The organism is Phyllobacterium sp. 0TCS1.6A (genome assembly GCF_026420825.1).
Taxonomy (GTDB): domain Bacteria; phylum Pseudomonadota; class Alphaproteobacteria; order Rhizobiales; family Rhizobiaceae; genus Phyllobacterium.
Window position 1 is genome coordinate 1 of record NZ_JAPMAB010000006.1, and the last position, 56664, is coordinate 56664.

Annotated in this window: 52 protein-coding genes, 4 tRNA genes and 1 pseudogene (1 of these 57 only partly in view); 35 read left to right on the forward strand and 22 right to left on the reverse strand. The window is 61.9% G+C overall.

The window, feature by feature from the left end:
* Positions 1 to 106: 106 nt before the first annotated feature.
* From OSJ75_RS13715 to OSJ75_RS13725, 3 genes are all read right to left on the reverse strand, one after another.
* Positions 107 to 691, reverse strand: a complete 585-nt coding sequence (locus OSJ75_RS13715) for a carboxymuconolactone decarboxylase family protein (protein ID WP_267228472.1) — start codon at positions 689 to 691, stop codon at positions 107 to 109.
* A gap of 105 nt (positions 692 to 796) precedes the next feature.
* Entirely contained in the window at positions 797 to 1285 is a 489-nt protein-coding gene (locus tag OSJ75_RS13720) for a DUF1772 domain-containing protein (RefSeq protein WP_250017977.1), read from the reverse strand.
* 3 nt (positions 1286 to 1288) lie between these two features.
* Positions 1289 to 2125, reverse strand: coding sequence for an NAD(P)H-binding protein (locus OSJ75_RS13725; RefSeq protein ID WP_267228473.1), 837 nt, complete (start codon positions 2123 to 2125; stop codon positions 1289 to 1291).
* Between the two features lie 90 nt (positions 2126 to 2215).
* On the opposite strand from OSJ75_RS13725, the gene OSJ75_RS13730 reads away from it, so the two are divergent.
* The 6 genes from OSJ75_RS13730 to OSJ75_RS13755 all read left to right on the forward strand — a co-directional run bounded on the left by OSJ75_RS13730 (position 2216) and on the right by OSJ75_RS13755 (position 6386).
* Complete coding sequence (locus OSJ75_RS13730) at positions 2216 to 2860, forward strand: TetR/AcrR family transcriptional regulator (protein ID WP_267228474.1); 645 nt, start codon at positions 2216 to 2218, stop codon at positions 2858 to 2860.
* Between the two features lie 53 nt (positions 2861 to 2913).
* Positions 2914 to 4416, forward strand: a complete 1503-nt coding sequence (gene gatB, locus OSJ75_RS13735) for an Asp-tRNA(Asn)/Glu-tRNA(Gln) amidotransferase subunit GatB (protein ID WP_267228475.1) — start codon at positions 2914 to 2916, stop codon at positions 4414 to 4416.
* A complete protein-coding gene (locus OSJ75_RS13740) occupies positions 4417 to 4926 on the forward strand; it encodes a GNAT family N-acetyltransferase (protein WP_267228476.1) in 510 nt (169 codons plus the stop codon).
* Positions 4923 to 5402, forward strand: coding sequence for a GNAT family N-acetyltransferase (locus OSJ75_RS13745; RefSeq protein WP_267228477.1), 480 nt, complete (start codon positions 4923 to 4925; stop codon positions 5400 to 5402). The genes OSJ75_RS13740 and OSJ75_RS13745 overlap by 4 nt, the downstream gene beginning before the upstream one ends.
* Before the next feature lie 70 nt (positions 5403 to 5472).
* Positions 5473 to 5871, forward strand: coding sequence for an NADH:ubiquinone oxidoreductase subunit NDUFA12 (locus tag OSJ75_RS13750; protein ID WP_267228478.1), 399 nt, complete (start codon positions 5473 to 5475; stop codon positions 5869 to 5871).
* 80 nt (positions 5872 to 5951) lie between these two features.
* A complete protein-coding gene (locus OSJ75_RS13755) occupies positions 5952 to 6386 on the forward strand; it encodes a DUF2155 domain-containing protein (protein WP_371929622.1) in 435 nt (144 codons plus the stop codon).
* A gap of 109 nt (positions 6387 to 6495) precedes the next feature.
* Here the strand turns inward: OSJ75_RS13755 and OSJ75_RS13760 are convergent, their stop codons facing one another.
* From OSJ75_RS13760 to OSJ75_RS13795, 8 genes are all read right to left on the reverse strand, one after another.
* Positions 6496 to 6912: a VOC family protein gene (locus OSJ75_RS13760; protein WP_250017957.1), complete on the reverse strand. Its 417-nt coding sequence runs from the start codon at positions 6910 to 6912 to the stop codon at positions 6496 to 6498.
* 88 nt (positions 6913 to 7000) lie between these two features.
* Positions 7001 to 7615 carry a leucyl/phenylalanyl-tRNA--protein transferase gene (aat, locus tag OSJ75_RS13765; RefSeq protein ID WP_371929621.1) on the reverse strand — a complete coding sequence of 205 codons (615 nt, stop codon included), beginning with the start codon at positions 7613 to 7615 and terminating at the stop codon, positions 7001 to 7003.
* Between the two features lie 2 nt (positions 7616 to 7617).
* On the reverse strand, positions 7618 to 8979 hold the full coding sequence (gene accC / locus OSJ75_RS13770; RefSeq protein ID WP_267228479.1) for an acetyl-CoA carboxylase biotin carboxylase subunit: 1362 nt from the start codon (positions 8977 to 8979) through the stop codon (positions 7618 to 7620).
* Between the two features lie 16 nt (positions 8980 to 8995).
* Positions 8996 to 9466, reverse strand: coding sequence for an acetyl-CoA carboxylase biotin carboxyl carrier protein (accB, locus tag OSJ75_RS13775; RefSeq protein ID WP_250017952.1), 471 nt, complete (start codon positions 9464 to 9466; stop codon positions 8996 to 8998).
* A gap of 35 nt (positions 9467 to 9501) precedes the next feature.
* Positions 9502 to 9945, reverse strand: a complete 444-nt coding sequence (gene aroQ / locus OSJ75_RS13780) for a type II 3-dehydroquinate dehydratase (RefSeq protein WP_267228608.1) — start codon at positions 9943 to 9945, stop codon at positions 9502 to 9504.
* A 108-nt stretch (positions 9946 to 10053) separates the two neighbouring features.
* A complete protein-coding gene (locus OSJ75_RS13785) occupies positions 10054 to 10854 on the reverse strand; it encodes a DsbA family protein (RefSeq protein WP_267228480.1) in 801 nt (266 codons plus the stop codon).
* A 40-nt stretch (positions 10855 to 10894) separates the two neighbouring features.
* Positions 10895 to 12295: a M48 family metalloprotease gene (locus OSJ75_RS13790; protein ID WP_416362565.1), complete on the reverse strand. Its 1401-nt coding sequence runs from the start codon at positions 12293 to 12295 to the stop codon at positions 10895 to 10897.
* A gap of 170 nt (positions 12296 to 12465) precedes the next feature.
* Positions 12466 to 15447, reverse strand: coding sequence for a ribonuclease E/G (locus OSJ75_RS13795; RefSeq protein ID WP_267228481.1), 2982 nt, complete (start codon positions 15445 to 15447; stop codon positions 12466 to 12468).
* 686 nt (positions 15448 to 16133) lie between these two features.
* Here OSJ75_RS13795 and OSJ75_RS13800 point away from each other — a divergent pair.
* From OSJ75_RS13800 to prfB, 3 genes are all read left to right on the forward strand, one after another.
* Positions 16134 to 17363 carry an N-acetylmuramoyl-L-alanine amidase gene (locus tag OSJ75_RS13800; RefSeq protein ID WP_267228482.1) on the forward strand — a complete coding sequence of 410 codons (1230 nt, stop codon included), beginning with the start codon at positions 16134 to 16136 and terminating at the stop codon, positions 17361 to 17363.
* Positions 17364 to 17644: 281 nt separating this feature from the next.
* Positions 17645 to 20104, forward strand: a complete 2460-nt coding sequence (locus tag OSJ75_RS13805) for a penicillin-binding protein 1A (protein ID WP_250017943.1) — start codon at positions 17645 to 17647, stop codon at positions 20102 to 20104.
* A 114-nt stretch (positions 20105 to 20218) separates the two neighbouring features.
* Positions 20219 to 21347 (forward strand): peptide chain release factor 2 gene (gene prfB / locus OSJ75_RS13810; RefSeq protein ID WP_250017941.1). Its coding sequence is split into 2 segments (ribosomal slippage): positions 20219 to 20287 and positions 20289 to 21347, totalling 1128 coding nucleotides; the frame shifts between segments, so codons are not numbered across the junction.
* Positions 21348 to 21353: 6 nt separating this feature from the next.
* On the opposite strand, the gene OSJ75_RS13815 is transcribed toward prfB, so the two are convergent.
* Both OSJ75_RS13815 and OSJ75_RS13820 read right to left on the reverse strand, forming a co-directional pair.
* A complete protein-coding gene (locus tag OSJ75_RS13815) occupies positions 21354 to 22607 on the reverse strand; it encodes a M23 family metallopeptidase (protein ID WP_267228483.1) in 1254 nt (417 codons plus the stop codon).
* Between the two features lie 92 nt (positions 22608 to 22699).
* Entirely contained in the window at positions 22700 to 23173 is a 474-nt protein-coding gene (locus tag OSJ75_RS13820) for a peroxiredoxin (RefSeq protein ID WP_267228484.1), read from the reverse strand.
* A gap of 108 nt (positions 23174 to 23281) precedes the next feature.
* Between OSJ75_RS13820 and OSJ75_RS13825 the strand changes: the two genes are divergently transcribed.
* Positions 23282 to 26689: a DUF3971 domain-containing protein gene (locus OSJ75_RS13825; RefSeq protein ID WP_267228485.1), complete on the forward strand. Its 3408-nt coding sequence runs from the start codon at positions 23282 to 23284 to the stop codon at positions 26687 to 26689.
* 33 nt (positions 26690 to 26722) lie between these two features.
* Here the strand turns inward: OSJ75_RS13825 and tyrS are convergent, their stop codons facing one another.
* Complete coding sequence (tyrS, locus tag OSJ75_RS13830; RefSeq protein ID WP_267228486.1) at positions 26723 to 27976, reverse strand: tyrosine--tRNA ligase; 1254 nt, start codon at positions 27974 to 27976, stop codon at positions 26723 to 26725.
* 117 nt (positions 27977 to 28093) lie between these two features.
* On the opposite strand from tyrS, the gene OSJ75_RS13835 reads away from it, so the two are divergent.
* The gene (locus OSJ75_RS13835) at positions 28094 to 29188 is read left to right on the forward strand and encodes an anhydro-N-acetylmuramic acid kinase (RefSeq protein WP_416362566.1); all 1095 of its coding nucleotides are present in this window, start codon (positions 28094 to 28096) and stop codon (positions 29186 to 29188) included.
* Positions 29189 to 29313: 125 nt separating this feature from the next.
* On the opposite strand, the gene OSJ75_RS13840 is transcribed toward OSJ75_RS13835, so the two are convergent.
* Positions 29314 to 29988: an alpha/beta hydrolase gene (locus OSJ75_RS13840; RefSeq protein ID WP_250017915.1), complete on the reverse strand. Its 675-nt coding sequence runs from the start codon at positions 29986 to 29988 to the stop codon at positions 29314 to 29316.
* A gap of 196 nt (positions 29989 to 30184) precedes the next feature.
* Between OSJ75_RS13840 and OSJ75_RS13845 the strand changes: the two genes are divergently transcribed.
* The 8 genes from OSJ75_RS13845 (at position 30185) to OSJ75_RS13880 (ending at position 38265) form a co-directional block, all read left to right on the forward strand.
* Positions 30185 to 31360, forward strand: coding sequence for a cysteine desulfurase family protein (locus tag OSJ75_RS13845; protein WP_267228488.1), 1176 nt, complete (start codon positions 30185 to 30187; stop codon positions 31358 to 31360).
* A 166-nt stretch (positions 31361 to 31526) separates the two neighbouring features.
* Positions 31527 to 33056, forward strand: a complete 1530-nt coding sequence (gene sufB / locus OSJ75_RS13850) for a Fe-S cluster assembly protein SufB (RefSeq protein ID WP_250017911.1) — start codon at positions 31527 to 31529, stop codon at positions 33054 to 33056.
* A gap of 157 nt (positions 33057 to 33213) precedes the next feature.
* Positions 33214 to 33969, forward strand: coding sequence for a Fe-S cluster assembly ATPase SufC (gene sufC, locus OSJ75_RS13855; RefSeq protein ID WP_250017908.1), 756 nt, complete (start codon positions 33214 to 33216; stop codon positions 33967 to 33969).
* A gap of 10 nt (positions 33970 to 33979) precedes the next feature.
* Positions 33980 to 35251, forward strand: a complete 1272-nt coding sequence (sufD, locus tag OSJ75_RS13860) for a Fe-S cluster assembly protein SufD (RefSeq protein ID WP_267228489.1) — start codon at positions 33980 to 33982, stop codon at positions 35249 to 35251.
* A gap of 37 nt (positions 35252 to 35288) precedes the next feature.
* Positions 35289 to 36530 carry a cysteine desulfurase gene (locus tag OSJ75_RS13865; protein WP_250017903.1) on the forward strand — a complete coding sequence of 414 codons (1242 nt, stop codon included), beginning with the start codon at positions 35289 to 35291 and terminating at the stop codon, positions 36528 to 36530.
* 5 nt (positions 36531 to 36535) lie between these two features.
* Positions 36536 to 36988: an SUF system Fe-S cluster assembly protein gene (locus OSJ75_RS13870; RefSeq protein ID WP_323748432.1), complete on the forward strand. Its 453-nt coding sequence runs from the start codon at positions 36536 to 36538 to the stop codon at positions 36986 to 36988.
* A gap of 384 nt (positions 36989 to 37372) precedes the next feature.
* Positions 37373 to 37567, forward strand: a complete 195-nt coding sequence (locus tag OSJ75_RS13875) for a hypothetical protein (RefSeq protein WP_250017901.1) — start codon at positions 37373 to 37375, stop codon at positions 37565 to 37567.
* 437 nt (positions 37568 to 38004) lie between these two features.
* Positions 38005 to 38265 carry a hypothetical protein gene (locus tag OSJ75_RS13880; protein ID WP_250017899.1) on the forward strand — a complete coding sequence of 87 codons (261 nt, stop codon included), beginning with the start codon at positions 38005 to 38007 and terminating at the stop codon, positions 38263 to 38265.
* A 38-nt stretch (positions 38266 to 38303) separates the two neighbouring features.
* On the opposite strand, the gene OSJ75_RS13885 is transcribed toward OSJ75_RS13880, so the two are convergent.
* Positions 38304 to 39026, reverse strand: coding sequence for a hypothetical protein (locus OSJ75_RS13885; RefSeq protein WP_267228490.1), 723 nt, complete (start codon positions 39024 to 39026; stop codon positions 38304 to 38306).
* A gap of 118 nt (positions 39027 to 39144) precedes the next feature.
* Between OSJ75_RS13885 and sufA the strand changes: the two genes are divergently transcribed.
* Positions 39145 to 39519: a Fe-S cluster assembly scaffold SufA gene (gene sufA / locus OSJ75_RS13890; protein ID WP_250017895.1), complete on the forward strand. Its 375-nt coding sequence runs from the start codon at positions 39145 to 39147 to the stop codon at positions 39517 to 39519.
* A 13-nt stretch (positions 39520 to 39532) separates the two neighbouring features.
* Entirely contained in the window at positions 39533 to 39850 is a 318-nt protein-coding gene (locus tag OSJ75_RS13895) for a TfoX/Sxy family protein (RefSeq protein WP_267228491.1), read from the forward strand.
* Here the strand turns inward: OSJ75_RS13895 and OSJ75_RS13900 are convergent.
* The 3 genes and pseudogenes from OSJ75_RS13900 to OSJ75_RS13910 form a co-directional block, all read right to left on the reverse strand.
* The gene (locus tag OSJ75_RS13900) at positions 39820 to 40248 is read right to left on the reverse strand and encodes an NUDIX domain-containing protein (protein WP_267228492.1); all 429 of its coding nucleotides are present in this window, start codon (positions 40246 to 40248) and stop codon (positions 39820 to 39822) included. The genes OSJ75_RS13895 and OSJ75_RS13900 overlap by 31 nt on opposite strands.
* A gap of 330 nt (positions 40249 to 40578) precedes the next feature.
* Positions 40579 to 41761 (reverse strand): annotated as a pseudogene (locus OSJ75_RS13905) (DEAD/DEAH box helicase); the annotation flags it as partial.
* Between the two features lie 186 nt (positions 41762 to 41947).
* A complete protein-coding gene (locus OSJ75_RS13910) occupies positions 41948 to 42721 on the reverse strand; it encodes an NAD kinase (protein WP_250017876.1) in 774 nt (257 codons plus the stop codon).
* Positions 42722 to 42931: 210 nt separating this feature from the next.
* On the opposite strand from OSJ75_RS13910, the gene OSJ75_RS13915 reads away from it, so the two are divergent.
* Positions 42932 to 43387, forward strand: coding sequence for a DUF5680 domain-containing protein (locus OSJ75_RS13915; RefSeq protein WP_267228493.1), 456 nt, complete (start codon positions 42932 to 42934; stop codon positions 43385 to 43387).
* Positions 43388 to 44537: 1150 nt separating this feature from the next.
* Here OSJ75_RS13915 and OSJ75_RS13920 read toward each other — a convergent pair.
* Complete coding sequence (locus OSJ75_RS13920; protein ID WP_267228494.1) at positions 44538 to 45542, reverse strand: zinc-dependent alcohol dehydrogenase family protein; 1005 nt, start codon at positions 45540 to 45542, stop codon at positions 44538 to 44540.
* A gap of 99 nt (positions 45543 to 45641) precedes the next feature.
* Between OSJ75_RS13920 and OSJ75_RS13925 the strand changes: the two genes are divergently transcribed.
* The gene (locus tag OSJ75_RS13925; protein ID WP_267228495.1) at positions 45642 to 46541 is read left to right on the forward strand and encodes a LysR family transcriptional regulator; all 900 of its coding nucleotides are present in this window, start codon (positions 45642 to 45644) and stop codon (positions 46539 to 46541) included.
* A 51-nt stretch (positions 46542 to 46592) separates the two neighbouring features.
* Here the strand turns inward: OSJ75_RS13925 and OSJ75_RS13930 are convergent.
* Positions 46593 to 46668 (reverse strand) — tRNA-Thr (locus OSJ75_RS13930).
* Between the two features lie 408 nt (positions 46669 to 47076).
* Between OSJ75_RS13930 and OSJ75_RS13935 the strand changes: the two genes are divergently transcribed.
* Positions 47077 to 48729, forward strand: a complete 1653-nt coding sequence (locus OSJ75_RS13935) for an FAD-binding dehydrogenase (protein ID WP_267228496.1) — start codon at positions 47077 to 47079, stop codon at positions 48727 to 48729.
* Between the two features lie 10 nt (positions 48730 to 48739).
* Here OSJ75_RS13935 and rlmB read toward each other — a convergent pair whose 3' ends face one another.
* Positions 48740 to 49639, reverse strand: a complete 900-nt coding sequence (gene rlmB, locus OSJ75_RS13940) for a 23S rRNA (guanosine(2251)-2'-O)-methyltransferase RlmB (protein WP_267228497.1) — start codon at positions 49637 to 49639, stop codon at positions 48740 to 48742.
* A 235-nt stretch (positions 49640 to 49874) separates the two neighbouring features.
* On the opposite strand from rlmB, the gene OSJ75_RS13945 reads away from it, so the two are divergent.
* The 11 genes from OSJ75_RS13945 to rpoB form a co-directional block, all read left to right on the forward strand.
* Positions 49875 to 49959 (forward strand) — tRNA-Tyr (locus tag OSJ75_RS13945).
* 25 nt (positions 49960 to 49984) lie between these two features.
* Positions 49985 to 50058, forward strand: a tRNA-Gly gene (locus tag OSJ75_RS13950).
* A 232-nt stretch (positions 50059 to 50290) separates the two neighbouring features.
* Complete coding sequence (gene tuf / locus OSJ75_RS13955; RefSeq protein ID WP_252597184.1) at positions 50291 to 51466, forward strand: elongation factor Tu; 1176 nt, start codon at positions 50291 to 50293, stop codon at positions 51464 to 51466.
* A 185-nt stretch (positions 51467 to 51651) separates the two neighbouring features.
* Positions 51652 to 51727: transfer RNA gene (locus OSJ75_RS13960), tRNA-Trp, on the forward strand.
* Between the two features lie 219 nt (positions 51728 to 51946).
* Complete coding sequence (gene secE / locus OSJ75_RS13965) at positions 51947 to 52147, forward strand: preprotein translocase subunit SecE (protein WP_250020275.1); 201 nt, start codon at positions 51947 to 51949, stop codon at positions 52145 to 52147.
* Positions 52148 to 52185: 38 nt separating this feature from the next.
* Positions 52186 to 52716, forward strand: a complete 531-nt coding sequence (gene nusG / locus OSJ75_RS13970) for a transcription termination/antitermination protein NusG (protein ID WP_250020276.1) — start codon at positions 52186 to 52188, stop codon at positions 52714 to 52716.
* Positions 52717 to 52855: 139 nt separating this feature from the next.
* Entirely contained in the window at positions 52856 to 53284 is a 429-nt protein-coding gene (gene rplK / locus OSJ75_RS13975) for a 50S ribosomal protein L11 (protein WP_250020277.1), read from the forward strand.
* A 4-nt stretch (positions 53285 to 53288) separates the two neighbouring features.
* Positions 53289 to 53987 carry a 50S ribosomal protein L1 gene (rplA, locus tag OSJ75_RS13980; protein ID WP_250020278.1) on the forward strand — a complete coding sequence of 233 codons (699 nt, stop codon included), beginning with the start codon at positions 53289 to 53291 and terminating at the stop codon, positions 53985 to 53987.
* 345 nt (positions 53988 to 54332) lie between these two features.
* Positions 54333 to 54851 carry a 50S ribosomal protein L10 gene (gene rplJ / locus OSJ75_RS13985; RefSeq protein ID WP_250020279.1) on the forward strand — a complete coding sequence of 173 codons (519 nt, stop codon included), beginning with the start codon at positions 54333 to 54335 and terminating at the stop codon, positions 54849 to 54851.
* A 47-nt stretch (positions 54852 to 54898) separates the two neighbouring features.
* Positions 54899 to 55279, forward strand: coding sequence for a 50S ribosomal protein L7/L12 (gene rplL / locus OSJ75_RS13990; protein WP_250020280.1), 381 nt, complete (start codon positions 54899 to 54901; stop codon positions 55277 to 55279).
* Positions 55280 to 55511: 232 nt separating this feature from the next.
* Positions 55512 to 56664: the beginning of a DNA-directed RNA polymerase subunit beta gene (gene rpoB, locus OSJ75_RS13995; RefSeq protein ID WP_250020281.1), read on the forward strand. It continues 2990 nt past the right edge of the window; only the first 1153 of its 4143 coding nucleotides appear in the window; the start codon lies at positions 55512 to 55514; its stop codon lies beyond the right edge, outside the window.

Consider the following 56664-nt stretch of genomic DNA (forward strand, 5'->3'; position numbering starts at 1 on the left):
TTTGATTGCAGAAAAGCAGGGAGCCCAGGTTGGAAACCTCGCAGAATTATCCCCCTGCCAAACACCCAATTCCCTCACCATGAGAGGCTTAGCGTCGGTCGCGTGCTCAGATCGGCTTGCCGACGGTCATCGCCGTCCTGAATTCTTCGTCACTGTCGAGGAAGGCATCTTCCGGCACGGCGCCCACGGCGTCGAAAAAGCGGCTGACGAAGCTGCGGAACGAGGCGCAGAGGGCAATGTCGCAGATCTGCGTGTCGGAAAAACCCGCATCGCGCAACCGGCCTATGTCGTCGATGGTGATTCTCGACGCGTCGCGCGTGATCTTTTCCGCATAGTCGAGCATTGCCACGTCCCGCTCCGACAGGCCCGCATTGCGGTGATCGCGCTGCACGGCGAGGACGGCTGCCCTCGAACCGAGTTCATCGATAAGCTGCCTGCCATAGACATGCGAACAATAGGTGGAGGGAATGTCCCGGGCGGCGATGAAGGTGATGATGCGCCAGTCGCGCTGGCTGAGCGAAAAATTCCCCCGCGCCTGCATGACGAAATCCATATAGGCGGGGAGGAGATCGGGCCGCGCGGTGAAGCAGCGGATGGCTTCCATGACCATGCCCGATTGGACGCGCTGGGCCGAATAGATCTCGGCCACTCTTCCTTTCGCCTCGTCCTCGGCGATCGTTTGCAGAAACATCGTCATTTCCTCCCACCGCGTGCATTCTAGCAGAGAATCGCCCGATCGGTATCTAGCCGAATGTTGTAGAGGCGGTTGCAGCCGGGCTGAACGGCGAGCTCGCACTCATGCGGCAAGCCGCGAGAAGGCGAGGGCGAACGCGGCGAGCGCCACCATGTTGGCGAGGGTCCGGACATGGTTCCAGGGCAGCCATTGCGCCAGATAGCGGCTCCACATCGCCGCGCCCTCGCTGCTGGCGGGAGCGACGGCGGCAAGCGCGTCATTGAGCGGCACGTTGAAGATGATCGTCACCGCGATCGTGCCGATGAGATAGGCGAGGCTGCCGAGGATCATCCAGGCCGAGCCGGGCATGTCCCAGCGCAGGAAGCCGGCAATGCCGAGGACGAGGCAGACGATTGCCGTGCCGAAGAACGCCAGGCCGAAAGTGGCGTTCAGGATGGTCACATTGATGGAATTCATCGCCGCGATGCCCTGTTCGGGCGGCAGGCGCGAAAATGCCGTCATGATGAAGCTGGAAAAGGCGAAGAACAGCCCGGCCATGATCCCGCTGCCGAGGATCGCCACAAGATTGAGCACCGCAAGCAAGCCATTCATCGCTCAGCCCCCCCAGACGCCCTGCGCCGCACCGTCGCGGGCAAATTGCACGAAATCACGCGGCTCGCGGCCGAGCGCCCGTTGCACGCCATCGCCGAGATATTCGTTGCGCCCGTCGAGCACGACCGTGAACAGCTCGTTGATCAGCTGCACCAGGTCCTCCGGCGTCTGCTCGTGCCGCAAGCCCGCCATGAAATCCTGCGGCGTAATCGTATGATAATCAATGCTGCGGCCGGTGGCGCTGGCGATTTCCGCCGTCGCCTCGCCAAAGGTCAGCAGGCGCGGCCCCGTCACCTCGTATATCTGCCCGATATGTTGCGGATCGGTCAGCGCCGCCGTCACGACATCGGCAATGTCGTCCGCATCGATGAACGGCTCGCGCACCGCCCCTGCCGGCAAGGCCAGGGCGCCGGACAGGATGGGGCCCGCCATCAGGCTTTCGCTGAAATTCTGCATGAACCAGCTCGCGCGGACGATGGTCCAATCCGCCCCGGAAGCCTGCAGGATTGCTTCGGCGTGTTGCGCCTCCGGTTCGCCGCGCCCGGAAAGCAGGACCAGCCGCTTGACGCCCATCTCCAGCGCGAGCCTCGTCAGGCGCTGGATGGCCGCGCCCGAACCCGGCACCGCCAGGTCGGGATAATAGGTGATATAGGCGGCAGAGACGCCATCGAGCGCGGATTGCCAGCCCGCAGGATTGTTCCAGTCGAATGCCGGCGCCGCATTGCGCGAGCCGATCCTCACCGGAATGCCAAGCGCCGCCAGCCGGCTCGCGACGCGCTTGCCGGTCTTTCCCGTGCCGCCGATCACCAGCACCGGCTTGCCCAAATCTCTATCTGTCATGACGTCCTCCAAAATGTGAGTGTTTATCATATTTACAAATGTGATAAATCCTCATATTATGGGTGTCAAGTGAAAATGTGAGGAATACTCATGAACGAGCATGCCAATCCCGAAGCCGCCGTCCGGCGCGAACCCACGCAGCAGCGCAGCCGCGACAGGGTGGAGAGGATTCTTCTCTGCGCGACGCGGCTGATAGAGCAGGGCGGCAGCGACGCCATGCGCATGAGCGACGTCGCCGGGCAGGCGGGCATTTCGATCGGCTCGCTCTATCAATATTTCCCCGACAAGGCCGCGATCATCCGCACGCTCGCCGAGCGCTACAATCAGGCCGGGCAGGCCTGTATTGCCGAGGCCCTGCAGGGCGCGGATGACGAGCCGGCGCTGCTGCGCGCCTTTGGCGAACTGATCGACACCTATTACGCCATGTTCCTGGCCGAGCCGGTCATGCGCGATATCTGGTCCGGCACCCAGGCGGACAAGGCCCTGCGCAATATCGACATCGCCGACAGCCGCGTCACCGGCGGCTTGTTGGCCGATGCGCGCGCGCGCGTTTCGCCGGGCGCGGACAGGCAGGCGCTCGAACAGTCGAGCTTCCTGCTGATGCAGCTTGGCGAGGCGACGATGCGGCTGGCGATATCGGTGGAGCGCGAGGAAGGCGACCGGCTGGTCGGCTGTTTCAAGCATATGGCGCTGCGAGAGCTGGCATCGGCGGCTCGGAAGGGCTTGCCTGACTGAGCGGTTTGCTCTAGCCAGTAGTCAGAAAATCCAGCCCAGGAATGACAGGCAGCATGACTCTCGTTGATATCCGTACACCCGAACCCAAACGCTTCATTTCCGGTGCGACCGGCGATTGGGAAGTTGTAATCGGCATGGAAGTACACGCGCAGGTAACGTCGAACTCCAAACTGTTCTCAGGAGCATCGACGACATTCGGCGCCGGACCCAACGAGAATGTGTCGCTGGTGGATGCGGCCATGCCCGGCATGCTGCCGGTCATCAATGAATGGTGCGTGCGCCAGGCCATCCGGACCGGGCTCGGCCTGAAGGCGCAGATCAACCTGAAATCGGTGTTCGACCGCAAGAACTATTTCTACCCGGATCTGCCGCAGGGCTACCAGATATCGCAGTTCAAGCAGCCGATCGTCGGCGAGGGCACGATGATCATATCCGTCGGGCCGGACAAGCAGGGCCAGTTCGAGGATATCGAGATCGGCATCGAGCGGCTGCATCTGGAACAGGATGCCGGCAAGTCGCTGCACGACCAGAACCCGACCATGTCCTATGTCGATCTCAATCGTTCCGGCGTCGCGCTGATGGAGATCGTGTCCAAGCCGGACATGCGCTCCTCGGACGAGGCGAAGGCCTATTTGACCAAGCTGCGCACCATCGTGCGCTATCTCGGCACCTGCGACGGCAATATGGACGAAGGCTCGATGCGCGCCGACGTCAACGTCTCGGTGCGCAAGCCGGGCGGCGCGTTCGGCACGCGATGCGAGATCAAGAATGTGAATTCCATCCGCTTCGTCGGCCAGGCCATCGAATATGAGGCCCGCCGCCAGATCGGCATCCTCGAAGATGGCGGCGAGATCGACCAGGAGACGCGGCTTTTCGATCCCGTCAAGGGCGAGACGCGCTCCATGCGCTCCAAGGAAGAGGCGCATGATTATCGCTATTTCCCCGATCCCGACCTGCTGCCGCTGGAATTCACGCAGGAATATGTCGACGAGATCCGGTCCGACCTGCCGGAATTGCCCGACGACAAGCGCGCGCGGCTGGTGTCCGATCTCGGTCTCTCGGTCTATGACGCTTCCATTCTCGTCACCGAAAAGGCGATCGCCGATTATTACGAGGCGGTGGCCAGGGGACGCGACGGCAAGGCATCGGCGAACTGGGTGATCAACGACCTGCTCGGCGCCCTCAACAAGGCCGGCAAGGGCATCGACGAGTCGCCGGTTTCGCCCGACCAGCTCGGCGCCATCATCGACCTGATCAAGGAAGGCACGATTTCCGGCAAGATCGCCAAGGACCTTTTCGAGATCGTCTGGAATGAAGGCGGCGACCCGCGCCAGGTGGTCGAGAGCCGCGGCATGAAACAGGTCACCGATACCGGCGCCATCGAAAAGGCTGTCGACGACGTCATCGCCGCCAATCCGGACAAGGTGGAGCAGGCGAGGGCAAAGCCGACCATGGCGGGCTGGTTCGTCGGCCAGGTGATGAAGGCGACCGGCGGCAAGGCCAATCCGCAGGCGGTGAGCGACCTCGTCAAGGCGAAGCTGGGGATCACGGAATAGATGTGGATCCGCAGCGTCACCAGGGAAGACCTGCAGGCGGTCCATGAATTGCTGGTGGCGACGTGGCACGCCACCTATGACGAAGTCTACGGCGCGCAGAAGGTCGATGGGATCACCGGCCGCTGGCACTCCGTCGAGGCGCTGAAGCGCAATCTCGCCAAGCCCTATTCCGAATTCGTCGTCGCCGATGATGGCGCGGATATTCTCGGCGTGGCCTATGCCAGCCAGAAGGATCACAAGCTGTCGCTCCTGCACCAGCTCTACGTGCATCCCGAGCATCAGGGCAAGGGCGTCGGTTCGCTGTTGCTGGCGGAAATGGAAAGCGCCTTTCCCGGCGTCTATACGCTTCAGCTCGAAGTCATCGAAGCCAACGAGAAGGCCTGCCGCTTCTACGAAAGCCGCGGCTTTGCGAGGACCGGCGCGGTCATCGAGAACTGGGGCGAGCCGGATTCGCAAATATCGGTGCTGGTGCTTGAAAAGCCGCTCATCGGCTATGAACTCGCGCCATGAGCAGCGATGATTTCCACATCCGCGAGGCGCGGCCCGAGGATCTGGCGGCGCTGATCGGCCTGTTTGCCGCCGATGCGCTCGGCGGCCATGGCGACACGCTGGACGAGGCCGCGCGCCCGCATTACGAGCGCGCATTCGCCGCGATAATGGCGAGCCCGGGCGATCTGCTGCTGGTGGTCGAACATGCGGGCGAGGTGGTTGCCACGGCACAGCTGACATTCATCCATTCGCTGCCCGGCAGGGGGGCGCTCAAGATGGCGATCGAGGCGGTGCAGACCCGCGCCGACATGCGCAGCAAGGGTATCGGCGCGCGCCTGGTCAATCATTGCCTGGCGCTCGGCCGCGAGCGCGGCGCGGTGCATGCACAACTTACGTCCAACGCGAAACGGGTCGATGCTCACAAGTTCTACGAGCGGCTCGGCTTCGAGAAATCCCATGCCGGTTTCAAGATGAAGCTGGCGCCAGCGTCAACTTGACCCTTGCCATAGTGCGGCGATGCGGCCATAAACCGGACAACGACATGATTTCGTTGCAAGCAGGATTGCCATGAAAACCTTCTTTACTCAGTTTTTCACCTGGTGGAATGGGCAGACGCTCGGCACCCGCTTCTTTACCTGGCGCAAGGGCACCAAGGTCGGCGAAGACCAGTTCGGCAATGTCTATTTCGAAGGAACCTTCGATTCCGAAGGGCGCAAGCGCCGCTGGGTCATCTATAATGGCTATGCGGAAGCATCGGCCATCCCCGCCGGCTGGCATGGCTGGATGCACCATCGCGTCGACACGCCGCCCTCTGCCGAGGATTACAAGCAGATGGAATGGGAAAAGCGCCACCAGCCGAATCTGACCGGCACGCCCGCCGCCTATCGCCCCAAGGGCTCGATAGCGCGCGGCGACAACCGACCGGCCGTCACGGGCGACTACGATGCCTGGACGCCGGGTTCCTGATCGGTTCTTCTTCTGCCATAATTGAACCCTATCGACAGGCAGGCCGCGATTCCACGCACGCTCGAGAAACCGGAAGCGAAATGAAACGTCCGAATATGTGTTCACTGCGAAGCAGCCTCGTCGCACTCCTCGCCGCTGGTATGGTCGCAACGCATGCGGGCGCCGGACTGGCCGCCGACGAGAAGATCAAGAACCCGATCGCGGTATTCTCCGGGCTGGACAAGATCACCGGCCGCATCACGACTTTCGACGTCTATATCGATGAAACGGTGCAATTCGGCGCGCTGCAACTGACGCCGCGCGTATGCTACACGCGCCCGGACACGGAAGCGCCGAAGACCGACACCTTCGTCGAGGTCGACGAGATCACGCTCGACCGCAAGATACGCAAGATATTCTCCGGCTGGATGTTCGCCGACAGCCCCGGGCTGAATGCGGTCGAACATCCGGTCTATGATGTCTGGCTCAAGACCTGCAAGCAGAAGTCGGACGTTCCCGCGCCTGACAATAGCTGACCGGGGCGGGCACGAATGCCCGCACCTGACGACAGATGCCCGGCGGGCACGAATGCCCGCGCCTGACATTAGAGGGAGGCGGGCACGAATGCCCGCGGCGCTCATCGGCTCAGGCTTGCGGCCTTGAGCAATTGATCAGCCAGGGCGTGCCATATCGGTCGGTGAACATCGCAAAGCGCAATGCCCAGGCCGTCTCGCCCAGCTCCATCATGATGCTTTCGGCACCATCGGACAATTCCGCATAGATGCGCTCCGCTTCCGCCGGCGTGTCGACATTCAGCGCCACGGTCATGCCCTGCGCCTTCTGGAAGTAGGGTGCGGGCGCATCGGACGCCATGATGACGTTGCCGCCGACCGTGATCTGCGAATGCATGACGTGCTTGGCCGTTTCCGGCGTGATCTGGTACATGTCGGGCATTTCGTCATAGCGCATGATGTGATCGATCTTGCCGCCGAGTACCTTGACGTAGAAATTGATCGCTTCTTCGCATTGTCCGGAAAAGTTCAGGTATGGATTGATTTGCATCGATGTTCTCCTTTGCATCTTCCCTAGGACGAAACAGCGAGCATAATGCCGACAGGGCGGTGAGAAAAATTATTCCATAGGGCCCCGGCTAGAAATTGGCCGGCTGGGCGAGGGCGGTCTCCAGCATCTTCTGGTATTGACGGCGCGGCACCTCGACGGCGCCGAACCTTTCGAGATGGTCGGTGGTGAACTGCGTATCGAGCAGGGTGAAGTCCTTTTCGATCAGCCTGCCGACGAGATGGACGAGGCAGACCTTGGAGGCATCGCGCTCGCGCGAGAACATGCTCTCGCCGAAGAAGGCCGAGCCGAGGGCGATGCCATAGAGCCCGCCCACCAGCCTGCCGTCGCGCCATGCTTCCACGGTGTGGCAATAGCCGAGTTCGAACAATTGGCCATAGGCCTCGCGGATGGGCTGGTTGATCCAGGTGCGGGCGCGGTCGCCATTGCCGCTGGCGCAGCCGTCGATGACGCCCTGGAAATCCGTATCGTAGCGGATATCGAACAGGCCGCGCCTGACGGTCTTGCGCAGGCTGTGCGAGACATGAAAGGCCTCAAGCGGGATGATGCCGCGCTTTTCGGGCCGGACCCAGAATATTTCCGGGTTGTCGGCCTCCTCGGCCATGGGAAAGACCCCGGTTGCATAGGCGCGCAGCAGCAGCGCGGGGTCGATATGGATATTGCCGTCCGGGTCGCTACCCGTCATGCCTATTCTTCTGCGTTGTCGGGCGCGTCGCCGGCCAGGTATTTTTCGAGCCAGTGAATGTCGTAATCCCCGTTGGCGATGTCCGGATTGTTGATCAGGTCCTGGAACAACGGCAAGGTGGTCTTGATCCCGTCAACCACGAACTCGTCCAGCGCGCGGCGCAGGCGCATCATGCACTCGACGCGGTTGCGACCGTGGACGATCAGCTTGCCGATGAGGCTGTCGTAGTAGGGCGGGATCTTGTAGCCGCTATAGACGCCGCTATCGACACGAATGCCGAGGCCGCCGGGCGTATGATAATGGGTGATGAGACCCGGCGAAGGCGTGAAATTGCGCGGGTCTTCCGCATTGATGCGGCATTCGATGGCATGGCCGGAGAAACGGATATCCTCCTGCCGCACCGAGAGCCCGCCGCCGGAAGCGACGCGGATCTGCTCATGCACCAGATCGATGCCGGTGATGGCCTCCGTCACCGGATGCTCCACCTGCAGGCGCGTATTCATCTCGATGAAGTAGAATTCGCCATTCTCGTAGAGGAATTCGATCGTTCCGGCGCCGCGATAGCCCATGTCGGCCATCGCATTGGCGCAGATCATGCCGATCCGCTCGCGGGCATCGGAATTGAGCGCCGGGGAATTGGCTTCCTCCCAGACCTTCTGGTGGCGGCGCTGCAGCGAGCAGTCGCGCTCGCCGAGATGGACCGCATTGCCGAAACCGTCGCCCATGATCTGGACCTCGATGTGCCGCGGCTTCTGCAGGTATTTCTCGATATAGACGGCGTCGTCGCCAAAGGCCGCGCCGGCTTCCGTGCGCGCCGTGGAGAGCGCGACCGACAGTTCTTCCTCGTTCATCGCCACCTTCATGCCGCGGCCGCCGCCGCCGGCCGAGGCCTTGATGATGACCGGATAGCCGATCTCGGCGCAGATGCGGGCGGCTTCCTTGTCGTCCGTCACGCCGCCATCGGAGCCGGGTACGACCGGGATGCCGAGCCGTTTCGCGGTGCGCTTCGCCTCGATCTTGTCGCCCATCACCCTGATATGGGCAGCGGTGGGGCCGATGAAGGTGATGTTGTGTGCTTCCAGAATCTCCGCGAACTTGGCGTTTTCCGACAGGAAGCCATAGCCCGGATGAATGGCGTCGGCGCCCGTTATCTCGCATGCGGCGACGATCTGGTGAATGTTCAGGTAGCTCTCCCGCGAGGGAGGCGGCCCGATGCAGACACTCTCGTCCGCGAGGCGCACATGCATTGCATCGGCATCGGCCGTGGAATGGACGGCGACGGTCTGGATGCCGAGCTCCTTGCAGGCGCGCAGCACGCGCAATGCAATTTCGCCGCGATTGGCTATGAGAATCTTCTGAAACATCACGTTCTCGATCTGCCTATTCGATCACCACCAGGGACTCGCCATATTCCACGGGCTGGCCGTCGGTGACGAGAATGGAAGTAACCGTGCCGGCGCGCGGCGAAGGTATCTGGTTCATGGTCTTCATCGCTTCGACGATGAGAAGCGTCTGGCCTTCCTTGACCTGGGTGCCGACCTCGATGAAGGCACGGGCGCCGGGAGCCGGGGCGAGATAGACGGTGCCCACCATGGGCGAGGGCACGGCATTCTTCGATATGTCCACCGCGGGCGCTGCCGGGGCGGCCGGCGCGGCGGCTGCGGCGGGAGCGGGCGCCTGTGCCTGCGCATAATATGGCTGGCTGGCGGCAGCCTGGACGGTGACTTGCCGAGATACGCGAATGCGAAGGTCGCCCTGTTCGATCTCGATGTCGGTAAGATCCGTATCGTTCAGGATTTCCGCGAGGTCGCGGATCATGACCTTGTCGATCCCGTTGGTTTTGGTTGCCATGCTTTTTCAAGCCCCTTGTTACTTTGGCAGCGGCGTCATTGCGCCTGTGCCGACTTTACCAGTGCGCGCAAGCCCATCGCGTAGCCTTCGATACCGAAGCCACATATCACCCCTTTGGCCAAAGAGGAAACATAGGAATGGTGCCGGAATGGCTCGCGCGCGTGAATGTTGGAGATGTGAACCTCGACGACGGTGACCGCAGCGGCCCGCAAGGCGTCGTGAAGCGCGATCGATGTATGGGTATAGGCGGCCGGGTTGATCAGGACGAGCGCCTTGCGCCCGCCGGCTTCCTGCACCCATTCCACGAGGTCGCCCTCGTGATTGGACTGGCGAAACTCGATATCCACGCCCAGCACCTCCGCCTCGGCACGGCAGAGCGCCTCGATGTCTTCCAGCGTATCGCCGCCATAGATACCGGGCTCACGCTTGCCGAGCATGTTGAGGTTGGGTCCATTGAGGATAAAGACGAGCTGTTTCATGATGTCCTGTAGGAATGCTGGTCCCATATAGACGCCTTATCGGCAAGCGAAAAGCCTGCAAATATGGCATATCGCTTGTCCACAACGCGTTTTGGCACGTAGCAACAATTATTTGTTGCGAATATGGCTGATTTTCTCCGCCAGGACGTCCGCGCCCATGGCTCCCGGAACCACCTCGCTGCCGATGATGTAGGAGGGCGTGCCGGTGATGTTGAGGCTGCTGGCCAGCTCGAAATTGGTGCGGAAGGCGCCGGCGATTTCCGGCTTCTGCATGATCTCGCGCAATTGCTTTTCGTCGGCGCCGAGCTTCACCGCAACGGCCATCGCCGTCTCCTCGGTGGCGCGGCCCTCGCTGCCAAGCAGGGCGCGGTGGAATTCGAGGTATTTGTCGGGCATTGCCGTCTTGAACGCCTTGGCGACGAGGTGCGCCCGGGTCGAATCCGGACCGAGGATCGGGAATTCCTTCATGACGAAGCGCAGCTTCGGATCGCTCTTCAGCAGGGCGTCCATGTCGGGCAGGGCGCGCTTGCAATAGCCGCAATTGTAATCGAAGAACTCGACGATGGTAACGTCGCCCTGCGGATTGCCGAAGACGGCATCCATCGGCGACTGGAATATCTGGTCCTTGTTCTTGTCGATGATTTCGGTCGAAGCGGCGAGCTGCGCGGCTTCCTGCTTCTCGGTCAGCGCCGTCTGCACCTCGATCATCACTTCCGGATTGTTGATGAGGTAGTTGCGGACGATGCCTTCGATCTCGCTCTTGTCGATGGCCGGCGCCGCCGCCTGCGCCTGTGCGGCCGCCTGTACCGGCGCTGACACCGCTGTCGTGCGGCCGGCCTGGTAACCGGCTCCGAGAGCGGCGATGCCGATAATGCCGGCCGCGGCTCCGATCAGGGCGGTCTTGCTCATGGAACTTTCCTTTTTCGCTCAGGAACGAGTGAGACTCGTTTCATTTCCGCTTGGTATTGATGATGTCTTGCGCCTGTATCCACTCGGGCGAGCCCTTTGGCAAGCCACGTTGCGCGCGCGTGGCGAAGATTTGTGCCTCCTGGATCTTGCCCGAATAATATTTCTCCTCGGCGCTTGCCAGATCCGAATGCGCCATCTCGCCGAGCTGGCCATAGGCCTGCGCCAGATAGCCGTAGCCCGTCGAATATTCACGCTCGCGCGCGATGCTCGCCTTGAGTTCGGCAATGGCGGTCTTGAGGTTGTCCTTCGAACCCGTCAGCATCAGCGTACGGCCGTAATTCATGCGGATGAGGGCGGATTTGCGCGGATCGAGGCTGCCGGCCTTCTGGAATGCCTTCGCCGCATCCGCAACCTTGTTCATCTTCATCAGGATTTCGCCGCGGATCTCGTAGAAATACGGGTTCTTTGGGTCTTCCTTGATCAAGGCGCCGATCTTGGCGAGCGCCGATTGCGACGAGCCGTTGAGATAGGTGGCGATGGCGTCGCCATAGCGTGCGCCGATGTTGCGCGGGTCCTTGCGGAACGACTGGATGACGCTCGCGCCGCCGCCCGTATAGGCGGCGATCTTGCCGCGCATGAGATCGTGCCGCCGCTGCAGGGCCGGGCTGTCGGTCTTGTCGAAATAGGGGCTGGCGCGGGCCAGGTTCTCGAGGTTCGCGATACGCTCGCGCGGCATCGGATGGCTTATCCGGTAGGGGTCGACCCGCGTCCCGGTCAGCGCCAGCGCGTTGGAGAAGCGCTCGAACGTCGTCAGCATGCCCTTCGCCGACTGGCCCGTGCTGGCAAGATAGGTGATCGCCGAGCGATCCGCCGCCATTTCCTCGGTGCGCTGATAGTTCAGCAGATTGCGCATCGCAGCTTCCGGGCCGCCGACGGCGAGGCCGGAACCAGCCTGCGCCAGGCCTCCCTGCTTGCTCGCCGCGCCGGCAACGACCGCACCGATGCCGAGGAGACCGGCGACGATCGCCATCGTCCGCGCCGCCGCCAATTGTTCGCGCAGCTTGAATTGATGGCCGCCGGCAAGGTGCCCGGTCTCATGGGCAAGCACGCCGATGATCTCGTTGGGCGTCTCGGCCTGCAGCAGGGCGCCGGTATTGATGAAGATGCGCCGGCCGTCGACGAAGGCATTGAAGCTGTTGCTGTTGACGAGGACGACCTTGATCGCCCGCCGGCTCAATCCCGCCGCCTTGATGACCGGCGCCGCATAGTCGCTGACGAGCGCCTCGATTTCCGCATCGCGCACGATGGGCACGCTGCGCGACTGCGCCATGGCGGTGTTGACCGGCAGCAGGCCAACGGAAGCGGCGGCCAGTGTGACGATTGCGGCGCGTGCAAACGCTGCCAGGGATCGCGACGTTGCGGCTTTCAGAGGAGTGACCATCGCCTATACCTAACCAAATCGAACCACGAATGAAAGGGAGCAGCAATGACACTCCCTAATTCGTGAAAATCGTATGAATCGGGCAAATTCGCGTTAGGATTCCGGGCGTCCGATAAAGAAAAAACCGGCATCGCTGCCGGTTTCTTCAGGAATCAGCGGTCTGGAAGCTCTCAGAAGAAGCCCTTCTTCTGCCACCAGCCGCGCTTCGGCGCCGGTGCGCCCTCGGCGGCCTTGCTCGTCGATGTCACGACAGGCTTTGCCGGCTCGGCCGGTTCCGCCGGTGTCTCAACTGTCGGAGTCTCGGCTTCCGGCGTTTCTGGCGCCGGGGCGGCGGTTTCCGTCACCTCGGCGGGAGCGCTGGTCGCTTTGGCTTCGCTCGCCTCAGCGGCTGCCTTTTTGGTCGATTTGCGCGGAGCACGCTTTGGCTTCGCCGGTGCTTCCTCCGCCGCGGGAGCTACGCTCTCCTCGGTCACGCTGTCCGCAACCACGGCATCGGCAGCGACGGTATCGGCGGGTTCTGCCGCAGCCTTTGCCCGCGACTTGCGCTTGGCCGGCGCCTTGCGCGCCTTAGGTGCCTCGACCTCAGCTTCGGCCTCGACCAGAGGCGCAGCTGCCTGCGGCCCGGCCTCCTGCGGCCCGGCCTCCTGTGTCTCGGCTTCCTGCGGCGCGACAGGTGCCTCGGCGATCACATCGGTGACGCCGGCCTGTTTCGCCTTGGCGAAATCGGGCAGGGGAATGGTCACGAAGACCGGTTCCGCATCGGGCACTGCCTTTGCCGCGCTCTCGTCGTCGAAGCGCTTGTTCTTGCGGCCGCCGCGCCGACCACGCCGGCGCTTCTTGCGATATTCTTCCTCGCGGGCCGCTGCCGCAGCGGCGTCCTCGCCCGGAGCCTCGCCTTCGCCCTCGGCAATGTCTTCACGCACGGCAGGCTGGCGCTGTTCGGCACCGGCATTCTCCTGCCGGTCGCGGCCGCCGCGCCGCCGCCGCTTGCGCTTGCGCTTGCGGTTGTCGTCGCCATCGATGGTCTTCGGCGCTTCCGCCGAAACGTCGTCGGCCTCGTCGTCGATCTCTTCGACGATCGGATCATTATCGTCGTAATCATCGGAAATGCCGACGGGGAGCGTATCCTGCAGCGGCACGATGGGACCAAGCGCCACCGATCCCTTGTCGATGGCGAAATGCTGTGCGCCGACGCTGTCATCGGCCTCGATGCTGATCGTCAGGCCGAAGCGGGCCTCCAGATCGGCGAGGTTCTGGCGCTTGTGGTTCAGGACGTAAAGCGCCGTCGGCACGGTCGTGCGCACGATGATGTTGTTCTGCGAATGGCGCAGCAGATATTCCTCGATCGACCGCATCACATGCAGCGCGATGGACGAGGCGGAACGGACATGGCCGGTGCCGCCGCAGACGGAGCAGACCTGCGTCGTGCTTTCGAGCACGCTGGCCCGGATGCGCTGGCGCGACATTTCCAGCAGGCCGAAATGCGAGATGCGGCCGACCTGGATGCGGGCGCGATCGTCCTTCAGGCATTCCTTCATCCGCTTCTCGACGGCACGGTTGTTCCTGTTCTCCTCCATGTCGATGAAGTCGATGACGATCAGCCCGGCGAGATCGCGCAGGCGCAGCTGGCGGGCGATTTCCTCCGCCGCTTCGAGATTGGTCTGCAGCGCCGTGTCCTCGATCGAATGTTCGCGGGTCGAGCGGCCGGAATTGACGTCGATGGCAACCAGCGCTTCGGTCTGGTTGATGATGATGTAGCCGCCGGACTTGAGCGTCACCTGCGGTTGCAGCATGCGGTCGAGCTGCGCCTCGATGCCGTTGCGGGCGAAGATCGGCGTCATGTCGCGATAGGGCTGCACCACCTTCGCATGGCTCGGCATGAGCATGCGCATGAAATCCTTGGCCTCGCGATATCCGTTCTCGCCGGCAACCTGGATCTCGGTGATATCCTTGTTGTAGAGGTCGCGGATGGAGCGCTTGATGAGGCTGCCTTCCTCGTAGACGAGGGTCGGCGCGGTCGATGAGAGCGTCAGATTGCGGACGTTCTCCCAAAGGCGCATCAGATATTCATAGTCGCGCTTGACCTCCGGCTTGGTCCGGTTGGCGCCGGCGGTACGCAGGATCACCCCCATGCCTTTCGGCACTTCGAGATCCTTGACGATGTCCTTCAGCCGCTTGCGGTCCTGGACATTGGTGATCTTGCGGGAAATGCCGCCGCCGCGCGCCGTATTGGGCATGAGCACCGAATACCGTCCGGCAAGCGAAAGATAGGTGGTGAGAGCCGCGCCCTTGTTGCCGCGCTCTTCCTTGACCACCTGTACCAGCAATATCTGCCGGCGCTTGATCACGTCCTGGATATTGTAGTGGCGGCGCTGGAAACGCTGATGCGTCGGAACTTCCTCCATCGCATCTTCCGCCCCGACCGATTCGACCTCGTCGAGTTCGTCCTGCGCGTCGTCGTCCTTGTCGTTGGAACGGCTCTTTCTTGCGCGGGAAGGCTTGCGGGCAGGGGCCTTGGCGTCGTCCTCGTCCGTCTCGTCGTCCTGGTCGAGCGAGACTGCCTCGGAAACCACATCGGCATCGATGGCCGCCGCCATGGACTGGCTGCCGCCATTGTCGTCGCCGGACGGATTGTCGTTGTCAGTGTTTTCGCTGCCAATATTTTCGCCGGCAGCATCGGCGCCGGTCGCGGCTTCCTCGCCTTCGACATTGGCTGCGCCTTCCTCGTCGGAGGCTTCGAGCTTCGTCGATTCGTCGCCCTGGCGCGATCCACGCCGTCCGCGGCGCCGGTTGCGCTTGTCGCGGTCGCCGCTGCGCTCGCGCGTTCTCGGCTCGCCGTCCTCGTGGTCCTCTTCCTGGCTGGCCGCTGCGGCTTCCGCCTCGATCAGCGCCTGCCGGTCAGCAACCGGGATCTGGTAGTAATCGGGGTGAATTTCGCTGAACGCCAGAAAGCCATGGCGATTGCCGCCATATTCTACGAAGGCCGCCTGGAGCGACGGCTCGACGCGCGTGACCCGCGCCAGGTAGATATTGCCTTTGATTTGTTTCTTGTGTTCAGATTCGAAATCAAACTCTTCAATTCGATTGCCGCGAACCACGACAACCCGTGTTTCCTCCTGGTGGGAGGCGTCGATTAGCATTTTGTCCGACATTATGATTCTTCTCCCCGGCTGAAATGCGCTCCATGCGGAACAGCCAGGGACCCCGCTGGGGGCCTGGCGCCGCATCTTCACATTTGCCGGATACATTAAAGTTCGCAGAAACAGACAGATACGGCGTCGCGCGAAGCTGCCTTTGGGCAGCCGCGGCTTGCAGGCCGGTAAAAATCCTATCTGTTAAAAACATTCCTGTTCCTGACGAAACGACCTCATCAATGGCACGCTTTCCAGCTGTGCCGACACTGTTAACACCCCAGAGGGGCTGGCTTGATGCGCCTTGTCTGCGCCATCCGCCGTTCGCAAAAAGCGCTATCGACAATCCCTGTCCACCAGCGCCAAATTCTTTTCGGTTACACCGTCGAGGCTGTTCGCCATCGCCGCTCCCATTCGGGCCTTATAGTCGCTCGGTCCTTAGCCGTGACATCAAAGCGCCCGATTCCAAGGGGCAGAGGGTAATCCAACTCTGCTTTTAGGAGGTGTGTCGCCTTCTGACAAGACCTTCTTGATATTCACGTCGATCCTTGGGCCATATGGGTGTTGCGCAAGACAATGTTAACTATGCTTCCTTACCTATTGGTAGTGGATGGCGGATCGTCTTTGCCGTGCAAGCGCGCCGATGATCTGGTACACAGGGATACGCTGAGGGGAAACTGGTCCGCTAGGGCCGCACCGGCAAAGTGATGGACGCAATCTACCGCATTATCTTCGCTCTCTGTCTGGGCATCGTCGCTTCCGTGCATACCGCCACGCCGGCGCTTGCCGAAAAGGGCCTTGCCGCGCTGACCTACCAGGCGGCCGGCGACGAGCTGCGCACGCGCGTCGTCATCAATTTCGACCGGGAGCCGGATGTCTCGACGATGCTGCTGCAGAATCCGCACCGGCTGGTGGTGGACATGCAGAAGGCCGTTTTCGCCTTCTCCAGGGAATCGGTCGAGCCGCGCGGCCTCATCACCGACCTGCGCTATGGCCTGATCGACGAGACGCGGGCCCGGCTCATCTTCAGCATGAAGGGCCCGTTCGCGGTCGAGCGGCTGGAGGTGGTGAAGAACGAAACCAGCCCCGGCTACCGGATGGTTGCCGATATCGTCGCATCGTCCGACCGGAAATTCGCCGAGGACCTCAAGAACCAGAACGCCACGACCGCCTCGACCGAAGCGACGCCGAAGGGCGATCGTGTCGCCGCGCCTGCGCCCAAGGATGTCAGCGCGGCGCCGAAACCGTTCACCATCGTCGTCGATCCGGGACATGGCGGCATCGATAGCGGGGCGGAAAGCCCGAGCGGCGTGCGCGAGAAGGATGTGACGCTGCTCTTCGCCCAGCAATTGCAGGCCGAGCTTGCCAGGATTCCGGGCGCCCGGGTCGAGATGACCCGCAGCGATGACAGTTTCCTGCGGCTGAGCGAGCGCGTGCGCATCGCCCGGCAATATGAGGCCGACCTGTTCATCTCGCTCCATGCCGATACGATCCGCCGCGGCGATATCCGGGGCGCCACCGTCTATACGGTGTCCGACCGGGCGTCCGATGCGGAATCGCGCGCCAAGGCGGATCGCGAGAACCGCGCCGATGCCGTCGCCGGAATCAGCTTCGATACGGAAGCGCCGGAGATTGCCGATATCCTCATGGATCTCACGCGGCGCGAGACGCACACTTTTTCGCTCAGCTTCGCCAAGTCGGTGGTCGATTCGCTGAAGAAGGATGTCAACATGATCAACAACCCGCATCGCTTCGCGGGTTTCCAGGTGCTGAGGGCGCCCGACGTTCCCTCGGTCCTCGTCGAGATCGGCTATCTGTCGAATGCCGAGGACGAGAAGCTGATGACCGATCCGAACTGGCGTGGCCACGTGGCGACGCGCCTTGCTGCCGCCGTGCAGGACTATATCGGGCTGAAGACCGCGCGCCGCTCCAATTGAGCCCGGAGACGCGCCAGGGAATGAGTAACGAAACGATCTTGGCATGTTGCGTTGCCCAAAGCCCACAATGGATGGTTAAAATTGTGTGTGACGGAGGGTTGTCCTTGCCTTTGTCACATTTGTCGCTCAATTGCGTCAGCGATAAAGACTCTACGGCTTTAGGCGCAGATAAAGAGAAGTACTTGCAGGAGTTTAATTGATCCTGCGACGCAATCTGCATAGTTTGTCGAAGCATGCTGCGATAGTATGATGCCAATTGTTGGAATGGATTCCGGATACACATGATACGCTTGATCGGTTATTTTTTCGGGATCGGCACGGTTATGGCGCTTCTGGCGGCTGCTGGCGTTGCGCTCTATGTCGTCAATATTTCCAAGGACTTGCCGGATTACGAAGTCCTGTCGAAATATGAGCCTCCGGTGATGACGCGCGTACACTCCGCCGATGGCCAGCTGATGTCGGAGTTCGCCCGCGAACGCCGGCTCTATCTGCCGATCCAGGCGGTTCCGGACCGGGTCAAGGCAGCCTTCATCTCGGCGGAAGACAAGAATTTCTACCAGCATCCGGGCGTGGATATCAGCGGTCTGGCGCGTGCCGTGGTGACCAATCTGCAGAACTGGGGTTCGCGCCGGCCGGTGGGCGCATCGACCATCACGCAGCAGGTGGCCAAGAACTTCCTCCTGACCAACGACCAGACCATCGGCCGCAAGGTCAAGGAAGCCATCCTGTCATTCCGGATCGAGCAGGCCTATTCCAAGGACCGCATCCTCGAACTCTATCTCAACGAAATCTTCTTCGGCCTGAATTCCTACGGTATCGCCGGCGCCGCGCTGACCTATTACAACAAGTCGGTCAATGAATTGACCATCGCGCAGGCCGCCTATCTCGCCGCGCTGCCCAAGGGCCCGTCCAACTATCATCCGTTCCGCCAGGCCGATCGTGCCGTCGAGCGCCGCAACTGGGTGATCGACCGCATGGCCGAGAATGGCTATGTGACGGCGGAGGAGGCGACGGAGGCAAAGGCCGAGCCGCTCGGCGTAACCCCGCGCCACACGGGCAATTATCTGTTCGCATCCGAATATTTCACCGAGGAAGTGCGCCGCCAGCTGATCCAGCGCTATGGCGAGAACGCGCTCTACGAGGGTGGTCTCTCGGTGCGCACGACGCTCGATCCGAAATTGCAGGTTCAGGCCCGCGCCGCCCTGCAGCACGGCCTGTTCAAATATGACGAGGCGCGCGGCTATCGCGGCGCCTACAAGACGATCTCGACCGCGGGCGACTGGGGCGTGCCGCTTTCGGAAATCAAGGCGTTCTCGGATGTTCCGGACTGGGAGCTTGCCGTCATCCTCGAAGTTTCGCCGCAGCAGGCCGTTATCGGGCTGCAGCCGGACAGGGATGCCTCGGGCAAGATCGTATCGGAGCGCAAGCAGGGCACGATCAGCGCCGAGGATATCAAATGGGCTTTCCGCGTCATCACCGATGACAAGCGGGTCAATGCCAAATCGCTCGAATCGGTCTTCAATGTCGGCGATGTCGTCTTCGTCCAGAAGAAGGAAGGATCGGAGACGCAGTTCGACCTGCACCAGATCCCCAAGATCGAGGGCGGCGCCGTGGCGATGGACCCGCATACGGGGCGCGTGCTCGCCATGGTGGGCGGCTTCTCCTTTGCCGAATCGGAGTTCAACCGCGCCACGCAGGCCATGCGTCAGCCCGGTTCTTCGTTCAAGCCTTTCGTCTATTCGGCGGCGCTCGACAATGGCTATACGCCGGCCTCGGTCGTGCTCGACGGTCCGATCTCGGTCGACCAGGGCGGCAGTCTCGGCGTCTGGGCGCCGAAGAATTACGGCGGCAAGTTCGCCGGCCCCTCGACGCTGCGCTACGGCATCGAGCAATCGCGCAACCTGATGACCGTCCGCCTGGCGCAGGACATGGGCATGAAACTCGTCGCCGAATATGCCGAACGCTTCGGCATCTACGACAAGATGCTGCCGGTGCTCGCCATGTCGCTCGGCTCGGGCGAAACCACGGTCCTGCGCATGGTGACCGGCTATTCGATCATCGCCAATGGCGGCCGCAAGATCACGCCTTCGATGATCGACCGTATCCAGGATCGCTATGGGCGTACGATCTTCAAGCATGACGAGCGCAAATGCGCCGCCTGCTCGGCCGATTCCTGGACGGGACAGGACGAGCCGGAACTGGTCGACGAGCGCGATCAGGTGCTTGATCCGATGACGGCCTACCAGATCACCTCGATGATGGAGGGCGTCGTCGAGCGCGGCACGGCGACCATCCTGAAGAGCCTCGACCGTCCGATCGCCGGCAAGACCGGCACCACCAATGAAGAGAAGGACGCCTGGTTCATCGGCTTCACGCCCGATCTCGTTTTCGGCGTCTATCTCGGCTATGACACGCCCATTCCCATGGGCAAGGGCTTTACCGGCAGCGGGCTTGCCGCGCCGGTATTCAAGAGCTTCATGGAAGCCGCGCTGAAGGATCAGCGTTCGGTCGATTTCCGCGTTCCGGAAGGCATGACGATCATTCCGATCAACCGCAAGACCGGAATGCGCGCCGCCGAGGGCCAGCCCAACGTCATCATGGAAGCATTCAAGCCCGGCACCGGTCCGGCCGACAGCTATTCGGTCATCGGCATGGACAGCTTCTCGGAAGGCGCGCCGGTCGAGGTGCAATCGCCGAATGTGAACAGGGCCATCCAGGGCGGCGGCGGCGGTCTTTTCTGATCGCTCCGCCGGTTTGCGGATCAGGCAAAATCCCGGGACCTGCGCACTTTACATCCGCCGGACCAGACAATATGGTCCCGCGAAATTTGAATATCTTCAGGAATGGATACCCGAATGCGAGCCGAAATCGAGACGCTGGTCGACGAGATCAAGCAGGCCATAAGCCTGCTGAGGAGGCATCTTTGACTGGGATACGTCAATCAAGCGCCTCGGCTATCTGAACCAGCTCGCAGAAGATCCCGCACTCTGGAACGATGCCCAGGAAGCCCAGAAGCTGATGCGCGAGCGCCAGCAGCTGGAAGACAGCATCAATTCCATCCGGCAGCTGACGCAATCGCTGGAGGACAATGTCGAACTCATCGCCATGGGCGAGGAGGAGAACGACAAATCCATCATCGCCGAGGCGGAAGCCGCGATCCGCGAGATCAAGAACGATGTCGACCGGCGCCAGATCGATACGCTGCTATCCGGCGAAGCCGATGCCAACGACACCTATCTCGAAATCCATTCGGGCGCCGGCGGTACGGAAAGCCAGGATTGGGCCAACATGCTGCTGCGCATGTATACACGCTGGGCCGAACGCAAGGGCATGAAGGTCGAGCTTCTCGAAATCCATGACGGCGAAGAAGCGGGCATCAAGTCGGCGACGATCCTGGTGAAGGGCCACAACGCCTATGGCCTGCTGAAGACCGAATCCGGCGTCCACCGCCTGGTGCGGATTTCGCCCTATGATTCCAATGCGCGCCGGCATACCTCGTTTTCGAGCGTCTGGGTCTATCCGGTGGTCGACGACAATATCGACATCGAGGTCAGCGAATCCGATGTGCGCATCGATACCTATCGCGCATCGGGTGCAGGCGGGCAGCACGTCAACACCACCGACTCGGCCGTCCGCATCACCCATATCGCCACCGGCATCGTCGTGCAGTGCCAGGCGGAACGTTCGCAGCACAAGAACCGCGCCACCGCATGGTCGATGCTGCGCGCGCGCCTGTACGAGGCGGAGCTGGAGAAGCGCGAGCAGGCCGCCGACGCGGTTTCGGCATCGAAGACCGACATCGGCTGGGGCCACCAGATCAGGTCCTATGTCCTGCAGCCCTACCAGCTGGTCAAGGATCTGCGCACCGGCGTCGAGAGCACCAGCCCGCAGGACGTGCTGGACGGCGACGTCGACATGTTCATGGAAGCAGCGCTGGCGCACCGCATCCACGGCGCCGACGTGCAGGTCGAGGATATCGCCTGACGGCAGTCAGAGTTCGGCGACGAGGGTCCGGCCCGCTCTCAGATAGGGCGCGGGATTGACCGGACTGCCATGTTTGCGCACCTCGTAATGCAGGTGCGGCCCCGTCGAGCGCCCGGTGCTGCCGACCTTGCCGATGATGTCGCCGGGCGCCACCTCCGTACCGGGTTCGACGAGGATGGCGCTGAGATGGCCGTAGCGGGTCGCGAGGCCATTGCCATGGTCGATTTCCACCATATTGCCATAGCCGCCGCTATATTCGGCCGCTATCACGCGTCCCTTCGCGGCGGCGCGCACCTTGCTGCCGGTCCGCGCGGCAAAGTCCATGCCGGAATGAAAGGCGTAGATGCCAAGCAGGGGATCGCGCCGCTTGCCGAAACTGCTTGAAACATAGCTTTCCGCGACGGGATCGGCCAATGGCAGGCCTTGCAACAGCGACTGCGCCGCATTGAGCTGGGCGGTGGCCTGTTCCAGTTCGGCAAGCCGCGCATCGGCATCGGAGATCGGGCTGGCCGGAAGGAACGGCCCGCCAAGGCCGGACGCAGCGGGCAAGGCGGCAATGCCGGAGGAGGCGAGGGCCTGCTTGATGCGATCCATGCGCCGATAGGCCTTGGTCGACAGCGCGAGGATATGCCGGTTCTGCGTCGTCTCGGCAGCATGCAGCGAATCTTCGACGGCATCCAGCAATTCGGCCTTGTTGGTGCTGCCGCGGCCAATGCGCGGCGATCTCGATGGTTGGCGCGGCCCGGTCGGCCCGGTGATGATCGGGTCGATGCCGTAGAAGCCTTCATCGTCCGAATTGACGAGGCTGTCGGTTGCCGGGACGAGCGGGCGCGCCCCGCCGTTCTCCAGCGTGCTTTCTCCTATCGTCTCAAGTACGGGCGCGAGCCGCTTGCTGCGGTTTGCCAGGGTCTTCTGGCGTTCCAGCAGCTCGGCCATCTTCGCCTCGATCTGCTTCTGCTCCTGCTTTTGGCGGCTGGTCGCCTGGTCCAGCTGGGTGCGCAGGGAAGCGATGCGTTGCTCATAGGCCTGGCGCAGCCGCGCCTGGCTGGCGACGCTGCCATGGATGAGGTCGTCGCGGAACATGAGATAGGCGGTGGCGCTGAAATAGCTGAGGGCAAGCGTCGCAAGCACGCCGCCCATGGCCAGCGCAGCCCATGGCCGTATGGTGAAATGGCGCACGCTCTCTCCGCGGGCGATGATGATCGTATGCGGTTGATCATTACGGCCGAACAGGGTGTTTTTGCTGGGCTTTCTGGTCACGGCGTGCTCACCGGCTCGTGGGATTCGACTATCGTCCATTAGACTTTATTAGGGTTAATAAAGTCTGATCCACGCGCCGGTGATCGCCGCCGTCAGGCGGCAAGGCCGCGGGTCGCCTCCAATACTTCCGCGGCATGGTTCGGGACCTTCACCTTCTGCCAGACGCGGGCGATCCTGCCGTCCGGCCCGATCAGGAACGTGGTGCGTTCGACGCCCATATATTTGCGGCCATACATGCTCTTCTCCACCCACAGCCCATAGGCACCGATCACCGCCTTGTCCTCGTCCGCCACGAGGTCGATGGTCAGTTCATGCTTGGTCTTGAACTTGTCGTGCTTCTTCACCGGGTCCGGCGACATGCCGATCACCCGCGCGCCGAGCTTCTCGAATTGCGGCTTCAGCTGCGAGAATTCGATCGCCTCCTGGGTGCAGCCGCTCGTATCGTCCTTCGGATAGAAATAGAGGATGACAGGGTGTCCGCGCAGGTCCGAAAGGGTAAGTGTCTCGCCGCCGTCCCTCGGAAGGGTGAAATTCGGTGCCTCGCTGCCAACGTCCGGAATCGTCATAGGAATGCCTTTCTTTCATTATTGTATCCGCGCCACACATACGCAACTATAGAGAGGCACGGGAATCGTCTACGGTTTCCCAATTGATTCCTCAATTGGCTCGGGAATTTGACAAAGAAACCGGAAAAGATCCGCTTCACAAAGCGCGATTTCACTGAACTCCACCATTATCCGTCTGCCACCGAGCAAGCCGGGACTCCCGTCGATACTCCCAGGCACCGTCCGCGTCTGCGGCGGCTCACCGGCGCATGCCTGTCTTCGGCACTGCTCATCCTTCTCCTGTGCGGCGCGGCCTTTGTCTTTCTCAGCGTCGGTATCGGCGGAAAGATGCTGACGCAGCGGGCGGAAGATGCCCTCAAATCCGTCGCCGGTGCGGATGCGAACGCCACTATCCAGTCCGCCCAGATATCGCTCGACCAGCGCCATCATATCGCGCTCGAGGCGAGGGGCGTGAATATCGACGATGCGAAGCGCGGCCTCAAGGTGCAGGACGTCCGGGCCGTGCGCATCGGTCTTGCGACGCTGCCGCTGCTGCGCGGCGACGTGCGGGTCGAACGGCTGGAGATCGAGGGCGCGACGATTGCCGTCTCATCGCAGGGCCCGTTCGATTTCATGACGCTCGTGCCCGTCGACGATCGCGGGCTGGTCGATCTCGACGGTTCGTCGCGGGCGATCTTCGACAGTCTTGCCAGCGCCGTTTCCCTGCTCGACCAGCGCGAAACAAGCGACATCTCGATCAGCGACACCGCCTTCAATTTCACGGTCAACGGCGCCCCGGAGACGCTGAAGATCGTCAGGCTCGACCTGCAGGAGACCGGCGGGCCGGTCTCGATCAAGGGCAGCGTCGAATGGAAGGGCCGGCAGATCGAGCTGGCGGCCAGCGTCAGGCGCGCGACCGCCGGCGGAACCATCGAGGCGTTCTCGGTTTTCATCGGCAAGATCCCGCTGAAGGGCGAGGTCGGCACGGCTCCGGTCGCCGATCGCGACGGCTTCAAGCCCGACGCATCCTATCTGGCATTCGACAATACGGCGGACCTGCAACTGGACGGCATGGCGGCCACCGGCAGCGAACCGCAGCGCATATGGGGTTCGGTCGCGCTGGCCGAAGGGCCGATCGCGCTCGGCAATGTCGATGACATCAGGGTCGGCACCAATGTGATCTTCGAGCACGTGAACGGGTCCAACCGGATCGCCATCAAGCCCTCCCGGCTGCATTTCGGCGCCTTTGACGGCGTCGTCGAGGGCAGCCTCGTTCCTGAAGCGCAAGGTGCGCCCGGCTATCGTTTCGAGCTTGCCACCAGGCGCGCCACCTCCGCCCCGGCTGATTCGCCGGAGCCGCCCTTGCCCTTCGATGCCGAGGTTTCCGGCCGCTACGATGTCGGCACGAAGACGCTGGACGTCGCCAATATCGCGGTGCGGCCGGACGACAAGAGCGCGCTGCTCGGCCGGGCCGGCGCCGTTTTCGGGGATGGTTCGCCCGAGCTATCGCTTTCGCTGCAGATACCGGAAATGCCGGTGGCGCAGGTCAAGCAGCTCTGGCCCGTCTGGGTGGCGACCGGCGCGCGCCGATGGGTCATCGACCGCATGTTCGAGGGCCGCGCCCGCCAGAGCCGCATCGAGGTGCTGTTTGCCGCCGGCCATTTCGATGGCCCGGGCCGGCCGCCGCCCTTGACCGCCGATGAAGTCCAGGTGGATTTCACAGTGGAGAATTCGCGTTTCCACACGGTCGGCGACCTGCCGCCGATCAGCGAGGCCAACGGCACGATCAGCGTCCGGGGCGCCCACACCACGATCAAGCTGCAGAAGGGCGTCGCGATCACCCCCGGCAAGCGCCGGGCGCGCGTCGTCGGCGGCACGCTGGTCATTCCCTGGGGCCCGCAGCGGCCGGTGCTGTCGGAGCTCGACCTCGATCTCGAAGGCGATGCGTCGGCGGTGGCCGAAATCATCGGCTACAAGCCGATCAACGGGCTGAAGAGCCTGCCTTTCGGCGCGGCGGACATCAAGGGCAATGTGAAGACCAATGTCCTCGTGACCTTTCCCGTTTCGCGCAATGCGCCGGACGGCAGCGTCAAATGGTCGGCGGAGATGGAGCTTTCCAATGTTTCCATCGCCAGGAAGATCGACGGCCAGCTCATCACGGATGCCGATGGCTCCGTCTCCGTTACGCAATCCGCGGCGAAGGTCGAGGCGGATGCGAAGCTGAACGGTATTCCGGCCAGCGTCAGCCTCCTGGAGCCGCTTGGCGACAATGACGGCAAGCGCGAGCAGAAAGTGACGCTCAAGCTCGACGACAAGACGCGCAACGAACTGTTTCCGGCGCTCGATCCGCTGCTTTCCGGCCCGATTTCCGTCGATATCGAGCGCAATGGCGATGGCGGCCGCGTCGCCACGGCCGATCTGACCAAGGCGGAAATCAAGATCGCCCAGATCGGCTGGACCAAGGGCGCCGGCGTGAAGGCACTGGCCAAGTTCTCGCTGGTGCAGAACGACGACAATGTCCGGATCGACAATCTCGACATCAACGGCGAGACGTTCCGCCTGCAGGGCGATATCAAGGTCGTCGACGGCGAGATGAGCTCGGCCGATTTCAACACCGTCCGTCTCAATCGCGGCGACAAGATCGCGGTCAAGGTGGCGCGCACGCCATATGGCTACCGGGTGGATGTGAAGGGCGATTCGTTCGACGCCCGCCCGCTGCTCAACCAGATCACCGATGCGAGGCGGCGCGGCGAGGGCGATGGCGGCAAGCAGCGCATCCTGGTCAATGCCGATATCGGCAGCGTGACCGGCTTCTATTCGGAGGATTTCAGCAACGTCTCGCTATCCTATGAGGGCGTCGGCTCGAATGTTTCCGGCCTCGCCTTCAACGCCACCAGCAAATCCGGCAACAAGATCGCCGCGGTCGACAGTTCCGAAAGCGGCGCGCGGTCGATCAGCCTGCAATCGAAGGATGCCGGCGCGGTGCTGCGCTTCTTCGGCTATTATGACAAGATGCAGGGTGGCAACATCAGCGTCGCGCTCGATTCCAAGGGCGATGGGCCGCTGCGCGGCCAGATCGACGCCCGCAACTTCACCCTCGTCAACGAGCCGCGCCTGGCCAAGCTCGTTTCGTCGTCGCCGAACGGCACCAGCCTGAACGATGCGGTGAAGCGCAATATCGACGTGTCGACCGTCACGTTCGAGCGCGGCTTCTCGCAGATCGAAAAAGGCAGCAATTACATCAACCTCGCCAATGGCGTCATTCGCGGCTCCACGATCGGAACGACGTTCCAGGGCGTGCTCAGCGATCCGAACGGCAACATGTCGCTGACCGGCACCTTCATGCCCGCCTACGGGCTGAACCGCCTGTTCGGCGACCTGCCCGTATTGGGGCTGTTCCTCGGCAATGGCCGCGACCGCGGCCTGATCGGCATCACCTACAAGCTGGTCGGGCCGATCAAGCAGCCGCAGATCATCGTCAACCCGATCTCCGCCATCGCCCCAGGCATCTTCCGCTCGATATTCGAGTTCCAGTAGGGGCTGGCACGACGGCCTCCCCACCGGTCCGCATCAGACCGGACGGAGCAATATGTGCCGCTTCTTGCCGAGCGAAAGCTTGATGACCCCGTCCTGCGTGACTTCAGCCGTGCCGATCCGCGCCTTCTCGTCGGAGATCGCCGCATCGTTGATGCGCACGGCACCGCCCTGGACGTGCCGCCGGGCCTCGCCATTCGAACCGGCAAGGCCGGCCCGGACCATGAGCGCCAGGATGCCGACGCCCTCGCCAAGTTCGGCAGAGGCTATTTCCACGGTCGGAAGCGTGGTCGCCAGCGCGCCTTCCTCGAAAGTCTTGCGCGCCGTCTCCGCGGCCTCTGTCGCCGCGTCGCGGCCATGCAGCAGCGCCGTCACTTCGGTGGCGAGCACCTTCTTCGCATCGTTGATTTCGGCTCCGCCCAGCCCTGCGAGGCGTGCAATCTCGTCCAGCGGCAATGTCGTGTACAGTTTCAGGAAGCGCTCGACATCGGCGTCTTCCGTATTGCGCCAGTACTGCCAGAAATCATAGGGGCTGAGCAGGTCGGCATTGAGCCAGACCGCGCCATTCATGGACTTGCCCATTTTCGCGCCCGAGGATGTCGTGAGGAGCGGCGAGGTGAGGGCGTAGAGCTGCGGCGTGCCGAGGCGGTGCCCGAGGTCGATACCGTTGACGATATTGCCCCACTGGTCGGATCCGCCCATCTGCAGGCGCAGCCCGTAGCGCTTGCTCAGCTCGACGAAATCATAGGCCTGCAGGATCATGTAGTTGAATTCGAGGAAGGAGAGCGACTGCTCCCGATCGAGCCTCTGCTTGACGGAGTCGAAGGAAAGCATGCGGTTGACGGAGAAATGCTGGCCGACGTCGCGCAGGAATTCCAGGTAGTTGAGCGGCATCAGCCACTCGGCATTGTTGACCATCAGCGCATCCTTCGGCCCGTCGCCGAAGGTGAGGTATTTGGCGAATACCTGCTTGATGCCGTCGATATTGCTCTGGATGGTCTCGGGCGTCATCAGCTTGCGCGCCTCGTCCTTGAAGGACGGATCGCCCACCATGCCCGTGCCGCCGCCCATCAGCGCGACCGGCCTGTGGCCGGTCTGCTGCATCCAGTAGAGCATCATGATCTGGATGAGACCACCGGCATGCAGGCTCGATGCCGTCGGGTCAAAGCCGATATAGCCCGACACCGTCTCCCTGGCGAAGAGCGCATCCAGACCCGTATCGTCGGAGGTCTGATGGATGAAGCCGCGCGTCGAAAGCGTGTGCAGGAATTCGGATTTGAAGGCAGACATTAAGATTTTCCTGATTTTATCGATGGTCCGAAACAGACGGAGCCGTTTAACATCATTCTCCGTTGAATCACAAGAAAGGGCAGCGTTTTGGCAGCGATACGGCGGGCGATCGGCCTCATGAGCGGCACATCGATGGACGGGATCGACATTGCGCTGGTCGAAACCGACGGCGAAGCCCATGTGCAGGCGGGCCCGAGCGGCTTCTTTGCCTATGACGAGGCGTTCCGCAAGAGGATCGAAGCCGGTCTCGCCGAGGCGGCGCAGATCACCGCCCGCGACGAGCGGCCGGGTTCGCTCGCCGCGCTGGAGACCGACCTGACGCGGCGCCATGGCGAGGCGCTGGCGGAGTTCATCTCCGCTAACGGCATTTCGAGAGAAGCCATTGATGTCATTGGGTTTCATGGCCAGACCATGCTGCACCGCCCGGCACAGGCGCTGACGGTGCAGATCGGCGATGGGGCGCTGCTGCGCCAGCTGGCCGGCATTCCGGTGGTCTATGACATGCGGGCCAACGACATGGCCCATGGCGGCCAGGGCGCGCCGCTGGTGCCGGCCTATCACCAGGCGCTTGCCGCACGGGTACCGGCAGAGCTTTCCAGGGGGCAGCCCGTTGTTTTCGTCAATATTGGCGGCATTTCCAATATTACCATCGTCGCGCCGTCAGCTGCGCCGATCGCCTTCGATACCGGGCCGGGCAATGGCCTCATCGACCAGTGGGTCGCCGCCAGGGCCGGCATGGCCTATGATGCGGGCGGCACGATTGCCGGCAGCGGCCATGTGGTGGCGTCCATCGTCGCGCATTATCTTGCCAAGCCGTTTTTCGAGCTGAAACCGCCGAAATCGCTGGATCGCGCCGATTTCACCCTCGACGACCTCGGCGAGGTGCCGCTTGCCGACGGCGCGCGGACGCTGGCGCGCATCACCGCCGATGCGATTCTCAAGGGCGCGAGCCACGCGCCGGAACAGCCCTCGCTGTGGATCATCTGCGGCGGCGGGCGGAAGAATGCCGTCATCATGGCCGATCTGACCGCCAGCGCCGGCGCCATGGGGATGCAGGTCGCCGCCGCCGAGGAACTCGGCTTCAACGGCGATTCGATGGAAGCCGAGGCCTGGGCCTATCTGGCGGTGCGCTCGCTGGCGGGCCTGCCATTGACCTGGCCAAGCACCACCGGCTGCTCCGCCCCGGTCTCGGGCGGCGTGCTCATCCGCTGAGCGCGGCTATCGGGCGGGCACGATTGCGGGGCCAGCCCCTTGATCGAGGGGAGCCACGCCAAAAAAATGCCACCCCCGGAGGAGTGGCACCGAGTTCCGCATAATGGAACCGTGTTCCGGAGAGTCTAGCGGAGCCGTTTCGGCTTTGCCTCGACGAGTTCGCCATTCAGGCGGCGGTCGAGATAATCCGCGCATTCGGCGACGGCTTCATCCACCATGCCGGTGAAGAAGTGATTGGCGCCGACCATCGTCTTCTGCGTGATCGTGATGCCCTTCTGCGTCTTCAGCTTGTCCACCAGCCCCTGCACGTCCTTGGGCGGCGCGACCTTGTCCTGGTCGCCATGCAGAATGAGGCCGGAGGACGGGCAGGGCGCGAGGAACGAGAAATCATAGGTGTTGGGCTGCGGCGCAACGGAGATGAAGCCCTCGATCTCCGGACGGCGCATCAAGAGCTGCATGCCGATCCAGGCGCCGAACGAATAGCCGGCCACCCAGCAGGTCTTCGAATCCGGATGCAGGGACTGCACCCAGTCCAGCGCGCCCGCAGCGTCGGAAAGTTCGCCCGAACCATGGTCGAATTCGCCCTGGCTGCGTCCGATGCCGCGGAAGTTGAATCGCAGCGTGGTAAAGCCGCGCTGCTGGAACATGTAGAACAGGTCGTAGACGATCTTGTTGTTCATCGTCCCGCCGAACTGTGGATGAGGGTGCAGGATGATTGCTATGGGAGCATTTTTCTCCATCGAGGGCTGATATCGACCCTCGAGACGGCCAGCTGGTCCATTGAAAATTACTTCAGGCATGTATACTCCAGTCATCACCACCGAGCGCATCGACGCCAGTCGGGGTTGACGGCGGTCGGTTGCACTCATAAAACCAGTTTAGAACCGTTCAAAACTGGTGGAAACCATATCGAATTGGCTTAATAGGCTGGTCTGAAGCTCAATTTCAAGGAAATTGCGCTTCAAGACCCCACAGAGTGCAAGAGAGCAGAATCGCATGGGCCTCAACCGCGCCTATCTCGACTACAATGCCAGCGCACCGCTGCTTCCGGCGGCGCGGCAGGCTGTGATCGACGCGTTGCAGCAGGTCGGCAATCCATCCTCGGTTCATCAGGAAGGCCGCGCCGCCAAGGCTATTCTCGAAGCGGCCCGGCGCGACGTCGCCGCGCTGGTCAATGCGAAAGCCGATCATGTGGTCTTTACATCGGGTGCGACCGAAGCTGCTTCAACCCTGCTGACGCCGCATTTCACCATGGGCAGGGCGCCCTTGCGCCTTTCAAGGCTCTATGTCTCGGCCAGCGAGCATCCCTGCATTCTTGCCGGCGGCCAGTTTCCGGCCGACCAGATCGAAACCGTCCCGGTCGATCGGGATGGCATCGTCGATATCGAGCGATTGCGCGCGCTGCTCGGCGCCCATGACCGCAGTGCGGGCCTGCCGCTGGTGGCGGTGCAGGCGGCGAACAACGAAACCGGCGTGGTGCAGCCCGTCGGCCGCATCGGCGCCGTCGTCAAGGAGTTCGGCGGCCTGTTCATCGTCGATGCCGTGCAGGCAGCGGGGCGGATTCCTCTGGATATCTCAGACGGTTACGGCGATTACCTGATTCTTTCCTCGCACAAGATCGGCGGTCCCAAGGGCGTCGGCGCCATCATTGCCGGTTCCGATCTGGTCATGCCCGACGCGCTCGTTCGCGGCGGAGGCCAGGAGAAGGGCCATCGCGCCGGTACCGAGGCCCTGCCGTTGATCGCAGGTTTTGGCGCGGCGGCGCGCAGCGCGCGCGACCTGCTCGCTTCCGGCGGCTGGCCTGCCGACAGGCACCGCAATCTGGAACTGGCGATCCGCGAAATTGCGCCCGATGCGATTGTCTTTGGCGCGGCAGCGGAAAGACTGCCGAACACGACGATGTTCGGCTTGCGCGATTTGAAGGCGGAAACCGTTCAAATCGCTTTCGATCTGGCCGGAATTGCGCTATCGGCTGGCTCGGCCTGTTCTTCGGGCAAGGTCGGCCCCAGCCATGTACTGGCCGCCATGGGTTTCGGCAAGGGCACGGGCGGGCTGCGGGTATCGACCGCGCCCGACACGCCGGAAGCGGAGATGAAACTGTTTCTCGACGCGCTGGCGCAGATCGTCTCGCGCCGCGATCGCTCGGCCGCGGCAGCCGCAAGTGCCGCATGAATTCGGGGCGATCGGCCGATTGGCTGTCGCCTTTGTAAAAAATCCGGTGCAACCGGTGTTAAAATGTGCAGTTGCACACTACATTATGGGCAAATATTCAAGACGACATACTGCCTTGACGTTTGCAACTGCGGGACCTTGAACCCCGCGAGGATGGAGAACGCCAATGCCTGCAGTGCAGGAAACCATTGACCGGGTCCGTACGCTTGACGTGGACCAATACAAGTATGGCTTTGAGACCCTTATCGAGATGGATAAGGCGCCGAAGGGCCTCAATGAAGATATCATCCGCTTCATCTCGGCCAAGAAGAACGAGCCGGAATGGATGCTGGAATGGCGGCTGAAGGCCTATGAGCGCTGGCTGACCATGGAAGAGCCCACCTGGGCGCGCGTCGATTATCCGAAGATCGACTTCCAGGACATGGTGTATTTCGCCGGGCCGAAGAACCAGACGGGACCCTCGTCGCTTGCCGATGTCGATCCGGAGCTGCTGCGCACCTATGAAAAGCTCGGCATTCCGCTCAAGGAGCAGGAGATTCTGGCCGGCGTGCGCAAGGCCGGCGAGCCGAGCCCGTCCGATGGCGACGAGGAAGCCAGCGACAATGTCTACAAGTCCGGACGCGTCGCCGTGGATGCCGTGTTCGACAGCGTGTCCGTCGTCACCACCTTCAAGGCGGAGCTGGCGAAGGCCGGCGTCATATTCTGCTCGATATCCGAGGCGATCCGCGAATATCCCGAGCTCGTGCAGAAATACCTGGCATCGGTCGTTCCGGTGTCGGACAATTTCTACGCGACGCTGAATTCGGCGGTATTCACCGATGGTTCCTTCGTCTACGTGCCGAAGGGCGTGCGTTGCCCGATGGAGCTTTCCACCTATTTCCGCATCAATGAGCGTGACACCGGCCAGTTCGAGCGCACGCTGATCATTGCCGAGGAGGGCGCCTACGTGTCCTATCTCGAAGGCTGCACGGCGCCGCAACGCGACGAGAACCAGCTGCATGCGGCGGTGGTCGAGCTGATCGCGCTCGACGATGCGGAGATCAAGTATTCGACCGTGCAGAACTGGTTCCCCGGCGATGCCGAGGGCAAGGGCGGCATCTACAATTTCGTCACCAAGCGCGGCGACTGCCGGGGCAAGAACTCGAAGATCTCGTGGACGCAGGTGGAAACCGGCTCGGCGATCACCTGGAAATATCCGTCGGTGATCCTGCGCGGCGACAATTCCCGCGGCGAGTTCTACTCGATTGCCGTTTCCAACGGCCATCAGCAGATCGACAGCGGCACCAAGATGCTGCATCTGGGCAAGAACACCTCCAGCCGCATCATCTCCAAGGGTATTTCGGCCGGCAAGTCGAACAATACCTATCGCGGCCAGGTTTCGGCGCACCGCAAGGCGGAGAATGCGCGCAACTTCACCCAGTGCGATTCGCTGCTGATCGGCAATGATTGCGGCGCGCATACGGTGCCTTACATCGAGGCGAAGAACGCCACCGCCCAGTTCGAACATGAGGCGACGACGTCGAAAATCTCCGAGGATGCGCTGTTCTACGTGATGCAGCGCGGCATTCCCGAGGAAGAGGCCATTGCGCTGATCGTCAATGGTTTCGTCAAGGAAGTCATCCAGGAACTGCCGATGGAGTTCGCCGTCGAGGCGCAGAAGCTCATCGGCATCAGCCTGGAAGGAAGCGTCGGATAGCGGCCGGCCACGGGCGGCGTGGGCTCATCCCCTTTCGCCGCTTCCTGTCCGCCGCGCCGGGCAGATCATCATTTCCGATCGCCAAGCCTGCGATCGACGCGACTTAAACATTATGCGGATCGCTGCGGTCGATCCCGGGACGTCAAAGGGTAAGAACATGCTGGAAATCAGAAACCTTCACGCGAAGATCGCGGATACGGACACGGAGATCATCCGCGGCCTCAATCTCACCGTCAATGCCGGCGAAGTCGCCGCCATCATGGGGCCGAACGGTTCCGGCAAGTCGACCCTTTCCTATATTCTCGCCGGCCGCGAGGACTACGAGGTCACCGAAGGCGACATTCTCTACAATGGCGAATCCATCCTCGAGCTCGATCCTGCCGAGCGCGCCGCCAAGGGCATCTTTCTCGCCTTCCAGTATCCGATGGAAATTCCCGGCGTCGCCACGATGGAATTCCTGAAGGTGGCGCTGAATTCGCAGCGCAAGGCCCGCGGCGAGGAGCCGCTGAAGGTTTCGGACTTCATCGCGCGCGTCAAGACCGCGGCAGGCTCGCTCGACATGGACATCAACATGCTGAAGCGGCCGCTGAATGTCGGCTTCTCCGGCGGTGAGAAGAAGCGCGCCGAGATCCTGCAGATGAAGCTGCTCGAGCCGAAGCTGTGCGTTCTCGACGAGACCGATTCCGGCCTCGACATCGATGCGCTCAAGATCGTCGCCGATGGCGTCAACGCGCTGCGATCGCCCGATCGCGCGGTCATCGTCATCACCCATTACCAGCGCCTGCTCGATTACATCGTGCCCGATACGGTCCATGTTCTCTACAAGGGCCAGGTGATCAAGTCCGGCGACAAGAACCTGGCGCTTCACCTTGAAGAAAATGGTTATGCCGACATCATCGGCGAGGCAGCCTGAGGATAATTCGATGAATGTTCATACAGGACGTCAGCCTACGGCGGCAGAAGCCGCTCTGGTCGACACATTCGCCGAACGCATGGGCGAATTGCCGGGTGACGGCGAGGTCATCAGCGCCCGCGACAACGCCGTTGAAGCGCTGAAGCAGCGGGGCCTGCCCTCGCGCCGCGTCGAGGCCTGGCACTATACGGACCTGCGCACGCTGCTGCGCGCCATCCCCGGCTTCGATCCGGCGGCGGGAAGCAACGCGCTCAACGCGGTGATCCCGGGTTCGGCGGTAGCGACCGTCTCCAATGGCGTCGCGCTTACCGCGCCGCAGGTCGAAGGCGTCAGCTTCGCCAAGGTTTCGGAGCAGCTCGCCAATGGCTCGCTCATCCGCGATCTCGCCATTCGCGACGGCGACGACGCCATAGGCCAGATCAATGCAGCCTATGTGACCGATGGCTGGAGCCTGGTCTTCGCCGAAGGCACGGAACTTGCGGCGCCGGTCGAGCTGCAGAACACGCAACTGCGCGGGCAGGGCCATGTGCGCTTTCCGGTCCAGTTCGGCAAGGGCGTGAAGGCGACGATCATCGAGCGCCAGTCCGGCGGCGAGGGCGAGGGTTTCTCCACCAGCGTCAGCAATGTCGCCATTGCCGACGACGCCGATATCACCTGGATCATCCTGCGCGAGCACGGGCCGGATGCGGCGCAGCTGGCGCAGTTCATCGCAACGCTCGGCACCAATGCGAAACTGACGCTCTATGTGGTCAATGCCGGTGGCAAGCTCATCCGCCAGGAGGTGCACGTGCTGGTGAAGGGCGAAGGCTCGGACTTCCAGCTGCGCGGCGTCAATCTCCTCGCGGGCGACAGCCATACGGACGTGACCATGACGCTCGGCCATCTGGTCGAGAACACCACGTCGGTGCAGGTCGTGCGCAACGTCGTCACCGACCGCGCCCGCGGCGTTTTCCAGGGCCAGATCAAGGTCAACAGGATCGCCCAGAAGACCGATGCCCGCATGGCCTGCAACACATTGCTGCTGTCGGACGATGGCGAATTCGACGCCAAGCCCGAACTCGAGATTTTCGCCGACGACGTTGCCTGCGGCCATGGGGCGACGGTGACGGAGATCGACGCCAACCACCTGTTCTATCTCAAGGCGCGCGGCATTCCCGAGAACGAGGCGAGGGGCCTTCTGATCAAGGCTTTCGTCGCCGAGATCATCGAGGAACTCGAAGACGAGCAGCTCGTCGAGGCATTGGAAGCCATACTCGAAAAGTGGCTCGCCGCTCACATCTGAACGGACGAGGCTTTCGGGCACAGAAAGTGCGGTTATCATGGACACGAAACTGATGCAGGGTTCCTATGATGTGGATCGGGTGCGGCAGGATTTTCCGATCCTGTCGCGCGAGGTCCACGGCAAGCCGCTCGTCTATCTCGACAGCGGCGCCTCGGCGCAGAAGCCGCAGGCCGTCATAGACGCCGTCGCCAATACCTACGGCCATGAATATGCCAATGTGCACCGGGGCCTGCACTTTCTTTCCAATGCGACCACCGACGCCTATGAGAAGGCGCGCGGGATCGTCCGGAAATATCTGAACGCCGCATCCGTCGACGAGATCGTCTTTACGAAATCGGCCACCGAGGCGATCAATACCGTCGCCTATGGCTATGGCATGCCCGAGATCGGCGAGGGCGACGAGATCGTCCTTTCGATCATGGAGCACCATTCCAACATCGTGCCGTGGCATTTCATCCGCGAGCGCCAGGGCGCCCGGCTCGTCTGGGTGCCGGTGGACGAGGATGGCGCCTTCCACATCGAGGAATTCGAGCAGCGGCTGACGGAGCGCACCAAGCTCGTGGCGATAACCCACATGTCCAACGTGCTCGGCACCGTCACGCCGATCAAGGAGATCGTGCGCATCGCCCATGCCCGCGGCATTCCGGTGCTCGTCGATGGCAGCCAGGGCGCGGTGCACCTGCCGGTCGACGTGCAGGACCTCGGCTGCGACTGGTATATCTTCACCGGGCACAAGCTCTACGGCCCGTCCGGCATCGGAGTCCTCTATGGCCGCAAGCACATGCTCGAAGCCATGCGACCGTTCCAGGGCGGCGGCGAGATGATCGAGGAGGTGACGGAGGATATCGTCACCTACAATCATCCTCCGCACCGCTTCGAGGCGGGTACGCCGCCGATCGCGCAGGCGATCGGGCTTGGCGCCGCGATCGAATATGTCGAGCGTATCGGCCGGGCCGCGATCCTCGCGCATGAGGAAGATCTTCGCGATTATGCCCATCGCCGACTGCGCGAGATCAATTCGCTGCGTATCTTCGGCGAGGCCAGGGACAAGGGCTCGATCATCTCCTTCGAACTGCAGGGAATCCATGCCCATGACGTGTCGATGGTGATCGACCGCGCCGGCGTCGCCGTCCGCGCCGGCACCCATTGCGCCCAGCCGCTCTTGAAACGGTTCGGCGTGACCTCCACATGTCGGGCATCGCTGGCGATGTACAATACGAGGGCCGAGATCGACGCTCTCGCCGATGCGCTGGAAAAAGCGCGGAAATTCTTCGGGTGACAATGATGACCGACAAGGCAGAGACTCTCGAAACACCGGAGGCCGCAATGGCCACGGACACCGGGCAGGGCGAAGGCAAGTCCGTCGAAGGCAAGTCTGTTGAAGATGGGCCCGTTGAAGATGGGCCCGTTTCGGCTATTCCCGCCGACGAGCTGGCGAGAATGACCGACGATATCATCGCCGCATTGAAGACGGTCTATGATCCCGAAATTCCCGCCGACATCTACGAACTCGGCCTCGTCTACAAGATCGACATCGAGGACGACCGCTCGGTGAAGATCGAGATGACGCTGACCGCGCCGGGCTGCCCGGTCGCCGGCGAAATGCCCGGCTGGGTACAGGATGCCGTCGGCACTGTCGAAGGCGTGAGCTTCGTCGACGTCACCATGACGTTCGATCCGCCCTGGACGCCGGACCGCATGTCCGAAGAAGCGCAGGTCGCCGTCGGCTGGTACTGACGCGCCACATTCCTTCTCATGAATGAATATTTTGTCCGGCTGCTCGAAAGGGTGGCCGGACTCGTATCTTGCCGCCCGTTGCCAGGGCCGGGTTCCATTGGGACTTGGGGAGGGGGCGCCACGGGGTCGTGGCGGGCGGAACGTATGCTACTAAAGTCTGGATTGTGTATCGCAATGAACTTCGGCATAACACAACCACGCTGCTGATGCAGGTTCCGGCAAGCAGATGCCAAGTTTAACAGGCAGATGTCAGGTTTGACAGGCAGATGTCAGGTTTGACAGGCAGATGGCAAGTTTAAGTCTGCCGGAACGAGAATTACGAAATTTATTGCCTCTCTACCGCGAATATAACTGTAAATTTCTAACGCTGACTATGGTGTTAAAATGATTTTATCACTTGCGATCCCATCGGAACGGCCCGTTCAGCATCGTGCTTCCGGCCCATCCGATGGGAGAATTTCCCTGAACCGCATTGCCGCCCATTGCGAAAGCCGCCGCGAGCGCCGCGCGACAACATCGATGATGACGCTGGTGCTTTGCGCCGCCGCCATCCTCGGCATGTCGATCTGCTATTTCTAGACCGGCGGGCTGAAACTACCGAAGTCGGGAAAACTGGTGCTACCGTGGAGCTCTCGGGGGTGCCTGGCGAGCATGGTGCGGCAAATGAACCAGCCAAGGAAGTGGGCCCCGCCAAGGAACTGAGCGCCCCAAGAAAGTGAGCCCGCCAAGAAAGTGAGCGTCCCACGGAAGTGAGCCCGCCAAGACGCGGGTTGGCACTGTTGTGGAACCAGACTGTCGCGGGACTAAAACTGTCGTGGGGCCAGACTGTCGGGGAACCAGACTGTCGGGGAACCAGACCGTCGCGGGCCAAGTGGCACTCCCGCGCCGGGCATGCCGAATTTTGCCTAGCCGAATTTTGACCTGCCTGATTTTGACCTGCTGAATTTTAACCTGCTGAATTTTGATCTGCCGATTTCATCCACTAACGGAGCATTCCATTGTCGTACGCTTTTTCATTGGCTGACCTGATTGCGGTCGTCGCTGCGGCTTGCGCGGTTCTCGCGCTCCTTTCCGCCGCGTGGTATCTCCATTGCTCGGCGGAATTTCCGGCCGCAGCCGAGGCGCAGGCACATGGCCGGTCGTTCATGGCGGGAATCGCCGAAGACATTGCCGCTGAAAGCTTTGCCGAACTTGCCACGGCGCGGGCAAAGACCGTCGTCTGGGTGTTCATTGCCTGCTGCCTGGCAATGCTGGCCTGGTGCATCGGCCAGGGCTGAGAAGTCGATCAAGCGCGATCAGGGCTGGCTGGGCCCGGTCAGGGCGCTTCGCAACCCTCGGGGACGCTCTGCTCGAAGGGCTGTTCCGATTTCTCCAGCGTGCCGCCGATCAGCGATAGCGGCACGAAGGGCACGCCCTGAATGGCGGGATTCGCGAGTTTCAGCCGGTAGCAGCCATTGAATATGCTGGTCTTGCCATCTTTCAAGGTCGATTTGATCGCGATGGGCAGGCTCCAGTAGACCGAACCCGCCGCGCCTTCGCCTTCGGCCTTGCCAAGCAGGACCTCGACGGAAACGGTGTTTTCATATCCGGCCTGGAACTGCGGGAAGGGCTGGGGCACGCTTTCCGGTTCGTAATAACCATAGGCCCGGGCATATTCCTGGCGGTTGATGGCATTGTAATAGGAGCGCACCAGCGCATCGGGCGTGCTGCGATTGTCGGTATAATCCGCCGGTGTCTGCGTCGGCTTCTGTTCGGCGGCGTTCGGTTCGGCCGCCGGAGCTGCGCTCTTCGCGTCAGGCTGCTGCGCCGTCGTTTCTGGTTGCTGCGCCTTCGCGTCGGGCTGCTGCGCCGGTGTGGCGGCTGCCGGCTTCTCGGCAGGCTTCGCCGGCGCGGCGCCGGGCTCCTGTGCCATCGCCGGCCGGGCGAAGCCCAGGGGGACGGCAAGCGCGAGCCCCAAAGGGAGCGCCAAGGGGTAGCCCAAGGGGGAGGTAAGCGCGAGGGTAAGCGGGGTCAAAAGAACAGGAAGGCGGCGTTTCATGGTTTGCCCTGACCTTTGGTTTGTTTGCTCTTGCACAGTCTGAACTCTTGCGGTGACGGACGCATAACACTACTTATAGAAAGTACGAATTACCGGTCTCGAACATGAGAAAAGAAAAATGGGTCGATTTTCTGTCATCAACCTAACAGAAGCCGCAGCCCGGCGTGTCCATGAAATCACCGACACGCGCGAAGGCGCGCTCGGTATCCGCGTGGGCGTCAAGAAGGGCGGCTGCGCCGGTATGGAATATACGATCGACCTCGTCACCGAGGCGCGGGCAGGCGACGACCTCGTCGAGCACGATGGCGCCCGGGTCTATGTGGCGCCGGAAGCGGTGCTCTATCTGCTCGGCACGACGATGGATTTCGAAGCGACGACGCTGCGCACCGGCTTCGTCTTCAACAATCCCAACCAGACATCGGCCTGCGGCTGCGGCGAATCCGTCGAACTGACGCCGGCTCGCCCCGAAGCGCTGGCTGCTGCCGGTTCCTGACCGGCGCAGCGTCATGGACAATGACGCCATTCGCGATCTTTTCGCCGGCCTCGGGCCGGTCGTCATCAAGCGCATGTTCGGCGGCAAGGGTATCTATCACCAGGGCCTGATCATAGCGCTCGAGGTGGACGAGGAAATCCTCCTCAAGGCAGACAGGCTATCCGCGCCGGAATTCGAAGCGGCCGGGTGCCGCCAATGGCATTACGAAGGCAAGGGCCGTTCGGTCCACATGCCCTATTGGTCGATACCGGTGGACGCATTCGACGATCCGGAGATCATGACCGATTGGGCGCGCCGCGCTTACGAGGCCTCTTTGCGGGCGGGCAAATAGGCGCGCTTGCGGATCAGTTCGACCGCATGCAGCGTCGGCAGGGTCACCTTCGGAGGCAGGTTGCCAAGCGGAAACCAGCCGATGCCGCCATGTTTTTCCGGTTCCATCAGGCTTTCTTGGCCACTGAAACTCGCGGCCAGATACAATATCCCGACCCAATGCTGCTGTTCTTCATGAAAAAGCTGTTCGCTCAGGCCGAGTAGCTCGACAGGGCCGGCAAGAAGACCGGTTTCTTCCAGCGCTTCGCGGCGCACCGCGTTTTCCGCCCGTTCGAGGAAATCCACCTTGCCGCCGGGAATGCCCCAGCTGCCCGCTTCGGGGCTTTTCAGGCGCTGCAGCAGCAGGATCCGGTCATCCTTCAGAAAGACGAGGCCGCAGCCAAGGCCGGGGCGGTCCATCGGTTCAGATCTTGGTGTCGATCAGCATGAAAGCGGGAATCTCGTCGCCGAACCCGACAGGCGCCGGTCCGAGATCGTCGCGGTCGCGCCGATGTTCGCGGCGTCCATCGCTGCCGGACGGCCGGGCGCGCCGTGTCTCGTTCTCGGCCTTGATCGCGTTCCGGTTCGGCTTTTCCGCGCGCGGCGCCGGCGCTTCGGCGACGGGCTGGCGCTGTTCGGCCTGGGTCTCGCGCGCTTCTTCGGCCGCGGCCAGAATGTCGATCTCCGATTGCGGGCGCTCGCGCTCGCGGCCTTCATTGCGCGGCCGGCGCTTCGGCTCGGATTTCCTGCCGCGCGTCTTCTTCGGCGCATCGTCGCCTTCGGCGGGAGGCGGCAGGGTGCTCAGGTCGCCATCGAGCCAGGGAATGTTGTTGCCGATCATCTTCTCGATCGCGGCGAGATATTTCACATCCGTCGGGGTGACGAGCGTGAAGGCCTTGCCGGAACGGCCGGCGCGACCGGTGCGGCCGATGCGGTGGACGTAATCCTCCGAATGGATCGGAACGTCGAAATTGAAGACATGGCTGACATCGGGAATGTCGAGCCCGCGCGCCGCCACGTCGGAGGCGACCAGCAGCTTGAGCTTGTTTTCCTTGAAATTCGCCAGCATCGTGGTTCGCGCGCGCTGGTCCATGTCGCCATGCAGCGCGCCGGCGTCGAAATCATGCTTGACCAGCGAGCGGAACAGTTCGGAAACGTCCTTCTTCCGGTTGCAGAAGATGATCGCGTTCTTCAGGCCTTCGTCTTCCGCGCGGATGAGATCACGCAGCACCGCCCGCTTTTCCCAATCCTTCTTGCTGGATTTCACCAGGAATTGCTCCACCGTCGTTGCGGTGGTCGAGGCCTTGGCGACTTCGATCCGCACCGGCGAATGCAGGAACTGCTCGGTGAGCTTGGTGATTTCCGGCGGCATCGTGGCGGAGAAGAACAGAGTCTGCCGCGTGAAGGGGATCAGCTTGCAGATGCGCTCGATATCGGGAATGAAGCCCATGTCGAGCATGCGGTCGGCTTCGTCGATGACCAGAATGTCGACGGCGCTCAGGAGCAGCTTGCCGCGCTCGAAATGATCGAGCAGGCGGCCCGGCGTCGCGATCAGCACATCCGCGCCGCGCTCCAGCTTGCGCAACTGGTCGTCGAAGGAAACGCCGCCGATCAGCAGCGCGACGTTCAGGCGGTGGTTCTTGCCGTATTTGACGAAGTTTTCCTCGACCTGCGCCGCGAGTTCGCGCGTCGGCTCGAGAATGAGCGTGCGCGGCATGCGGGCCCGGGCGCGGCCCTGTTCGAGCAGGGTCAGCATGGGCAGCACGAAGGACGCCGTCTTGCCGGTACCGGTCTGGGCGATGCCGAGAACATCCTTGCGCTGCAGGGCGTGCGGAATGGCGCCTGCCTGAATCGGCGTTGGAATTGTATATCCTGCTGCTTCTACAGCATCGAGCACTTTCGACGAAAGGCCCAGATCAGCAAAGGTGGTCAATGGAGGTTTAACTTTCTATCTGCAGTCATTGCCGCACAAACCGTCATCCGTAAAAAGCTTCCGGCAGCGTGAATTGCGCAGTGTTGCTTCGCATGGCGTTACGGCGCATGCCAGCAAAAGTCAACTCTTTCGGCCAGTCACATTCAAGAGTTCGTTTCATTTATCCGTGATTTTATTCGCAGCGTGTCAATAAAGGAACTGCTCCTTGAGAATTCGCTCGTTCCACGAATGATTTTTGTCAAACAGAATAGTTGCGCGCAGCTGCGAGGATTCTTGCACCGTGACCGACAGGACCGACTTTACTTCCGTATGGTCGGCGACGGCGTTGACCGGGCGTTTTTCCGGTTCGAGCACATCGAAGCGCACGGTGACGCGGTTGGGCAGCAGCGCGCCGCGCCAGCGCCGCGGACGGAATGCGGAGACGGGCGTAAGCGCCAGCAGCTTGGCGTCGAGCGGCAGGATCGGCCCCTGGGCGGAGAGATTATAGGCGGTGGAGCCGGCCGGCGTCGCCACCATGACGCCGTCGCAGATCAGCTCCTCCAGCCGGACCTTGCCATCGACCGTGATCCGCAGCTTCGCCGCCTGGTATGACTGGCGCAGCAACGACACTTCGTTCAGCGCAAAGGCGGTGACGCTGCCGTCCTCGACCGATTCCGTCGTCATCTTCAGCGGGCGGATCGTCTCGGAATGCGCCGCCTCGACGCGCTCCCGCAGCCCCTCGCTGTCGAATTCGTTCATCAGGAAACCGACCGAACCGCGGTTCATGCCATAGATCATCTTGCCCTGGTTCATGTAGTTCTGCAGCGTCTGCAGCATGAAGCCATCGCCGCCCAGCGCCACGATCACATCGGCATCGCGCGCCTCGGCCTGGCCGTAGATCGCCGTCAGTTCCTGCATTGCGAGGTCGGATTCCGGCGTGCCGGAAGATAAAAAAGCGAGAGATTGAACTTTCCGGTTCATGGAATGCCTGCTTGCTGCGACGTGTCGGCACAAGGGCTAGCATGTCACACGGCATCTGGCAAAGAACATGCTTGGCGCTGGTCGCCCGGGGCCTAATTTCCCTCATGCGGAGGCGATCTCCCGCATGCCGAGCCTGTCGAAGCACGACCGCCCCTTGGCAGCTGTGCAGAACCATGCAATGTTCGCGATATGTTCTCATGGGAGTCTATCATGGATGGCCTGCAGGCGTTTATTCTCGAAGCGAAATCGGCGACTTATGTCGGAGGCGGCAGTCCTTCACCGGCATGTCGCCCAGCGGCACATGATATCGGTTACGACCGTGGTTCCTGGCGCTATCTGGACAGCTATTTTGGCGGTACCGATTTTCTCGGACAGGAGGTCGTGTGGAAAGATGACGAACCGGTATGGGCCATGAATTATTACGGTCGCATCCTCGATCCCGAAATGATCGACGCGACTGTCGCCGGTGCGATCATCAAGGAGTCGCTGTCGGCCCTGTACCGGCTCGGCAGGTTCCTCGGTGCGTTTGAATATGTCGTCGGACAGTACCGCTACGTCGACGACAGCGACGAGACTATCGGGCAGTTCGTCGGCATCGAGCGCATTTACGTCGGGGACAGGGAGGTCTATCGGCTGGACTATCACGGAGGCCTCGTCAAACCGTAGCACGGCTGCAAAACCCCCTTATTGATGCAAAAGCATCGTGCGTGCTTCGTGGTTCGGCAGGCTCACCAGGCTCAGCATGAGGGAGGTTGGCTCAGCACGAGGGGATTAATTTGATGGCGGGAAGGTTGGGAGCTTGGGTCTGAAACCTTGTAGAACTAGAACCCTGCAAAACTCTACTCTCCCTCATCCTGAGCCTGTCGAAGGGCGCAGCAACGGTGATGCAGTCCTTCTTTGGAGCGCTGCAAAAGCATCGTGCGTGCTTCGACAGGCTCAGCATGAGGGGATTAATTAGATGGCGGGAAGGTTGGGAGCTTGGGTCTGAAAGCTTGCAGAACTAGAACCCTGCAAAACTCTACTCTCCCTCATCCTGAGCTTGTCGAAGGGCGCTGCAACGGTGATGCAGTCCCTTTAGTGCTGCATCGAAATAGTGCGTGCTTCGACGGGCTCAGCATGAGGGAGGTGGGGCTCAGCATGAGGGAGTGGGGGCTCAGCATGAGGCACTTGGTGTGATGCAGGGATTAAATACAGAAAACCCGCACCACGCCCGCGAAAATCGCGTCTGGTCATTGAAATGGGGGGAGACGGGCGGTCTTCAGCGCGTCAGTATGGTATCAGGGTCGAGGTCCGAAGACCGCCCGCGACGTCTTTGCCTGCCATTGTCACGCTTGTCAGACGCAACAACCCGGAAACATGAGCGCTACCTCCGTTTCCTTTTGCAGTTTGCCGGTCAATCGGGGTTGTCACTTCCGATATCCCAGCAACGCCATCCTCTCCCAGCTTGTCGAAACAGCTCCGGAAGCTGCTCCCCACTGGAAAGGATTTGTACAAAATACACCGGTTTCAAAGTGGTGGGATAAGTTTCCATTCATCCCACCGCATTTTGGCGGGTCGTTTCGCGCTCACCGCAAGGAAAATCAGCAGCTTGCAGGGAGTTCTTCCCGCAAAAGATTCTTTTGAGGCCCAAAATTCATCCCCAAACTGCCGGTTAATCCAAAAAAGTTGGATAAGTGCGGCCAAGCCCCGAGCTCCCTCGTGCTGAGGGAGGTCGAGGACTGATTGCAGAAAAGCAGGGAGCCAGGATCTGAAACCTTGCAGATCTATCCCCCGCCATCCACCCCAGCCGCTCAGCATGAGGAAGGTTGGCTCAGCATCAATCGCTGCCGGGCGGAATCGTCACCACCACCTTGCCGAACTGTTCATTCGATTCGAGATAGCGGTGCGCTTCCACGATCTCGTCGAACGGGAAGGTGCGTGCAATGACCGGAGCGAGCCTGCCGGCAGCCAGGCCATCCAGAATGAAGGTGGTGGCGGCGCGCAGCCGCTGCGGGTCCGCGATGATTTCATGCACGAGATAGCCGCGCAGGCTCAGGCATTTGCGAAGGACGTCGAACAGCGGAAAAGGCGTCGGCTGCGGGCTCAGTCCGCCATATTCGATCAGCATGCCGCCCTTTGCCATCGCCGCCGTGAGCGGCTCGAAATCCGGCCCGCCTACCGCATCGAACACCAGCCGCACGCCATTCGCCCCGGCGATTTCTTCCAGCCGCGCGGCAAGGTCTTCCTCCCCGGAGGCGATGACATGCGGCGCGCCTGCCGCGCGCAATGCGGGCGCCTTGGCAAAGCTGCGCGTGGTGGCAATGGGGATCGCGCCGATCATGTTGGCGATCTGGATCGCCGCGAGCCCGACGCTGCTGGAAGCGGCGGTGACGACGACGAATTCGCCGCGCCGCAGCCCGCCAATATCGACAAGCGCGCCATAGGCGGTGAGGAACGACATCCACAAGGCGGCCGCCGCTTCCCAGCCAAGCGAGGCGGGATGCTTGACCACATGGCTGGCCGGGAAGGTGACGATTTCGCCATAGGCCGGCCAGCGCGCCATCGATATTGGCGGGATGATGCTGACCGCGTCGCCCGGCGCGAAACCCGCCACGTCCGGCCCGATGGACTGCACGACGCCGGATGCCTCCAGCCCCAGGCCCGATGGCAGGGCGGGCTTTTCGATATAGGTGCCGGCGCGCATCAGAGCCTCGGCGCGATTGAGGCCGAGCGCCCGTACCGCGATGCGGATTTCGCCCGGACCGGGCTCCGCGACCGCCATAGTCTCGAAGCGCAGGACTTCCGGCCCACCATATTCATGAAAACGAACCACCCGTGCCATGCGACCACTCCAAACCAGTTGAACCTAATCAGCTTTGGCATGGGGCCGGATCATGATAAATGCAGTTCCATTCACTACAGTATGAACCAGGAGTATCGAATGGATCGGCTCGGGAGCATGGCAGTCTTCGTAAAATCGGCCGAAACCGGGTCTTTCGCCGCTGCGGCCGAGGCGTTCGGCATTTCGGCGCCGATGGTCGGCAAGCATATCCGCTTTCTTGAGGATCGCCTTGGCGTGCGGCTGATCAACCGCACGACGCGGCGCCAGAGCCTGACGGATTTCGGCCGTGCCTATTATGAACGTTGCCGTATCGTCCTCGCCGAGGCGGAGGCGGCGGATGCACTGGTGGCGGAGCAGCTTTCCAGGCCGCGCGGGCGCTTGCGGGTCACCATGCCGGCCTTGCTGGGGCGCAAATGCGTCGCGCCCGTGCTCACGGCGCTGGCGCAGCAACATGCGGATCTGGAACTCGACCTGTCCTTTGCCGACACTGTGCTCGACCTCGCCGAGGGCGGGTTCGATCTTGCCGTGCGCACCGGCACGCTGACGGACAGGGCCGGCCTCATTGCCCGCCGCCTCGGCAGCCACCGCATGGTCGTCTGCGCTTCGCCCGCCTATGTCGAAACCCATGGCGCGCCGCGCGATCGCGACGATCTCGCCCGCAACGGGGCCGTTCTCTATGCCCGGCCGGGCTGGGTTCATCCATGGCTCTTTCCGCAAAAGGACCAGCCGCCCTTCGAGGTGTCGCCGCCATGCCGCATGCGGCTCGACGATCTGGAGGCGGTGATGGATGCGGCGATTGCCGGGATGGGCATGGCCTGGCTGCCGTCCTGGCTGGTCAGGCAGGAGCTTGGGGCGGGAAGGCTCGTGCGCCTCCTGCCGGACGTGCCGGAATATGTGTTCGAGAATTACGCGCTGTGGCTGCGCACGCCGCACATGCCGCTGAAGCTGCGCCTCGCCATCGACGCCCTGGTCGCGGGCCTGCCGAAATATATGGGCTGAGCGGCGGCGCCGGGCAGGTGGTTGATGATTTCCACGGACAGAAGCTGAAAATGGTGCCCCCAGAGAGACTCGAACTCCCGACCCTCTGATTACAAATCAGATGCTCTACCAACTGAGCTATAAGGGCAGCGGCGTCCGCATAGCATAAAGCAAATGCCTGTGAAATCAAAAATGCCGGGCGGGGTGAAAAAATATGCGCGGCATCAGGATAGTGCCGGGGATCGGGCCCGTGCCGGAGCGGCAGGTTTCATGCCTTGGCCGGTGTTGAGGGGTTGAAAGCGTGCAGAAGCCACAGCCCTGCAATCACCCCCACCTCCCTCATGCTGCGCTTGTCGAAGCACGCAGCAACGTTGCCGCAATCTTCACCAGCGTTGCATGAATATCGTTTGGATGGATCGCCCGCAGGTGAGGGGCCAGCCATGCAAACTCCACGCAACCGCCACGGCCGCCCGCCGTCATCGTCATTGCGCTTGCCGAAACGGCAATTCGGTGACAACGTTGACGTAAAGGTAATTTGGCGGTGGGGGAGGTTCGAATGGCCCAGGATGCGGATGCCATCATAATCGGCGCCGGGCTTGCCGGGCTCGTTGCGGCGATGGAGCTCACCGCGGCGGGGAAGCGGGTCATCATTCTCGACCAGGAGCCGGAGCAGACGCTTGGCGGGCAGGCGTGGCGGTCTTTCGGCGGGCTGTTCTTCGTCGATTCACCGGAGCAGCGCAGGCTGCGCATCCGCGACTCGCGCGAACTTGCCATGCAGGACTGGATGGGCTCGGCGCGCTTCGACCGGGCGGAGGATGAATGGCCGCGCCGCTGGGCCGAGGCCTATGTCGATTTTGCCGCCGGCGAAAAGCGTTCCTGGCTGCGCGGCCTCGGCATGCGCTGGTTCCCGATCGTCGGCTGGGCCGAGCGCGGCGGGGCGCTGGCTTCGGGCCACGGCAATTCCGTGCCGCGTTTCCACATCACTTGGGGGACGGGGCCCGGTGTGGTCGAGCCTTTCGTCCGGCGCGCCCGCGAAGCCGAGCGTAGCGGCCTGCTGAGCTTTCGCTTCAGGCACAGGGTTACGGCGCTGGCATCGTCTGCCGGCAGGATCGACGAGGTTGCCGGCGACGTGCTGGAACCGAGCGATGTCGAGCGCAGCGCTGCGAGTTCGCGCAAGGTGGTCGGCGATTTTTCGCTGCGCGCGCCGGCGATCATCGTCTGCAGCGGCGGCATTGGCGGCAATCATGCACTCGTGCGAAAGAACTGGCCGGAGAGGCTCGGGCCGGCGCCGAAACGGCTGATCAGCGGCGTGCCGGACCATGTGGACGGGCTGATGCTCGGCATCGCCGGGCAGGCGGGCGCCCATCTCATCAATGGCGATCGCATGTGGCACTATGTCGAGGGCATCCACAACTGGAATCCAATCTGGTCCAGTCACGCCATTCGCATCCTGCCGGGGCCAAGCTCGCTATGGTTCGACGCGCTGGGCAATCGCCTGCCGCCGCCCTGCCTGCCGGGCTTCGATACGCTGGCAACGCTGCACCGGGTGACGCAGACCGGCCATGACTATTCCTGGTTCGTGCTGAACGCCCATATCGCCCGCAAGGAATTCACGCTTTCAGGCTCCGAGCAGAACCCGGATTTCACCAGCGGCAGCTGGCGCCAGGTGGCGAAACGGGCGCTGGGCGGCATGCCCGGGCCGGTGCAGGCTTTCCTCGACCATGGCGAGGATTTCATCGTCGAGAAGGATCTCGGCGACCTGGTGCGCCGCATGAACGGCCTGACCGGCGACAATCTCATCGACGAGGCGCATCTTGCCGCCCAGATCGTGGCGCGCGACCGCGAGGTCGACAATCCATACAGCAAGGACGCGCAGATCACCGCGATTCGCGGCGCCCGCAACTATATCGGCGACCGGCTGGTGCGTGTCGTTCCGCCGCACAGGATCCTCGACCCGAAGCACGGGCCGCTGATCGCGGTGCGCCTCAACATACTGACGCGCAAATCCCTCGGCGGCATCAAGACCGACCTGAGCGCGCGCGCCCTTCGCGCGGATGGAGAACCGCTGGCCGGCGTCTATGCGGCGGGTGAAGCGGCGGGATTTGGCGGCGGCGGCATGCATGGCTACAATTCCCTCGAAGGCACCTTCCTCGGGGGATGTATCTTTTCCGGGCGCATGGCCGGGCGCGCGGCAGCGAAGGAAACCTAGGCCGACCGGGTCAGGCGGCCTGGCTGCCGGCGGCAAGAAACCGCTGGGCCGCATAGAGCGAAATCGCCGCCGCGTTGGAAACATTGAGCGATTTGATGGCGCCGGGCATGTCGAGGCGGGCGAGATGGCTGACCGTCTCGCGGGTCTTCTGCCGCAATCCCTTGCCCTCCGCGCCGAGCACCAGCGCGATGCGGCCGGGCGTCATCGTCTGCTCGAGTTCGAGCGGTCCTTCCGAATCGAGACCGATGGTGACGAAGCCGAGATCGTGCAGTTCGCCGATCGCATCGGCGAGGTTGCGCACCTCGATATGCGGGATGAGTTCGAGCGCGCCGGACGCCGCCTTCGCCAGAACGCCGGATTCCTGCGGGCTGTGCCGCGCGGTGGTGATGATGGCGCCGGCGCCGAAAGCGACGGCCGAGCGCATGATCGCGCCGACATTGTGCGGATCGGTCACCTGGTCGAGAATCAGCAGCAGCGAACTGTCCTGCAATGCCTTCAGCGAATGCGTCTTCAGCGGCCTTGCTTCGATCATGACGCCCTGATGCACCGCTTCGGAACCGGTTTCGCGGTCGATGGCGCGCGGCTCGACGATCTCGACGGCGAAGGGCAGGGCGCCGACGTCGGCGATCTCCAGCCGGTCGAGGGCGTTCCTCGTCACCAGCATGCGCCTGATCTGCCGGGCGGGATTGTCCAGCGCGGCGCGCACCGTGTGAAGGCCATAGAGGCGGATCAGGCCTTCCGGCACCGGAGTGGCGTCGGTCGCCGGCCGCTGCGGGCGCTGAGGCTTGCCGGCCGGACCCTTGCCGGCCGGACCTTTGCCGACGGTACCGGCTTTCTGGTCGCGGAACTGCCGCCGGAGATTGGCGTAATGGGTGTCTTTGGGCGTGCGGGATGATTTTTGATCGGTCATGCCCGCGATATACTCCTTCGCGGGCAAGTTCGATACAGGAGTTTTGCCGCAATTTGCGCGCCGGCTGCATTTTTGTCGGCCTTAAACGGCTCATTTTGTGAAGGCCGCGCATTTTGTGAAGCGAGGTGTTGACACCACGTGGCCTAGTCGGCATAAGGCCCTCCGCAAGCAGCCGCTGACGAACTGGTCCGGTTGACTGCAGAGTGCCTTGTGGTGCGGTTCCATCGGCAATGCCGGAGGGGTGCCCGAGTGGTTAAAGGGGACGGACTGTAAATCCGTTGGCTTGGCCTACGTTGGTTCGAATCCAACCCCCTCCACCATTGCCGGAACCGGACGCCACGATGTGCGGGTATAGCTCAATGGTAGAGCAGCAGCCTTCCAAGCTGAATACGCGGGTTCGATTCCCGCTACCCGCTCCAGATATAGAGAGCACCGCGTACATGCGAGAGCGCGTATTGGTGCTCTTCGTTTTTTGTCTTGAGCATAGTACGCCGCTCATGTGTCCCCATATGACGAGCAGAACGCCGGGACGAATCGAGCCGCAAGGCCTTGAGGCGGAGCGGTTAACTGTGCTGACGGACGGTTCGCTGTCTCGTCTGACTGCAAATATGGGACCGGTGCAGCCGGTTGTGATGACGAGAGAACGACAGTATGGCTAAGAGCAAGTTTGAACGTAACAAGCCGCACGTTAACATTGGCACGATTGGTCACGTGGACCATGGCAAGACGTCGTTGACGGCAGCGATTACGAAGTATTTTGGTGAGTTCAAGGCGTATGACCAGATTGACGCTGCGCCTGAGGAAAAGGCTCGCGGCATCACGATCTCGACGGCGCACGTCGAATACGAGACGGAGAACCGCCACTACGCCCACGTCGACTGCCCCGGCCACGCCGATTATGTGAAGAACATGATCACCGGCGCTGCGCAGATGGACGGCGCGATCCTGGTCGTTTCGGCTGCCGACGGCCCGATGCCGCAGACGCGCGAGCACATTCTTCTCGCCCGCCAGGTTGGCGTTCCTGCGATCGTGGTTTTCCTGAACAAGGTCGACCAGGTTGACGATGCCGAGCTTCTGGAACTGGTCGAGCTCGAGGTTCGCGAGCTGCTGTCGAAGTATGATTTCCCGGGCGACGACATTCCGATCATCAAGGGTTCGGCGCTTGCCGCGCTGGAAGATTCCGACAAGACGATCGGCGAAGATGCGGTTCGCGCGCTGATGGCTGAAGTCGACAAGTACATCCCGACGCCGGAGCGTCCGGTCGACCAGCCGTTCCTGATGCCGATCGAAGACGTTTTCTCGATCTCCGGCCGTGGTACGGTTGTGACGGGCCGCGTCGAGCGTGGCATCGTCAAGGTTGGCGAGGAAGTCGAGATCGTCGGCATCCGTCCGACCTCGAAGACGACGGTTACCGGCGTTGAAATGTTCCGCAAGCTGCTCGACCAGGGCCAGGCTGGCGACAACATCGGTGCGCTGCTGCGCGGTGTCGACCGTGAGGGCGTCGAGCGCGGCCAGATCCTTTGCAAGCCGGGTTCGGTCAAGCCGCACACGAAGTTCAAGGCGGAAGCCTACATCCTGACCAAGGACGAGGGTGGCCGTCATACGCCGTTCTTCACCAACTACCGTCCGCAGTTCTACTTCCGCACGACGGACGTGACGGGTGTGGTGACGCTGCCGGAAGGCACGGAAATGGTCATGCCGGGCGACAACATCGCCGTCGACGTGACGCTGATCGTGCCGATCGCCATGGAAGAGAAGCTGCGCTTCGCTATCCGTGAAGGCGGCCGCACCGTCGGTGCCGGCATCGTCTCCTCGATCATTGAATAAGTCGATATTCATTATCTGACGAAGAGGGCGGTCCATCGGGCCGCCCTTTTTTGTGGCCTGCCTTGTTGGGCATGCTTTGTTGGCCGTGCAAGGAAATCGCGGCCAACAAATTTGCTGCGACTCACAGGAAGTCGCCGATTAGCCCTTGAAAAGGCGGCGGCTTTGTGGAATGTACGCCGCGAAGTAGGGGAGTAGCTCAGTTGGTAGAGCGGCGGTCTCCAAAACCGTAGGTCGCAGGTTCGAATCCTGTCTCCCCTGCCACTACATAGTCTGCCTGTGCACGATTGGATGGTGTATCGACAGATGTTGAGAGGAATTGACTCCGGGGACTTGCGTTTTTCCGGAATCGGTTCTATGTAACGTCAACAGACACGCGGTGCGTGAAGCTGAACGAACAGCTTTACGGGCCGTAATGGTGTGAACGGTCGATATTACAACGATATCCGATGTTTGCAGCAAAACGATACGCACGGGCGGTAAATGGCATCCAAGACGAATCCAATAACTTTCTTTCAGCAGGTGCGCGCTGAAACTGCGAAGGTCACCTGGCCTTCGCGTCGTGAGACGCTGATTTCCACCGCGATGGTGATGGTTATGGCGTTTTTTGCTGCGATTTTCTTTTTCGCAGCTGATCAGTTGATGGCATACGGGATTGATCTCATTCTCGGTCTTGGTCGTTAACGCAGGCTGACAAGAAAAATCGGGATTGGGAATTAGCAATGGCCGCGCGCTGGTATATCGTTCACGCCTATTCGAATTTTGAAAAGAAGGTCGCGGAGTCGATCGAGGAAAAGGCGCGTCAGAAGGGTCTGTCGCACCTGTTCGAGAAGATTCTCGTACCGACCGAGAAAGTGGTGGAGGTGCGCCGCGGCCGCAAGGTTGACGCAGAGCGCAAGTTCTTCCCGGGTTACGTGCTTGTCCGCGCCGATCTGACGGATGATGCCTATCATCTGATCAAGAACACGCCGAAGGTAACCGGTTTCCTTGGCTCGGACAGCAAGCCGATTGCGATCTCCGATCGCGAGGCCGATCAGATCCTGATGCAGGTTCAGGAAGGTGTCGAGCGCCCGAAGGCGTCGATATCCTTCGAGATCGGCGAAAGCGTTCGCGTTGCCGATGGGCCCTTCGCATCGTTCAACGGGACGGTGCAGGAAGTCGACGATGAGCGGTCGCGTCTCAAGGTGGAGGTCTCCATCTTTGGTCGTGCGACCCCCGTCGATCTCGAATTCGGTCAGGTCGAAAAGGTCTGATCGACGGCGGCTCGACGAGCCGCGGACCACGCAAGTGGTCATCATGGTGGGAGGTGAGGCGCCTCAGCCGGGCTTCCAAGCCGCACCACCGAACTGCAATCGCCGGTAAATCCGGCACAATAGACAAGGCAGAGTAGTTATGGCTAAGAAAGTAGCAGGCCAGCTCAAGCTGCAGGTTTCGGCAGGATCGGCAACGCCGTCCCCGCCGATCGGACCGGCACTTGGTCAGCGCGGCATCAACATCATGGAATTCTGCAAGGCCTTCAATGCGGCCACGCAGGAACTGGAAAAGGGTTCGCCCATTCCGGTCGTCATCACCTATTACCAGGACAAGTCCTTCACTTTTGTGATGAAGACGCCGCCTGTTTCGTACTTCCTGAAGAAGGCCGCCAACCTGAAGTCCGGTTCCAAGGAGCCAGGCAAGGTTGTTGCAGGCAATATCTCGCGTGACAAGGTCCGCGAGATCGCTGAAGCGAAGATGAAGGACCTGAATGCAGCCGATGTCGAGGCTGCAATGCGCATGGTCGAAGGTTCTGCCCGTTCGATGGGCCTGGAAGTGGTGGGCTGAGACGATGGCAAAGATTGCAAAGCGCGTAGCTAAGATTCGCGAAGGTGTCGATCGCAACAAGCTGTACGACCTCACCTCGGCCATCGCCCTGGTGAAGGAGCGTGCGGTTGCCAAGTTCGACGAGACCATCGAAGTGGCCATGAACCTCGGCGTTGATCCCCGCCATGCGGACCAGATGGTGCGCGGCGTCGTCAACCTGCCGAATGGCACTGGCCGTTCCGTCCGCGTTGCCGTGTTCGCCCGCGGCGACAAGGCCGAAGAGGCCAAGGCAGCCGGTGCCGACATCGTCGGCGCGGAAGAGCTGTTCGAGATCGTCAATGGCGGCAAGATCGACTTCGATCGCTGCATCGCGACCCCGGACATGATGCCGCTCGTCGGCCGTCTCGGCAAGGTACTCGGCCCGCGCGGCATGATGCCGAACCCGAAGGTCGGCACCGTAACCGCCGACGTTGCCGGCGCCGTCAAGGCGTCCAAGGGCGGCGCTGTCGAGTTCCGCGTCGAGAAGGCCGGTATCGTTCATGCCGGCGTTGGCAAGGCATCCTTCGACGCCAAGGCGCTGGAAGAGAACATCAAGGCATTCGCCGATGCCGTCACCAAGGCAAAGCCTGCGGGCGCCAAGGGTGAATACGTCAAGCGCGTCGCGATTTCGTCGACGATGGGCGCTGGCGTGAAGATCGATCCGTCTACTGTACGGGTCGCCTAAGGCAGTCGTTTAACTATCAGGCCCAATTGCCTGATATGAAAGAATTCCAGGCCCTTCGGGGCCTGGATAGCCGGATGAAAGTCCGGTTATCCTGTCCGAGATTGCGGGTGGTTCGCCTTAATATCGCAAGAACCCGCATGAGACGTGGAAAAACCTGTTTTGTGGGCTTCGGCCCGAAAGACAAGGTTCGAACCGTAGTTGCCTTTCGCTTGCTGCCGGCTTGCCGGTACGGCAAAGGGGACAGGATCCTCGAGAGCTGTTGGTTTCAATCCTGATGGATTGCAGCCGGCGGCGCAAAGGCAACCCGATGGAAGCATGTTCGCTTTCATCAAATGGAGAGAGACAGTGGAAAAAGCGGAAAAGCGCGAATTCGTCGCGTGGCTGAATGGGGTCTTCAAGGATTCCGGTTCAGTTGTCGTGGCCCACTATACCGGTCTCACCGTTGCGCAGTTGAGCGATCTTCGTTCCAGGATGCGTGATGCTGGTGGTACCGTTAAAGTCGCGAAGAACCGCCTCGCCAAAATCGCTCTTCAAGGCACGGATTCGGAAGGCATTGCTGATCTGTTCACAGGTCAGACGCTTGTTGCCTATTCCAATGATCCGATAACGGCACCGAAGATCGCCATCGAATTTGCCAAGGGTAACGAGAAGCTCGTCATTCTTGGTGGCTCGATGGGAACGACGACTCTCGATCCGGAAGGCGTGAAGGCTCTGGCCGCACTGCCGTCCCTCGACGAGTTGCGCGCAAAGCTGCTGGGCATGATCCAGACACCGGCTACGCGCATCGCTCAGATCGTCAACGCACCGGCAGGTCAGCTTGCCCGCGTATTCGGCGCCTATGCCCGGAAGGACGAAGCGGCATAAGGCCGTTCTCGCTGTCAATATATCGAACCTTGTAAAGGAAATTGAAAATGACTGATCTCGCAAAGATCGTAGAAGACCTGTCCAACCTGACCGTTCTCGAAGCTGCCGAACTTTCGAAGCTTCTGGAAGAGAAGTGGGGCGTTTCCGCCGCTGCTCCCGTCGCCGTAGCTGCTGCCGCTGGCGGCGCTGCCGGTGGTGCTGCCGCTGCAGAAGAGAAGACTGAATTCGACGTCGTTCTGACCGATGCCGGCGCTAACAAGATCAACGTGATCAAGGAAGTCCGCGCAATCACCGGTCTCGGCCTCAAGGAAGCCAAGGACCTCGTTGAAGCAGCTCCGAAGCCTGTCAAGGAAGGCGCTGCCAAGGACGAAGCTGAGAAGATCAAGGCACAGCTCGAAGCAGCTGGCGCCAAGGTCGAACTCAAGTAAGCCTTGCGACTATCGGCGGACAGGGCAACCTGTCCGCCAATCCTGTCACCGCGCTTCGAGGGCAAAAGCGACAGGCGGACGAGAATACCCCTCTTCGGAGGGCCGGTACTTAACCCTTTTCCTGATGGCAGGCGGATGCTTTCAGGAAACGGGTTTTGTCCCGTTCATGGGGCCGCACAAGCGGTTTTAAGAAAACAGGCCAGCCTTTCTGGCATAAAGACGAGGAGCGACGATGGCTCAGACCCATTCTTTCAATGGTCGTAGGCGCGTACGCAAGTTTTTCGGTAAGATTCCGGAAGTCGCAGAGATGCCGAACCTCATCGAGGTTCAAAAAGCTTCCTACGATCAGTTCCTGATGGTGGAAGAGCCGAAAGGCGGGCGACTGGATGAAGGTTTGCAGGCTGTGTTCAAGTCTGTCTTCCCGATCCAGGACTTCTCCGGTGCTTCCATGCTCGAATTCGTCAAGTACGAGTTCGAGGCCCCCAAATTCGACGTGGACGAATGCCGTCAACGCGATCTGACTTACGCTGCGCCGCTCAAGGTGACGCTGCGCCTCATCGTGTTCGACATTGACGAGGATACGGGCGCCAAGTCGATCAAGGACATCAAGGAGCAGGACGTCTACATGGGCGACATGCCCCTGATGACGGACAACGGCACCTTCATCGTCAACGGCACGGAGCGCGTGATCGTATCGCAGATGCACCGTTCGCCCGGTGTGTTCTTCGATCACGACAAGGGCAAGACCCACTCTTCCGGCAAGCTGCTGTTCGCAGCGCGCGTCATCCCCTATCGCGGTTCGTGGCTCGACATCGAGTTCGACGCGAAGGACGTCGTCTATGCGCGTATCGATCGCCGCCGCAAGATTCCGGTGACGTCGCTGCTCATGGCGCTCGGCATGGATAGCGAAGAGATCCTTTCGACCTTCTACAACTCCTTCACCTATAGCCGTGACGGCGATAGCTGGCGCATTCCCTATTCGGTGGAGCGCTTCAAGGGCTTCAAGGCCACCAGCGACGTCATCGACGCGGATACGGGCGAAGTCGTGCTCGAAAGCGGCAAGAAGCTGACGGCGCGCAGCGCCAAGCAGCTGGCCGAGAAGGGCCTCAAGTTCATCAAGGCCACGGAAGACGATCTGTTCGGTTCCTATCTCTCCGAAGACATCGTCAACATGGAAACGGGCGAGGTCTATCTCGAAGCGGGCGACGAGCTCGACGAGAAGACGCTGAAGGTTCTGCTCGAGACCGCCGGTGTCAGCGAGATCAATGTTCTCGATATCGACCACGTCAATATCGGACCATATATCCGCAACACGCTTGCAGTGGACAAGAACGAGGGCCGCCAGGACGCGCTGTTCGACATTTACCGTGTCATGCGCCCGGGTG

Coding starts and splice junctions, on each gene's coding strand:
- OSJ75_RS13820 (WP_267228484.1), bottom strand. CDS start 23,173: ATGACGATTCCGGACGTTGGCAGCGAGGCACCGAATTTCACCCTTCCG.
- OSJ75_RS13875 (WP_250017901.1), top strand. CDS start 37,373: ATGATTTTATCACTTGCGATCCCATCGGAACGGCCCGTTCAGCATCGT.
- rplA (WP_250020278.1), top strand. CDS start 53,289: ATGGCAAAGATTGCAAAGCGCGTAGCTAAGATTCGCGAAGGTGTCGAT.
- OSJ75_RS13745 (WP_267228477.1), top strand. CDS start 4,923: ATGAGCAGCGATGATTTCCACATCCGCGAGGCGCGGCCCGAGGATCTG.
- aroQ (WP_267228608.1), bottom strand. CDS start 9,945: ATGAAACAGCTCGTCTTTATCCTCAATGGACCCAACCTCAACATGCTC.
- OSJ75_RS13730 (WP_267228474.1), top strand. CDS start 2,216: ATGAACGAGCATGCCAATCCCGAAGCCGCCGTCCGGCGCGAACCCACG.
- gatB (WP_267228475.1), top strand. CDS start 2,914: ATGACTCTCGTTGATATCCGTACACCCGAACCCAAACGCTTCATTTCC.
- OSJ75_RS13895 (WP_267228491.1), top strand. CDS start 39,533: ATGGACAATGACGCCATTCGCGATCTTTTCGCCGGCCTCGGGCCGGTC.
- accB (WP_250017952.1), bottom strand. CDS start 9,466: ATGGCAACCAAAACCAACGGGATCGACAAGGTCATGATCCGCGACCTC.
- OSJ75_RS13805 (WP_250017943.1), top strand. CDS start 17,645: ATGATACGCTTGATCGGTTATTTTTTCGGGATCGGCACGGTTATGGCG.
- OSJ75_RS13935 (WP_267228496.1), top strand. CDS start 47,077: ATGGCCCAGGATGCGGATGCCATCATAATCGGCGCCGGGCTTGCCGGG.
- sufC (WP_250017908.1), top strand. CDS start 33,214: ATGCTGGAAATCAGAAACCTTCACGCGAAGATCGCGGATACGGACACG.
- OSJ75_RS13870 (WP_323748432.1), top strand. CDS start 36,536: ATGACCGACAAGGCAGAGACTCTCGAAACACCGGAGGCCGCAATGGCC.
- OSJ75_RS13715 (WP_267228472.1), bottom strand. CDS start 691: ATGTTTCTGCAAACGATCGCCGAGGACGAGGCGAAAGGAAGAGTGGCC.
- rplL (WP_250020280.1), top strand. CDS start 54,899: ATGACTGATCTCGCAAAGATCGTAGAAGACCTGTCCAACCTGACCGTT.
- OSJ75_RS13795 (WP_267228481.1), bottom strand. CDS start 15,447: ATGTCGGACAAAATGCTAATCGACGCCTCCCACCAGGAGGAAACACGG.
- OSJ75_RS13750 (WP_267228478.1), top strand. CDS start 5,473: ATGAAAACCTTCTTTACTCAGTTTTTCACCTGGTGGAATGGGCAGACG.
- OSJ75_RS13845 (WP_267228488.1), top strand. CDS start 30,185: ATGGGCCTCAACCGCGCCTATCTCGACTACAATGCCAGCGCACCGCTG.
- sufB (WP_250017911.1), top strand. CDS start 31,527: ATGCCTGCAGTGCAGGAAACCATTGACCGGGTCCGTACGCTTGACGTG.
- OSJ75_RS13725 (WP_267228473.1), bottom strand. CDS start 2,125: ATGACAGATAGAGATTTGGGCAAGCCGGTGCTGGTGATCGGCGGCACG.
- rplK (WP_250020277.1), top strand. CDS start 52,856: ATGGCTAAGAAAGTAGCAGGCCAGCTCAAGCTGCAGGTTTCGGCAGGA.
- OSJ75_RS13865 (WP_250017903.1), top strand. CDS start 35,289: ATGGACACGAAACTGATGCAGGGTTCCTATGATGTGGATCGGGTGCGG.
- OSJ75_RS13900 (WP_267228492.1), bottom strand. CDS start 40,248: ATGGACCGCCCCGGCCTTGGCTGCGGCCTCGTCTTTCTGAAGGATGAC.
- tuf (WP_252597184.1), top strand. CDS start 50,291: ATGGCTAAGAGCAAGTTTGAACGTAACAAGCCGCACGTTAACATTGGC.
- OSJ75_RS13840 (WP_250017915.1), bottom strand. CDS start 29,988: ATGCCTGAAGTAATTTTCAATGGACCAGCTGGCCGTCTCGAGGGTCGA.
- accC (WP_267228479.1), bottom strand. CDS start 8,979: ATGTTTCAGAAGATTCTCATAGCCAATCGCGGCGAAATTGCATTGCGC.
- OSJ75_RS13740 (WP_267228476.1), top strand. CDS start 4,417: ATGTGGATCCGCAGCGTCACCAGGGAAGACCTGCAGGCGGTCCATGAA.
- OSJ75_RS13885 (WP_267228490.1), bottom strand. CDS start 39,026: ATGAAACGCCGCCTTCCTGTTCTTTTGACCCCGCTTACCCTCGCGCTT.
- sufD (WP_267228489.1), top strand. CDS start 33,980: ATGAATGTTCATACAGGACGTCAGCCTACGGCGGCAGAAGCCGCTCTG.
- OSJ75_RS13920 (WP_267228494.1), bottom strand. CDS start 45,542: ATGGCACGGGTGGTTCGTTTTCATGAATATGGTGGGCCGGAAGTCCTG.
- tyrS (WP_267228486.1), bottom strand. CDS start 27,976: ATGTCTGCCTTCAAATCCGAATTCCTGCACACGCTTTCGACGCGCGGC.
- nusG (WP_250020276.1), top strand. CDS start 52,186: ATGGCCGCGCGCTGGTATATCGTTCACGCCTATTCGAATTTTGAAAAG.
- aat (WP_371929621.1), bottom strand. CDS start 7,615: ATGACGGGTAGCGACCCGGACGGCAATATCCATATCGACCCCGCGCTG.
- OSJ75_RS13760 (WP_250017957.1), bottom strand. CDS start 6,912: ATGCAAATCAATCCATACCTGAACTTTTCCGGACAATGCGAAGAAGCG.
- OSJ75_RS13910 (WP_250017876.1), bottom strand. CDS start 42,721: ATGAACCGGAAAGTTCAATCTCTCGCTTTTTTATCTTCCGGCACGCCG.
- OSJ75_RS13785 (WP_267228480.1), bottom strand. CDS start 10,854: ATGAGCAAGACCGCCCTGATCGGAGCCGCGGCCGGCATTATCGGCATC.
- OSJ75_RS13790 (WP_416362565.1), bottom strand. CDS start 12,295: ATGGTCACTCCTCTGAAAGCCGCAACGTCGCGATCCCTGGCAGCGTTT.
- rlmB (WP_267228497.1), bottom strand. CDS start 49,639: ATGACCGATCAAAAATCATCCCGCACGCCCAAAGACACCCATTACGCC.
- OSJ75_RS13800 (WP_267228482.1), top strand. CDS start 16,134: ATGGACGCAATCTACCGCATTATCTTCGCTCTCTGTCTGGGCATCGTC.
- OSJ75_RS13925 (WP_267228495.1), top strand. CDS start 45,642: ATGGATCGGCTCGGGAGCATGGCAGTCTTCGTAAAATCGGCCGAAACC.
- OSJ75_RS13915 (WP_267228493.1), top strand. CDS start 42,932: ATGGATGGCCTGCAGGCGTTTATTCTCGAAGCGAAATCGGCGACTTAT.
- OSJ75_RS13720 (WP_250017977.1), bottom strand. CDS start 1,285: ATGAATGGCTTGCTTGCGGTGCTCAATCTTGTGGCGATCCTCGGCAGC.
- OSJ75_RS13835 (WP_416362566.1), top strand. CDS start 28,094: ATGAGCGGCACATCGATGGACGGGATCGACATTGCGCTGGTCGAAACC.
- secE (WP_250020275.1), top strand. CDS start 51,947: ATGGCATCCAAGACGAATCCAATAACTTTCTTTCAGCAGGTGCGCGCT.
- sufA (WP_250017895.1), top strand. CDS start 39,145: ATGGGTCGATTTTCTGTCATCAACCTAACAGAAGCCGCAGCCCGGCGT.
- OSJ75_RS13755 (WP_371929622.1), top strand. CDS start 5,952: ATGAAACGTCCGAATATGTGTTCACTGCGAAGCAGCCTCGTCGCACTC.